The organism is Methylobacterium sp. Leaf108 (assembly GCF_001423265.1).
GTDB lineage: Bacteria > Pseudomonadota > Alphaproteobacteria > Rhizobiales > Beijerinckiaceae > Methylobacterium.
The window spans coordinates 1-55,612 of record NZ_LMND01000007.1 but is presented as its reverse complement, the minus strand read 5'-3'; the positions used below and the strand labels follow the sequence as shown (position 1 = coordinate 55,612).

Here is a 55,612-nt window from a genome sequence, read left to right as displayed (position 1 = left end):
CCGCGAAATGCTGGCGCCGGACCGGGCCGGGATCGCCTTGCGGATCGAGGCGACGGGGGCCACCGCCGAGGCGGCGAGCCGAAGCCTCGCGGCCAAGGTGAACCGGGTGCTCGGCGTCGTGACGGCGGCGGGCATCGCGGAGGCCGACACCGAGAGCGACGGCCCCACCGTCCAGGAGCTCTACGAGACGGTGCGCGACGAGCGCGGCCGCGAGCAGGTCGAGAAGCGCCGCCGCACCGGATACAGCGCCGCCTACGGATTGACCCTCACCACGTCGAACCTCGCGGGCCTGCCCGAGCTGCTGCCCCGTCTGTCCGAGGCCGAGGGCCTCGTCAGTGGGGTCGAGTTCAGCCTGAGCGACGCGCGCAGCCGCCTCCTCGCCCTTGAGGAGCGCGCCGTGAAGGACGCGCTGGAGCGGGCCGGCCGGCTGATCGCGGCCTCGGGCGCCAGGCCCGGCCGCATCCTGGCCATCGCCATCCCCGGCGACGAGGGCATGGACATGCGTCGGGCCGGCAGGCCCATGAAGGCGGCGGCCCCCGCGGCCGACCGCGAAATCCGCCTGCCGGTCCGGCCCGGCCGCATCACGATCGAGGCGCGGGTGAGCGTGACGGTGGAGATCGTGGCGCCGTGAAACGATCGTCCGGCGATCGGATCGGTTCTTGCCGGCCGCCCTTGTCCGCACGGGCGGCCCCCGACATGAGACGGTGCGAAGCGTCACAGCCCCACGTTCGTTCGAAGCCTGCACGATCGTTCCGAGAAAGAACCGATGACGGATACCTCCCTCCCGCCCGATCCCGACGCCCTCTCCCGGCGCGGCCTGCTCCAGGCGGGTCTCGCCACGGCCGCCGGGGCGCTGCTGCCCGCCGCCGCCCTCGGTCAGGAGGGCGCGCCGATGACCTTCGAGGGTGTCGTCACCCAGGCCCGCGCGCTGGCGGAGGCGCCCTACCAGCCCCAGCCCGACGACCTGCCGCCGGCCCTGGCCAAGCTCGACTACGACGCCTATCGCGCCATCATCTTCCGGCCCGAGGCCGCCCCCCGGCTCAACCGCCTGTTCTCGGTGCAGCTGTTCCACCGCGGCTTCCTGCAGAGGAAGCGCGTCGCCCTCTACCTTCAGAGCGACGTCGGGGCGCCGCGCCGGATCGCCTACGCGCCGGGCCTGTTCCAGCTCGGCGACAAACTCGCCGGCCGGAGCTTCTCGACCGAGCTCGGCTTTGCCGGCTTCCGGCTGCACTACGCCTTCGACCCGGCGAATGCCGGCCGCCAGGAGGAGTTCCTGGTCTTCCTCGGGGCCTCGTATTTCCGCTTGCGCGGCAAGGGCCAGGAGTACGGCCTGTCGGCGCGCGCGGCTGCGATCGACACCGCCAACCCCGGCCACCCGGAGGAGTTTCCCGACTTCACCGCCTTCTGGATCTGTGAACCGGAGCCCGAGGCGCGGGCGGTGACGGTGCTGGCGCTGCTCGATTCGCCGAGCCTGTCGGGGGCCTACCGGTTCGACATCGCGCCGGGCGACCCCTCGCGCATCACGGTCACGTCCTCGCTGCACCCGCGCCAGGCGATCGGGCGGCTGGGGATCGCACCCCTCACCAGCATGTTCCTGCACGGCCAGAACGGGCCGGGCGCGCGCAACGCCGTGCCCCTCGACGATTACCGGCCGCAGGTCCACGATTCCGACGGGTTGGTGGTGGCCACACCCGGCGACCGGGCATGGCGGCCGCTCGTCAACGGCCGTGCCGGGCCGCAGGCGTCCCTGTTCCGGGCCGACGACCTCGTGGGCTTCGGGCTGCTGCAGCGCGAGCGCCGCTTTGCCGCCTATCTCGACGTCCAGGCCCGGCAGGAGGCCCGTCCCGGCCTGTGGGTGGCCCCCCAGCAGCCGGGCGGCTTCGGGCCGGGCGCGGTGGAGCTGTTCGAGATCCCCTCCCGGGAGGAATACGCCGACAACATCGTGGCCGCCTTCGTGCCGAACGGACCTGTCGCGCAGGGCGCGCGCCTCTCCTTCGACTACACCCTGACTACGGTGGGCCAGGAGCCCGACCCGGCCATCCCCGGCGACCTGGCGCGGGTGGTCTCGACCCGGGTCGGGTCGCCCGACCAGCTGCGCGTGGTCAAGCCGCCGATCCCCGAGCGTCGCCTCTTCGCCATCGACTTCGAGGGCGCGAACCTGCCCGACAGCGCGGAGGCCGACATCACCGCCAGCGTCTCGGCCAGCGCCGGCAAGATGGTCGATCCGGTGATGGAGAAGGTCACGCCCACCGGCGGCTGGCGCCTCTACGTCGAATGGCGTCCCCCGACCCCGCTGCCCCCCGGCGACATCGTGCTGCGCGCCCGCCTGATGTTCGGCGGCAAGCCGGTGAGCGAGACCTGGGACGCGGTGGTGTAGCGGTAGGATCTCGCGCTCAGAGCCTGTTTGATCTGTATTTCCAAGGCTTTCCCTCATCCTGAGGTGCCGCGAAGGCGGCCTCGAAGGAGACCTCCAGGGATCGCGGCGTCCCCTGGAGGTCTCCTTCGAGGCTCCTTGCCAAGGCAAGGAGCGCCTCAGGATGAGGGAACGAGCCGGGACACGCTGTCTTGGCCCGCGGGGATGAGCTGATATCGTTGGTCGAACAGGCTCAATCCAAACGCCAGTCGATCGGCGCGACGCCGTTCCGCACCAGCCAGTCATTCGCCTTGTCGAAGGGTCGTGAGCCGGCAAAGTCGCGCAGGCGGTTGAGGGGCGAGGGGTGGCCGCTCTCGACGATGCCGTGGCGGTTCGTGTCGATCAGGGCGGCCCGCGCCCTCGCCGGGGCGCCCCACAGCAGGAACACCACCGGGCGGCCCTGGGCGGAGAGGTGGCCCACGACCTCGTCGGTGAGGGCCGACCAGCCGTAGCGCAGGTGCGCGCCGGCCTTGCCGGCCTCCACCGTGAGGGCCGTGTTGAGCAGGAGCACGCCGCGCCGCGCCCAGGGGGAGAGGTCGCCGGTGGGGGGCACCGGCGCGCCGCCGGGGCATTCGGCCAGGATCACCTTGAGGGAGGCCGGAAGCCGGCGCGGGCCGACGTAGGAGAAGGCGAGGCCATGGGCGTCGCCCGGCGTCGGATAGGGGTCCTGTCCGAGGACCACGGCCTTCACCGCCTCGGGCGGCGTCAGCGCCAGCGCCGCGAAGATGTCGTCGGGGGCGGGCAGCACCGTAGCGCCCTCGGCGATGCGCGCATCGATTCTGGTTGCCACCGCATCGGCCGCCCCGCCCGAGAAGAACGGCAGTTCCAGCCAGCCCGACCCGCAGGCGCGGAAGCGGGCGAGCGCGGTGGCGACGGGCCCCGTCACCGGATCACGATGCGGCCCTGCGCCTCCACGCCCAGGGGGGCCTTTTCGCGGATGAAGGCCATCACCTCGTTGGCGAGCAGCCTGCCGTCGCTCGGGGAGACCAGGGTGCGGCCTTCCGAGAGGGCGCTGTAGCCGTTGCCGCCGTCGAACAGGAAGCTGTTGGAGGCGACCGTGTAGCTGCGCGATTCGTCGAGGGCGCCGCCGGCGACGCTGATGGCGCTGATGCGCCGGCCCGGCGGCCTGGTGGCATCGACGGTGACGGCGAGGCCCGAGACCTGCGGGAAGCGCCCGGCCGGCCGGCCGACCTCGCCGAATCCGGTCTCGAGCAGGCTGCGGATCTGGGCGCCGGTGAGCGAGACCAGCACGGTGGTGTTGCCGAACGGCAGTTCGCTCAGGATGTCGCGGCGGGTCAGCACGGTGCCGGCCGGGTAGAGCTTGTCGCCGCGGATGCCGCCGCCGTTGGTGATCGCGATCTCGGCCTTGTGGGAGGAGCGCAGGGCGTCGGCCACGAGGTTGCCGAAGCTGGACTCGCGGGCCCGCACCGTGGCGATCCGGCTGTCGAGTTCGCCCTCGGTGACGCCGACCGGCACGTCGAGCTCGCGAGACAGCCGCGATTCGAGGCGCGCCACCACCGCGGCGGCCTCCGGGTCCGGCGGCACGGTGCTGGTGTCGTGGATGCGAAAGCTCGGCCGCCACGCGACCTGCCGGGTCTTGCCCTGGCCGGTGACGGTGGCGAAGACGTCGAGGGCGGTGACGAAGCGGGCGTCGAAGCTCGATTCGACCATGGCGCGCTGGCCGTCGTAGCGCACCACGAGGTCGTGGTCGTGGCCCGACAGCAGGATGTCGACGAGGCCGGTGGCCAGGATCGCCTCGTCGAGGGCGCGGCCGGTGTGGGCGACGCAGACGACGAGGTCGGCGCCGGCTGCGCGCAGGGCCGGGGCCTCCCGGGCGAGCGCCTGCAACTCGGGCTCGAACACGAGGTCGCCGGGGCTCGATTTCTCGGCGGTGGTGGAGAGGGTGAGGCCGAGGAGGCCGACCTTGACGCCGCCGAGGGTGACGAGGGTGCTGTCGCGCAGGCCGTGCAGGCGCTGGCCCCCGGCATCGCGCAGGTTGGCGGCGAAGACCGGGAAGTTCGCTTCGCCCATGCGCTGGACGAACACCGCCGGGCCGAAGTCGAACTCGTGGTTGCCGGGCACGAAGATGTCCGGCGGCGCGATGTTGAGGAGTTCGACGATGTGGGCGCCGCGGTCGAAGCCGGACATCAGCGAGGGCGAGAGCGAATCGCCGGCGTGGGCGTAGAGCATCGGCACCCCGCGTGCCCGCTCGGCCCGCACCACGGCGGTGAGGCGGGGAAAGCCGCCGCGCCCCTCGTGCTCGGCCATCCGGTAGACGTCGTTGACGAGAAGGAGCGTGAAAGTCGGCTCCTGAACCGGCGCCTGGATCGCCGCATGCGCCGGCCCTGCGATGCCCGTCGCGAGGCCCGCTCCGAGACCGAGACCGAACGTCTGGCGGCGGTTGGGAGGGGACATGATGGCGATCGTCTCCGGAACGTGGTTGCGACCACGATGTGGTGAATACCTTATACCAGCGACCTTCGACCGCGTCCGGTCAAGGGCACCCGCACACCGGACGGGACAGGATCGCTGGTGGTGACCGTCGGTCTTAGACCGACGATCATGAAGGTCAGACAACAGCCGGGCGGCGGCTCCCGCGAAAAAACCGGCTCAGCGCGAGGAGAAGGTGTCGCGCACCGCCTTGGCGTTGCGCCGCAGCATCGGCAGCACCCAGGCGCCCGAGGCCAGGAAGGCGCCCGGCGCCATCGGTTCGAGGTCCACCGCCAGGCGTTCGGCGAGGCCGGGGTTGGCGAGGGCCGGCATCGGCGCGTCGGTGCGCCGGTAGACCACCGTCGTGTCCTCGCGCCAGAAATCGGGGTGCGGCACCAGGCCGGCGCGGCGGGCCGTGAGGTCGAGGGTCTGGCGCACGAAGCCGTGGACGTGGGCGAAGTGGAAGCGCTCGTGCGGCGGTTTGCCGGTGGCGGCCATGTTGGGCACGGCGATGTAGAGCAGCCCATCCGGCTTGAGCCAGCGCACGAGGCGCAGGGCGACGTCGGCGGGGTCGCGCAGGTGCTCGAAGACGTGGTGGGTGGTGATGACGTCGAAGTAGCCGGGCGCGAAGCGGTCGTCCTCGGCGTCGTCGAGGACCTCGATGCCGTGGTGCGTCCGGGCGTAGGCCGCGTAGTCGCGCCCCGGCTCGACGCCCACCGCCTCGCAGCCGAGCCCGCGGGCCGCGGCCAGGAACTCCCCCGAGCCGGAGCCGAAATCGAGCACCCGCGCGCCGGGCTTGAGCTTGGGCGCCAGGAGTTCGGCCCGGAACGCGGCCTCGCGGGCGCTGCGCTTGAGATGGTGGCGCGGCGGCCCGCCGGCGAAGGCGAGCTGGTAGTCGGCCCGGTAGGCGTGGGCGTAGTAATGCGCCAATTCGTCGGGCGTCGGCATCGGGTCGGTGCGGATCAGGCCGCATTGGGCGCAGGCGACGGAGCGCAGCGTCTTCAGCCGGCGGTCGCTCTTGGCCACCACCACCGCCTCGGCCGAGCCGCAGAGATTGCAGGCCGTGGCCTCACCCCTGTACGGATAGCCGGTGAACGGCATGAAGTGGTTCAGGAAGTACCGGGGAGACGGCATGTCGCGCCTTGATCGATCGGGGCATCGCTGGCAGGGCCTGTGATCTAGTTAGATATGCACGGGTAGACAACCGTGCCCTATGTGGCCGGTCAGGCCGCCGCCGCGTCGGTGCCCCAGCGGGAAGTGTGATGAACGAACGCGTCGAACCGGCCCAGGTGAATCCGGCCCAACTGCAGCCGGCCCCGATGAAGCAGGCCCAGGTGCATCCGGCGTCGGCGCCGGTGAACCAGCCCGTCGCGGGCACCCTGCCGCCCGAACATCCGGCCGTGCGCTGGGGCCGCGTCGGCGTGCTCCTGATGAACCTGGGCACGCCCGAGGGCACCAGCTACTGGCCGATGCGCCGCTACCTCAAGGAGTTCCTCTCGGACCGGCGCGTCATCGAGGTGCCGCGCCTGATCTGGTGGCCGCTCCTCAACCTCGTGATCCTGACCAAGCGCCCGGGTCCGAAGGGCCGCGACTACGCCAGCGTCTGGAACAACGAGCGCAACGAGGGCCCCCTCAAGACCATCACGCGCGGCCAATGCGAGCGCCTGCAGGAGATGATGGGCGACCGCGTCGTGGTCGATTGGGCGATGCGCTACGGCAAGCCGGAGGTGTCGCTCCGCCTGCAGGCCCTGCTCGACCAGGGCTGCGACAAGATCCTCCTGGTGCCGCTCTACCCGCAATACGCCGCCGCGACCTCGGCCACCGCCTGCGACCAGGCCTTCAAGGCCCTCATGCAGATGCGCTGGCAGCCCACCGTCCGGGTCTCGGCGCCCTATCACGACGACCCGGTCTACATCGAGGCGATGGCCCAATCGATCCGCGAGGGGCTGGCCAAGCTCGACTTCGACCCGGAGGTGATCCTGACCTCCTTCCACGGGGTGCCCAAGAGCTACCTCCTCAAGGGCGACCCCTACCATTGCCAGTGCGTGAAGACCGGCCGCCTCATCCGCGAGGCGCTGGGCTTCTCGCCCGAGCGCATGCGCACCACCTTCCAGTCGCGCTTCGGCAACGAGGAATGGCTTAGGCCCTACACCGACGAGACCGTGCAGACCCTGGCCAAGGAAGGCGTCAAGCGCATGGCGATCGTGGCGCCGGGCTTCACCGCCGACTGCCTCGAGACGCTGGAGGAACTCGACGGCGAGAACCGCCACTACTTCGAGGACAACGGCGGCGAACGCTTCGCCTATATCCCCTGCCTCAACGACAGCGACCTCGGCATGAAGGTCATCGCCAACGTGGTGAACCGGGAGTTGCAGGGCTGGGCGTGAGGGAAGGCCGTCGGCCGCAGGACGGCGGTGGCCGAGCGACGGCACCGCTTCGCGGCACTCCCTCGGCGGCGTCCCGGATCATCCCTCCCGTCGCTACGGGCATCCGGGAGAGGGTCGGGTTTCACGCGTCGCGCTGAAGCGCTGCTTTCCGGAAAGGCGCCTGCCCATATGCCGGGCGCCGCCCTTCCACCGCCATGACGGTGCAGGGGGCGACGACGGGTAAAAGACCTCTGTCGCCAAACACGGCCCGGGTTGATAAGGGCTCACCATCGACACGATGCCCCACCTCGAAGGCGGCGAGCGGACCCATGACGAGACCGGAGGCGGGCGGCGCCAGCGACGACGGCCGGAGGCAGGCGGCCCTGGCCGCCCATTTCGCCGCGCAGGGCTACGGCGCGGTCACGCCGCCGGTGCTGCAGCCGGTGGAGCCCTTCCTGGAACTGTCCGGCGAGGACATCCGCCGGCGCATCTTCGTCACGCAGGATGCGGCGGGCGCCGAATACTGCCTGCGACCCGAGTTCACGATCCCCGTCTGCCGCCATCACCTGACACGCGGCCTCGGGGCCGGCGCCGACTACAGCTACCTCGGGCCGGTGTTCCGGCTGGCGCGCGGCGAACCCGACGAGTTCTTGCAGGCGGGCATCGAATCGATCGGACGCGTCGACGTCCCGGCGGCGGATGCCGAGGTGGTGGGATTGGCGCTGGAGGGGCTGGCCCTGTTCGGCCGCACCGAGGTGGTGGTGCGCCTGGGCGACATGGGCCTCACCCACAGCTTCCTCGACGCCCTCGCGGTGCCCCCGGCCGCCAAGCGCCGCACCCTGCGGGCGCTCGCCGGCGGGCGCTCGCTGGACGAGGTCGCCAACGCGGCCAGCGTCGAGGACCCGCACGCGGGCCTGCTGTCGGCGATCCAGGGCCAGGACCCGCGCGGGGTGCGCGCCTTCGTCGAGGACGTGCTGTCCATCGCCGGCATCTCGCGGGTGGGCGGGCGCAGCGCCGGCGAGATCGCCGAGCGCTTCCTCGCCAAGGCCGCGGCCCAGGCCAACGGCGGCGCCGGACTCAACGCCGAGAACCGCGCCTTGATCGAGCGCTACCGGGCGATCGACGCCGATCCCGACCGGGCGGCGGGCCAGATCAGGGCCTTGGCGCGGGACGCGGGCCTCGACCATCCGCCGCTCGACGAGGCCATCGGCCTCGTGGAGGAGCGCACCGGCTTCATGGCCGCGCGCGGCCTCGAGGTGGAACGGTTCCGATTCTCGGCCGGCTTCGCGCGCAACCTCGATTATTACACCGGCATGATCTTCGAGGTGACGGACACGGGCGCCGCCACGGTCCTGGTCGGCGGCGGCCGCTACGATGGCCTGCTGCAGCACCTCGGCAGCCCGGTGCCGGTGCCGGCGGTGGGCTGCGCCTTCTGGCTCGCCCGGATGGCGGCGTGAGAGGGACATGGTGATGCCGGACAGCCCCCAGATGCCCACCGCCCTCGTCCTCGCCGTGCCCTCCAAGGGCCGGCTGCAGGAGAACGCCTCCGCCTTCTTCGCCCGCGCCGGGCTCAAGCTCGCGCAGGGTACCGGCGCGCGCGACTACCGCGGTCGCCTCGTCGGCGTCCCCAACGTCGAGGTGCGCTACCTGTCGGCCTCCGAGATCGCGAGCCAGCTCGCCAGCGGCGCGGCGCATCTGGGCATCACCGGCGAGGACCTGATCCGCGAGACGCTGCCGGAGGCGAGCGGCCAGGTCGAGCTGATCACGCCGCTGGGCTTCGGCCAGGCGACGGTGGTGGTGGCGGTGCCCCAGGCCTGGATCGACGTGCGCGCCATGGCCGACCTCGACGAGGTCGCCGCCGAGATGCGGATCCGCCAGGGCCGGCGCCTGCGCATCGCCACGAAATACGTCAACCTCACCCGGCGCTTCTTTGCCGACCACGGGGTCGCCGACTACCGCATCGTCGAGAGTCTCGGCGCCACCGAGGGCGCCCCGGCGGCGGGCTCGGCCGAGATCGTGGTCGACATCACCACGACGGGCGCGACGCTGGCGGCCAACGCCCTCAAGGTGCTCGACGACGGCACCATCCTGCGCTCCGAGGCCAACCTCGTGGCCTCCCTGAAGGCCGAGTGGGGCGCGACCCAGCGGGCGGCCCTGCGCACGGTCCTCGGCCGCATCGCCGCGGAGGAGCGCGCCCGCATCGGCCGCGAGGTGCGCGCCGGAATGCCGATGAGCGGCGACATCGATCTGGCCGGTATCAGTGCCCTGCACGACGCCACGCTGCCCTACGGCGCGCCCACGGGCCGCGACGGCGAGATCGTGATGCAGTGCCCGGTCGACGCGGTGTTCGACCTGGCCGACGCCCTGGTGGCGGCCGGCGCCAGCTCGGTGAGCGTGCGCCGGACCGACTACGCCTTCACGGCCGAGAACCCGCTCCTCGACCGCTTGCTCGCGCGCCTGCCGCCGGCCTGAAGGCCGGCCGCCTACTGCGGACCCTGCTTGGCGAATTCGGCGAAGACCGCGCGCAGGGTCGTCAGACGGGCGTCGTAGGCCCCGCGCAGGCAGGCCTTGTCGCCGGCACAGCTGGCCCGTTCCTTCAGCCAGGCCTCCTGGTCCTCGCGCAGCTTGGCGTTGCCGCCCATCGGCAGCATCGCCCGCAGGATCTCGAACCGCGTCGCCATCTCGACGTCGCGGTCGTTGAGCCCGAGGTCGGCGCAGATCGCGACCTCGTCGGGCGTGCGGGCCTCGGCGCAGGGAAAGCTGGCGGCGGACGCCGGTGCCGCGCCAGACAGGGCGGCGGCCAGGACAAGGCCGGGGAGGACGGACGGGCGCATGCTCATGGAGCGAGAACGGTGCATCGACCGATCCCGTTGCATCGACGTGGCGACCATCGTGAGAATCGGGGAAAGCCGACGCAGATTGCCAGCACCGGCACCGAACGTGCCCGGCCTGCGATAGCCTCGTCACGGCGGCTGACGTGTAAGAAGTGAATGGTGGAGCCTAACGGGATCGAACCGATGACCTCTTCCATGCCATGGAAGCGCTCTCCCAGCTGAGCTAAGGCCCCACATTCAGTGGCCGGGACCCTCGTAAAAGGTCCGTCCCGGCTGTCGTTCCGGCCGGGCGTCTTGGGCGACGTCCGGCGGAGGCGGTTCTATATTCGGGCCGTTGCCCGGACTCAACCCCTTCGATGCCGATCGGAGAGGATTTTTTTAGCCGGCCTCGTCGGGGGAGGTCCGGGTCGACGAGACCGATCAGGTCTCCTCGTCGTTCTCGATGTCGCCGTCGATGAGGTCGGCCACGTCGTCGTCCCCGGCATCCTCCTCCTCGAGGAAGGTGTCGTCGGCATCGGCGGTGTCGCCGTCGGCGTCGTCCGCCACGGGATCGGCCTCGTCCTCGGCCGCCTCGACCTCGTCGAGGGAGACGATCTCGGGTCCGCCCTTCTCGGCCTCGACGTCCTCGTCGTCGTCGGCCGGCACCGCGGCGGCGCGGGCGGCGAGGGCGGGGGCGGCGATGCGGCTCGACGCGGCCGTGACCTGGTAGATCGTCCCGCATTTCGGGCAGGTCGCCGGATCGCGGTCGAGGTCATAGAACTTCGCGCCGCAGCTCATGCATTGACGCTTCAAGCCGAGTTCCGGTCTGGCCACGGGCGAAAACCTCTAAAGATGTGCGGGCTTGGGGGAGGGGGTCCGTTAGTCGGGCGCAAAGGTCCTGTCAAATCGCTCCTGCGCCGCGCCTGCCGGCCGCTCGCCGGTCCCGTGTCCGTCCCTCGTCTCTCCCTTGCCGGTCTTCGGCGGTCTGATGACGGCGCAGCCCCTGCGTGATAACCGGCGCCGAGGTGATCGGTCCGCCCCCGGCGCGGATCCGGCCGCCGACCCCGTCGCGCGCCGGCCCCGACATGACGTCGTGGTCCGGCGATCGAGCCGAAAAGCAAAGCCCCGTGTCGCACGCCTCCGCTCCCCATCCCCTCACGGCCACGGCCGGCGCCCCCTTGCGCGGCGCCCTGCGCCCGCCGGGCGACAAGTCGATCTCGCATCGGGCGATGATCCTGGGCCTGCTCAGCATCGGCGAGACCCGGGTCGAGGGCCTTCTGGAGGGCGACGACGTCCTGCGGACGGCGCAGGCGGCCAAGGCCCTGGGCGCGGGCGTCGATCGCCTCGGCGAGGGCCGCTGGGTGGTGCGCGGCGTCGGCATCGGCGGCCTGTCGGACCCCGCCGGCGTCCTCGACTTCGGCAACGCCGGCACCGGCTCGCGCCTGATGATGGGCGTCGTCGGCGGCCAGCCGGTCACCGCCACGTTCGACGGCGACGCCTCCCTGCGCAAGCGCCCGATGCGCCGCATCCTCGACCCGCTGCTGCGCATGGGCGCGCAGGTGGTCTCGGAAGGCGAGGGCGGGCGCGTTCCCCTGACCCTGCGCGGCCCCCGCGAGGCCATCCCCATCACCTACGAGACGCCGGTGGCCTCGGCGCAGATCAAGTCGGCGGTGCTGCTGGCCGGCCTCAACGCGCCGGGCACCACCACCGTGATCGAGGCGGCGGCCACCCGCGACCATACCGAGCGGATGCTGCGCCTGTTCGGGGCCGAGGTGGCGGTGACGCACACCGGCGAGGGCGGCCACGGCCGCACCATCGCGCTCACCGGCCAGCCGACCCTGCGCGGCACCGACGTGGTGGTGCCCGCCGATCCGTCCTCGGCGGCCTTCCCGCTGGTGGCCGCCCTGATCGTGCCGGGCTCGGACGTGACGATCGAAGGCGTGATGATGAATCCGCTGCGGATCGGCCTCGTCACCACGCTGATCGAGATGGGGGCCGACATCGAGCGGCTTCGCGAGCGCGAGGAGGGCGGCGAGACCGTGGCCGACCTGCGGGTGCGGGCGAGCCGCCTCACCGGCGTCGACGTGCCGCCCGAGCGCGCGCCCGCGATGATCGACGAATACCCCGTGCTGGCCGTGGCCGCGGCCTTCGCGCAGGGCACCACCCGCATGACCGGCCTACACGAACTGCGGGTGAAGGAATCCGACCGTCTCGCGGCGGTGGCGGACGGCCTGGCGGCCAACGGCGTGGCGCATCTCGTGGAGGGCGACGACCTCGTCGTCCACGGCGACGGTACCCCGCCGCGCGGCGGGGGCACGGTGGCGACCCACCTCGACCATCGCATCGCCATGGCCTTCCTGGTGATGGGTCTGGCCAGCGCCGAGCCCGTCACCGTCGACGACGGGGCGATGATCGCCACGAGTTTCCCGAGCTTCCTGCCGACGATGCAGGCCCTCGGCGCCGCGATCGCGGAGTGAGTCGGATGCCGATGGTGATCGCGATCGACGGGCCGGCGGCCTCCGGCAAGGGCACCCTGGCCAAGCGCCTGGCCGCCCATTACGGGCTGCCCCACCTCGACACCGGCCTGCTCTACCGGGCGGTGGCCCTGACGGTGCTCGACGCCGGCTACGACCTCGACGACAAGGCCGCCGCGGCCCGCGCCGCCGCGAGCCTGATCGCCGACCGCCTCGCCGACCCGCGCCTGCGCCAGCGGGCGATGGGGGAGGCGGCCTCGCGCATCTCCTCGGTGCCGGCGGTGCGCGCGGCACTGCTGGCCTGGCAGCAGCGCTTCGCCGGCGGCGAGAGCGGTGCCGTCCTCGACGGGCGCGACATCGGCACCGTGGTCTGCCCCGATGCCCGGGTGAAGCTGTTCATCACCGCGGCCCCCGAGGAGCGCGCGCGCCGCCGCCACCTCGAACTCGTGCGCCGCGGCGAGACGAGCACGCTGGCCGCGATCCTCGAGGACATCGTCGCCCGCGACGCCCGCGATTCCGCGCGCAGCACCGCCCCGCTCAAGGCCGCCGCCGACGCCGTGGTGCTCGACACCACCGATCTCGATGCCGACGAGGCCTTCGAGGCAGCCCGCGCGGTGGTGGACCGCATGCGCTCACACTGACGGCGGGCCGTCCTCGTCCGGCTGCCGCCCGTAGCGGTTGGGGCCGGGCGTGCTGGGACGCAGCCAGGTCTCGACCAGGAACCACAGCTCGAACCCCACCATCGCCAGGGCGGTGGCCAGGGTCTCCAGCGGATACGCCTCCGTGAGGTCCTCGATCGGCGCGAAGCCCGCCAGCGCCACCGCGCCGTAGGCCGCCAGCCACCACGGGCTGCGGTCCCTGTCGCGCAGGCGTCCGGCCGTGCGCGCGAGCACGGTGAGCGCCAGGGGCAGGAGGCCGGCCGCGGCGGCGATCGCCGGGCCGCGCCAGCCCTGCCCGGCCAGCCACACCGCCAGGCACAGCAGGACGGCCACGGCCAGGAGCGACCGCAGCATGTGTCGCCGGAAGGCACGGGCACCGATCCGCGGACGCGGATCGAACGCCGCCGCGAGCCGGTGATGGCTGAACCTGTCGATCATCGGTGCGGGCATCCGGGGGTGGACCTGACGGGTGGGCCGAGGGCGGCGGGCAGGGTGCGGCTCCCCTCGCCCACGGTGGGCTGGCGTCGCGAGGCCCGCCGACCGCGCCGCCGACCCTCCTCGGGAGCGAAAAATGCTGCGGGATCGCGGGGTACGGCGCAGCTTGGCGCGTGCAAGGGGACGATAACCTGTTTAGGGACGATCCGCCCGGTGCTGTCCGGGCCAACAATCGATGAACTGGGGGTTTTTGACCATGATGGGAGTTTTGAGATCGGGTTTCGTCGCCCTGGCGATGGGTTTGAGCCTGCCGGCCCTGGCCGGGGGCCCGGGCACCTATTCCGTGAAGGGCAACAACGGCACCGCCGATACCGAATACGCGGGCACGCTGGTCATCACCCAGACCAGCAAGGACACGTTCCGGCTGAACTGGAACATCGGCGGCGACAAATACGTCGGCTACGCGGTCGGTGACGCCCGCATCATGGCGGCGAACTTCACCAGCAGCGGGTCGAGCGGCACGGCGCTCCTGGTCGAGGACGACGCCGGCGGCTACAAGAGCATCTGGGCCTTCAACGGCGAGACCAAGCTCGGCGTCGAGATCATCAAGCCGAAGTAGGCGTGGTGTGCCATTTCCGGTTGAGCACGTCGTGCTGCGGACATGGGCTACGCTCAGGCGCCGCGCGGGCGCGGTGATACGGTTCCCGCTTGATGCAAGCGGCAAACCGTATCACTCCACGCGAGGCCCCGCCGCCGGATCGGCGCGCGGGGCTACGGCACGCCCGCCCGCTTCGCCGCTGCGATGCGCTCGGCCAAAGCCGCGACCTCGGTCGCCAGCGCCTCGGCGGCCACGATCTGGACCATGTGGCCGATGCCGGGCAGCACCACGAGCTTCGCCTGCGGGATGAGGCCGGCGAGCGGCTTGCCCTGTCGTTCGGTCACCACCACCGGATCGGCATCCCCCGCCACGATCACCGTGGGCACGGCGAGGGTGCCGTAGCGCGGGGCCTGGCGCGCGAGGGCGTCGGGAAGGGCGACGAGATCCTGGACGTTGGCCCGCAGGGTCGCGGGCCGCAGCACCAGGGCCGCCCGGCTGGTGTCGATGTAGTCGTCCGGCGCCGCCTGCGGCCGGAACACCGTGCCGCCGACCCGCGGCAGGGCATAGAGGCCCACCGGGCTCGCCAGGGTCCGGCTGAGGACCCACAGCACCGGGGGTTCGAGCGCGAGGGTCCAGTACCAGGGCAGCGTGATCGCCTGCGGGAACGGCAGGGCCACCGGCGAGACCAGGACGAGGCCGGACACGGCGCCGGGATGGTCGAGGGCGATGGCCGCGGCCAGCGCGCCCGCCCAGGAATGGCCGAGCACGATCGCCGGTCCGGTCCCGAGCCTGTCGAGGGCCTGCGCGATGGCCCTGGCCTGCGCCGCCGGGGTCGCCATCGCGCCCCCGTTCAGGCGGTCGCTCCAACCGAAGCCCGGCCGGTCGAAGGCGATCACCCGGAAGCCCTGCGCGGCCAGGCGCCGCCCGACGCCCTCCATCGGGTCGGAGGCATTGGCCGAGGCGCCGTGCAGCAGCACCACGGTGCCCTTGGCCGAGGGGTTCGGCCCCGCCTGGATCGTGGCGAGGCGCCCACCCTCCACCGTCACGAACGGCCCCTGCGGCGGCAGGCGCGCGCCGATGCGCAACTCGATGATCAGCGTGGCGACGGCCGCGGCCGCGAGCACGCCGGCCACCACGGCGAGCAGCCCCGCGGCGAGGCCCGCGATTCCCTGGAGGAGGCTCACCGACGCGCTACAGGTCGCGCCCGTCGACGTCCGGCACGAGCTTGTCCAAGGCGGATTTGAGGTTGGGCATGCGCGGGTAGAGAGCGGCGGCGCGGCGGAAGCAGTCCAGCGCCCGGCCCTTCTCGTCGATGGACATGTAGATCCGCCCGAGCGCCGCCCAGGCCTCGAAATGGCGCGGCTCGATCACCAGCGTCCGCTTGAGGTCGGAGATCGCGCTCGCGGAATCCTGCAGCAGCCAGAACACGGTGGCGCGCCGGTTCCACCCCTCCGACCAGCCTGGCTCGAGGGTGGTGGCACGGTCGAGCAGTTCGACGGCCAGGGGGAAGTCCCGCCCGCTCATCGCCTGCCGGGCACGTTCGGTGAGGAGGTCGGCCGTGGCGCTGCCCGACCGGTCGAGGCGGCGCTCGATCAGGCCGGCGATGCCCTTGGCCTCGGCGTCGTCCTCCGCCGCCCTTAGGCGTGCGTACAGTTCGTCGAGGGTGAGGGGCTGGGCCTTGGGCGCGGGGGCCGGTTCGGGCGCCGCCGATGCCGGCGGGATGGCCGCCGGCACGACGGCGACGGCCCATCCCAGGCAGAGAAGCGAGGCGGCCGAGCGGGCGAGGAGGGATCGCGACATGGTGCGAGCATTCCCGCACCGGCCGGTCCCGTCAACGTGCCGCGCTGACGCGTCGATCCGACCCGCGTCGGTCGACGCGAGGGCCGGCTCAGCCCTGGCGGGCCTTGAAGCGCTTCTGGGTCTTGTTGATGATGTAGACCCGGCCCTTGCGACGCACGATCTGGTTGTCGCGATGGCGGCCGCGCAGCGACTTGAGGGAGTTGCGAATCTTCATCGGTCTCACGTCGGCCCGGTCCGGCCGCCTGTCCAAAGGGTCACGGGAACGGAGCGCCCATGGCCGCCCCGGCGATGAGTGCTGACGCATCGCGGAAAGGCGGTCGCCATACCAGCATTCGAGGCGGAAAAGCAAGGCTTTCGGCGACGCTTCGTGTCGGGGAGCTGCGGCCCGCGGTTCTCTCGCCGGCGCCGGCCGCCGGGGCAGGGCGGGGCGAAGGCCGCTACGGGCCGACCGGCCCGATGCCCGGCAGGGAGCCGCTGGACTCCTCCGTGAAGGTTCCGAACACGGGGTCCCAGGCCGCGATCGACACCGCCTCGTTGACCCCGTGGACGGCGAAGGGATCGGCCTCCACCAGGGCCCTGACCTCGGCTTCGTCGGCGGCGGAAAAGATCAGGAACCCCATGCGCTTCTGCGTTCCCTTGAGGGGGCCGGCGGCCTTGAGCACCCCGCGCGCCACGAGGTCGTGGAGGTAGTCCACGTGCGGGCGCAGGTGGCGCTCCCAGCCGTCGCCGTCGGGGTGGGTCAGGGTGACGATGAAGACCGGCATGGGACGTCCCTCAGCGCTCGCGCCAGGCCTTGGCGACCTGATCGGCCAGCGGTTTCGTCAGATACGACAGCACCGAGCGGTCGCCGAGCTGCATGAAGGATTCCACCGGCATGCCCGGCACGAGGCGGACCTTGCCCAGGCGCGCCTTCTGGTCCTCGGGAATCGCGATGCGGGCGGTGTAGAAGGTCAGGCCGGTCTTCTGGTCCTGGGTGACGTCGGCCGAGACCCGGCTGACGATGCCGTTGATCTCCGGCGTGACGTGCTGGTTGAAGGCGGCAAAGCGCAGGACCGCCGCCTGGCCCAGGCGGACGTTGTCGATGTCCTGGGGCTGGATGCGGACCTCCACGGCGAGCTGGTCGGCCTCCGGCACGATCAGCATCGCCGGCTCGCTCGGGGTCACGAGGCCGCCGATGGTGTGGACGGTCATCTGATGGACCGTGCCGTCCTGGGGGGCGCGCATGTCGACGCGCTTGAGCTGGTCCTCGGCCGCGACCTTCTTCTCGACGTATTCCGACCAGCGCCCGCGGATCTCGGCCATGTCCTTGCCGACCTCGCTGCGCATGTCGGTGTCGATCTGGATGATCTGCAGCTCCGTCTCGGCGATCTTGCCCTTGGCCGAGGCGATCGAGGCCACGAGCTGGCCGCGCTCGCCCACGAGGCGGGCGCCGTCGCGCTCCAGGGCGTTGACGCGGGCCAGGGAGACCAGGTTCTTGGCGAAGAGCTCGCGCACGCCGGTGAGTTCGCCGCCGATGAGGGCGATCTCGCGTTCCTTGGCGGCGGCCTGCTCGGTGAGCCCGTTGATCTCCTGGCGCAGCTGGGCGACCCGCTCGCGCAGCTGCGACTTCTGTCCCTCGCGCCCGGCCACCCTCGCGGCGAACAGCCGGCCCTCGCCCTCGATCAGATGGGCGACGGACGGGTCCGTGTCCTTGCGGGCGACGAGCTCGGGCGGGAAGGTCACGGCGGCGGCCCCGTCGCGCTCGGCCTCGCCGCGGGCGCGGCGGGCGGAGAGCTCGTCGAGGGCCTTGCGGACGATGTCGAGGTTGGCCCGCGTCTGGGTCTCGTCGAGGCGGATCAGGATGTCGCCGGCCTTGACCCTGGCGCCGTCGCGCACCCGCAGTTCGCCGACGACGCCGCCGGTGGGGTGCTGCACCTTCTTGACGTCGGATTCGACCACGAGCTGGCCCGGCGCGATCACCGCGCCCGAGATCATCGTGAAGGTGGCCCAGCCGCCGACGCCGACCACGAGGGCGACGCTCAGGCCCACCGCCAGGGCGAGGTGACGGCGGATCGAGCCGTGGGCGGCGTCCCGCGGCAGCGCCGGCGCGACGGGGGAAAAGGCGACGGTCTGGACGGCGGCGGTCATGGGGGGCGCTCTCTCGAAAAGGGTCAGGCGCTTTCCTGCAGCGTCACGGCACCGGGGGTGGCCGCCCGCGGCACCGCCGCCTCCGCCGGCGCGGTGCGCAGGACGCGCTTCAGGACCTCGTCCTTGGGACCGAAGGCCTGGGCGCGGCCGTCGGCCATCATCAGGATCAGGTCGACGGCGGCGAGCGCGCTCGGGCGATGGGCGACGACGACGCAGATGCCGCCACGCTGGCGCACGCCGAGGATCGCCTGGGTGAGGGCGTTCTCGCCCTCGTTGTCGAGGTTGGCGTTGGGCTCGTCGAGGACGACGAGGAAGGGATCGCCGTAGAGGGCGCGGGCGAGGCCGACCCGCTGGCGCTGGCCCGCCGAGAGGCCGGCGCCGTTCTCGCCGAGCCGGGTGTCGTAGCCCTCCGACAGGCGCAGGATGAGGTCGTGGACGCCCGCCGCCTTGGCCGCGGCGATGATGTCGGCCGAGGACGCGTCGGGATCGAAGCGGGCGATGTTCTCGGCGACCGTGCCGCCGAACAGCTCGACCTCCTGCGGCAGGAAGCCGATGTGGGGCCCGAGGTCCGCGCTCGACCACTGGTCGAGGGCGGCCCCGTCGATGCGGACCTTGCCGCGCAGCGGCGGCCACACCCCGACGAGGGCGCGCACCAGCGAGGACTTGCCCGATGCGCTCGGCCCGATGATGCCCAGGCCCTGCCCGGCCTTCAGGCCGAGACTGAGGTCCTGCACCACGAGGCGCTGGGCACCGGGGGGGGCGATGCTGACGCCCTCCACGGTGACCGACTGGCTCGGGGCCGGCAGGGAATGGGGCTGGCCGGTGGCCGGGATGCGCGCGAACAAGTCCGACAGCCGCGCCCAGCTCTGGCGGGCCTGCACGAACCCCTTCCAGTTGGCGATGGCGAGTTCGGCCGGGGCGAGGGAGCGGGCCACCAGGATCGAGGAGGCGATGATGATGCCCGCCGAGGCCTGGTTGTTGATGACGAGCCAGGCGCCCAGCGCCAGCACCCCCGACTGCAGCGCCATGCGGAAGACCTTGGAGCCGGCGCCGTAGCCGCCGGCCACGTCGGCGACCTGCTGCTGCGAGTCCATGTAGTCGCGGTTGGCGACTCCCCAGCGGGTGGCGAGCCGGCCCTGCATGCCCATCGCCGCCAGCACCTCGGCGTTGCGCCGGCCGGCTTCGGCCAGGCCGTTGCGGCGCATGCCGTGGGCGGTCGAGGTCTGCGAGGGCTCCCGCGTCGAGCGGTCGGTGAGATAGGTCAGGACCGCCAGGATCGCGGCGCCGGCCACCGCGGCGACGCCGATCAGCGGATGGAACAGGAAGCAGATGCCGACGTAGATCGGCATCCACGGCAGGTCGAACAGGGCGGAGGGGCCGGTGCCCGAGAGGAAGGCGCGCAGCTGGTCGAGGTCGCGCAGCGGCAGTAGCCCGTCGCCGGGGGCGGCCCCCTTGAGCGGCGCCCTCACCACGATGTCGAACACCCGCGCGCTCAGGGCCTCGTCGAGGGCGGCCCCGACGCGGGCCAGGATGCGCGAGCGCAGCATCTCGAGGACGCCCTGGAAGGCGTAGAGGACGAGGGCCAGGACCACGAGGCCGACCAGGGTCGGCACGCTCCGGCTCGGGATCACGCGGTCGTAGACCTCGAGCATGAAGAACGAGCCGGTCAGATACAGGACGTTGATGAGCCCGCTCATCACGCCGACGCCGATGAAGGCCGCGCGGCAGCGGGCCAGGGCCGAGACGATCTCCGTCGATCCGCGCGTCTTCATGCTGCGCCCACCCGCCCTGCTGGTCCGTTCGTCCGACCGGTTCCTAACCGTCCGCCCGCATCACGAATATGACGTTGGTCACACACGTTAGCCGCCGAATCGATCGGACCGCCGATCGATAGCAGAAATTCGTCATCGCAACCTTAGGCCGGGCCGCCCCCGTGCCGCCGGCCGTGGGCCGTGAGTTTTGGGTGTCGGGTGTCGGGTGTCGGGTCTTGGGTCTCGGGCCTTGGGCCGTCACCGGTCGGCGGCATCCGCCGCACGCGCGGCGGGGCTCGGCCGGCGGCTCCGCCCGCCAACGCGAAAGGCCGCCGGACCTCGGGTCCGGCGGCCTCGTCGTCGTCGCGGGCCTTGGGCCGGGCGCGGCTACTGCGGCGGCTTCTGCTCGGGGGTCGGTGCCGCGGGCGCCGGTGCCGGGGGGGCCGGCTCGGTGGTCGCGGCCGCCGCCACCACCGGTGCGGCGAGTTCCGGGTAGGCGTCGATCACGTTGGCGCCGTTGAGGGGCTTGCTGACGCCGTTGTGGCAGGTGGTGCAGTTCACCTTGGGCACGTCGCCCAGGGCGCCGAGGCGGTTGGCCGGGAAGGTCGAGGTCAAGGGCTCCATGTAGTCGCCGTTGATGTCCCGGACCATCCGGATGCCGTGCCAGGCGGTGGTGCGCTGGGGCGTGCTCTGCGACCAGTCGGAGACCGCCCGGGTGTTGTGGCAGAAGGTGCAGTTGACCCCCAACCCCTGCGACATGTGGATCATCAGGCCGAAGGTCTTCTCGGCCTCCTGGATCGGCTTGCCCTTCGAGGTCGGCAGCGCCGTGGTGGCGTTCACGCGGATCGCGGTCTCGTCGATGTTCTTGGTCGAGAAGTACTCGGTCAGGGTGTCGTAGGGCAGCGAGGCGAGGCCCACCGAGGGCGAGGCCATGTTCTGCCCGTTGTTGCGGGGTACGAAGCCCGAGGTGGCATTGGGGCCGGGGTCGGTGAACCAGATGTTGGCCGGCACCGGCTGGCCGCGGTGGCAAGTGTAGCAGGTGACGCCGGCGCCGCCCACGTGCTTGTCCTTCCAGGTGCTGTTGATGTGCTGGGTCATCTGCAGCATCCGGCGGGCGACCTTCTTCTGGTAGAGGCTGTCGTCGGCCATGTTCTCGGTGTTGTGGCAGTAGGTGCAGCCCTGTTCGGGGGAGACCCACTCCGTCATCGAGGCCATCAGGCGGTTGAACTCGTTGGTGGTGATGTTCTGCAGGACCTGGACGTTCTCGTAGGTCTTGCCGGCGAGTTCCTCGCCCGGCTCCGCCGGATCGGCGGGGGCGGGCGCCACGTTGGCGGCCTTGACCTCGGCGGCGTCCGCCTTGGTCTCGACCTGGGCCATCGCGGTGCCGCGATAGCCGTTCTGGCTGGTGACGAGGGGCGGGCGGTCCCACCCGGCGGTCCCGAACATCGCGACCGTGAGGAAGAAGGCGATCGCGGCCCCGACGACGGTGAAGAAGACTCTCATTTGGCTGCCCCCGTGGCGCTCAAGGGATCGACGATCGGGGCGTAGACTTCCGGATAGCTCGGCGCGACGCCGTGCTTGACCGCCCAGAGGTACCAATTGTCGACGACGGTGCCGGTGAGCAGGATGCCGATGCCGCCGGTGAGGGTGGTGAGGACGGCAAACCACCAGGCCCAGCGGTGGATCGATTCCATGGTGGCGTTGAAGCCCATGGTCCAGCGCCAGAACAGGGCGGCGCGCTCGGTGGCCGTGCCGCGATCGACGATCTGGTCGATCTCACGCTCGCCGCCGAAGCGGCTCACCGCCAGGATGGTCGCCCCGTGCATGGCGAACAGCAGCGTCGACCCGTAGAGGAAGACGATCGAGAGCATGTGGAACGGGTTGTAGAAGAGGTTGCCGTAGCGCAGCGAGAAGGCGGCGGTCCAATCGAGGTGCGGGAAGATGCCGAAGGGCACCGCCTCGCTCCAGGAGCCCATCATCACCGGCCGGATGAAGCCGAGGACGAGGTAGAGCCAGATCGCCGAGGCGAAGGCCCAGGGGACGTGGTAGCCCAGCCCCAGGGCCTGAGCGCGGCGGAACAGGCGCACCCACCACAGCATCACCGAGGCGGTGAGGAAGAAGCCGGCGATCAGCCACCAGCCGCCTTCGTTGAGCGGGGGCAGCACCCGCAGGCCGTGCCTGGGCAGGGGCGGCTCGAGGGCGAGCCAGGGCAGCTGGCGGACGAACTGGATCGGGTCCCAGTTCACGCTGGCCCACATGTTGAGGCCGATGATCTCGAAGGCGATGAGACCGCAGGCCAGGGAGAGGATACCGAGGTATCCCCCGTAGATCGGCCCGACCTGGGCGTTGCCGATGAGGCCCATCAGGTAGCTGTTGAAGGGCTTGCCCCAGCGCTTGTCGGAGTCCACCGGAACCCCGAGGTCGGGGACGACCGGCCTGACCTGCACCGCTGTGAAGATGTTCTGGTAATATGCCATGGCGGGTGTTTCCCTTTCCGCTCGTCAGCGCCAGACCGGGAGATTGAGCCACCAGCCCCACCATTCCGGCCAGCCCTGGGTCCAGAAGGGTCCGCTGATGATGATGCACACGGCGCTCCAGAAGCCCGCCGAGAGCGCGAGGAACAGGCCGAGGCGGTGGATGCCCAGCGTGCCGATCGAGTAGCCGATGGTGTCGCGGAAGAAGGTGTCCTCGTGCTCGGGGGTCTTCACCACCTGGCCCTTGCCGGGGTTGGTGGCCGAGAGGATGAGCGAGCCGTGGAGCGACAGGGCGAAGGTCGTCGTGAAGAAGAACGACACCGCCAGCATGTGGGCCGGATTGTAGTGGAAGTGCAGGTACTGGTAGCCGGTGTTCGACACCCAATCGAGGTGGCTGAGGATGCCGTAGGGGAAGCCGTGGCCCCAGGCGCCCATCAGGAACGGCCGGATCACCACCAGCGCCACGTAGGCGAAGATCGCCACCGCGAAGGCGAACGGCACGTGGTAGCCGATGCCGAGCTTGCGGCAGATCTCGACCTCGCGCAGGGCCCAGGACACGAACGAGCCCACGGCACAGAAGGTGATGATCTGCCAGAGCCCGCCCTCCTTGAGCGGGGCCAGCGCCAACCCGTACTTCAGGTCGGGGGGCGCGATGTTGATCTGCCAGATGTTCCAGGTCGGTCCCAGGGCGGCGCCGTAGACGATCAGCGCGGTGCCCAGCACCGAGAAGAACAGCGTCGTGACACCGAAGAAGCCGACGTAGAACGGCCCGACCCAGAAATCGAACAGGTCGCCGCCGACGAGGGTGCCGCCGCGGACCCGGTATTTTCGTTCGAAACTCAGCATCGCCATGGCGGAGACCTCGACTTGGTTTCCGGCGCGCTATGGGACTGCGGCGCCGGCATGGGACGCCTCGGGCGGGGCCGACGGAGTGTCGGCGCCCCGCCCGAGGCAGGCCCATCGATGAGGGGATGGGAGGTCGGCACGTCCGGACGGCGAACCGGCCCGGACGCGCGAGGGTGATCCGATCAGGTCGGAGTCGGGGCGACGATGGACAGCGCGTGCGCCGCCTTCTGGGCCTTGGGGCCTTCCAGCCAGTTGAACCGGTCGGTGCTGAGCAAGATGAAGTGGATCAGCAGCGCCAGGATGAACAGGAAGGTGAACAGGGCCACCAGTGTCCGGCGGGGATCGAAAAGAAGCCAAACCTTGTGCATGGTGTGCTCCTCCTTACGAGATCAGCGAGACGAGGCCGTGCGCGGCGCTCGTGACGGTATCGAGGGCGGCGTAGCCCTTGGGGCCGGGCAGCCACGGACGCCACATCCAGACGAGGATGTGCGCGACCACGGCGACCGCCGTGAAGATGATGAAGCTCGTCAAGAAGATCGCGTGGAACTCCTTGGCTTCCGGCTCCGTCAGCCCGGACAGGCTGCTCGGTTTTTCGACTATTCCATTTGCCATTGCTGTGAGCCTCCGCTCTGACAAGCCGCGCCGATGCGGTGCGGCGGGTATCGCCGGGACCAGAGTGCGGCCCGGCGGATGGGGGATCCTTCGATGGAGGCGGCCGGGACGGCCGCGTCAGCCCATGAAGGCGAAGGGAATCGCTTGGACCGCCATGGCCTTGGCTTCGGCGAAGACCGAGCGGCGCTGGGCGGGCAGGCGGCGCGCGTCGGATGCGCCAGGCGCCAGGCGCTGGGCCACGGCCGCGATCAGGAAGAACGGGTAGGTCGCGGCCAGGATGACCCGGAACTGAATTTCGTCCTGGTGCTGGCGCGACGACATCGGGTTGAGCGTGCGTTGCATGACGTGGGGCTCCTGTTCGCGGGACGCGGTGCGCGGCGCCGGGAATGCTGTGTGCGGGAAAGCGGATGGAGGGGTGTGCGCGGGTGCGGCGGACGCGGTCATGCGGCGACTCCCTGCTTGAGCCCGTCGTGCGCGCGGGCGACGTGGGTCTCGGCGACCCGTTCGAGCCCCTCGCCGCGGGCGCCGCGTTCGGCGGCGTCGCGCAGGCGCTTGGCCATGGAGATCCGCACCAGGACCGGCTGGCGCTCGACGAAGTCGTCGAGCAGCGTGCGGGCCTCGTCGTCCCAGGGCAGCTCGCGGTGGAGCCGGGCCGGGGTCGCCTCGACCGCATCCATGTCGCGGGCGAGGGGGATGATGTGGAAGAGCATGTCGAACAGGGCGTTGCAGACCTCCTGGACGAGGTAGGTCGCCCCGGAGAAGCCCATGAACGGCGTGCCGGTGTGGCGCCGGATGATGGCGCCGGGGAAGGAGGCCGGCACGAACACCGCCCGGCAGCCGCTCTCGGCCGCGTACATGCGCTCGTTGAACGAGCCGAACAGCACCAGCGGCGGGTTGGTGGCGATGAGCTCGCGCACCGCCGCGTTGTCGGTCTTGGCGCCGGCCAGCCGCGAGACCGCGAAGGTGCAGGGCAGCCCCATCTCGTCCTCGAGGAAGCGGCGCACGCCCCTGGCGTAGGTCTCGGAGGCGACGATGCCGAAGCTCGCCGTGCCGAAGAAGTCCTGGGTCACCGACCGCCACAGGTCCCACACCGGCTTGATGGTGGTGTGCTTCTCGCGCTCGATGAACGGCTCGGGGTCCACCCCCAGGATCTCGCCGAGCTTGCGCAGGAACTTGGTGGTGGCGTGGATGCCGATGGGCGCCTGCAGGTAGGGGCGCTCCAGGGCCTCGCACAGCAGGCGGCCGAACTCGCGGTAGAGGCAGATGTTGGCGTCCGCGTTCACGAGCTTGGGCACGTCGGCCAGGTGCGATCCGAGCGGGAAGGCCAGGTTCACCTCGGCGCCGATGCCCTCGACGAGGCGGCGGATCTCGGCGAGGTCGGAGGGCATGTTGAAGGTGCCGTAGGCCGGGCCGATGATGTTGACCCGCGGCTTCTCGCCGTCCTTGCGGGCGGGCCGTGCGGGAATGCCCTTCTTGGCGAACTTCCTGGCGCCGTACTCCTGCCAGAGCCAGGACATCGCCCGGTCGGCGGTCTGCCACTGGTCCTCGTCGATGGTGCGCGGCAGGAACCGCTGGATGTTGGTGCCCTCGGGCGTCACGCCGCCGCCGATCATCTCGGCGATCGAGCCGGTGACGACCACGCTCGGCATGCCCGGGTCGAGGGTGGCATGGGCCCGCTTCATCGCGCCCTCGGTGCCGTGGCGGCCGAGTTCTTCCTCGGCCAGCCCCGTGACGACGATGGGCAGTTCGTGCGGCGGCAGCGCGTCGGTGTAGTGCAGCACCGAGGTGACGGGCAGGTTCTCGCAGCCGACGGGGCCGTCGATGACGACCTGCAATCCCTTGATGGCGGTGAAGACGTAGACGGCGCCCCAGTAGCCGCCGGCCCGGTCGTGATCGAGGACGAGCATCAGGCCATCTCCCCGATCGGATTGTGCGCGGGCTTCTCGCGCTTGGCCGAGGCGACGTTCTGGCGGAGCTGCGGAACCTCCTCCCAGATGCCGGCGGCATGGCCCTCGCCGACGCCGGCGAAGAAATCGCGCATCCGGTCGAACCGGGGCCGGTTGCCCAGCGCCGCGTTGATGACCTTGGCCAGCGACCCGGCGCCGGCGACGCCCATGAGCGGGCGGGCGGAGATGAGGTTGGTGAAGTAGAGGGCGGGCAGCGCCATCTCCTTGGCCTTCTGCACCACCGGGGTGGTGCCGATGGCGAGATCCGGCTTGAAGTGATGCATGGCGTAGAGGTCGTCCTCGAGGGAGGCGCGGTAGCGGACCTCGACCCCGCGGGCCTCGAGCCAGTCGCGGTCGGCCTCCGAATAGGGCGTCCTCGGGCAGGCGGTGCCGACGTAGCGCAGGTCGGCGCCGCTCTCGACGAGGAGCCGGCCCACCAGGAGCTCCGAGCCCTCGTAGCCCGAGAGGGTGATCCGGCCCGCGATCGGGGCGTCGGCGAGCACGCCCTTGATCATCGGCAGGAACCGGTTCTTGGCGGCCTCGACGGTGGCGCGGGGCACCGCGCAGGCCTCGCCGATCCGGTCGAGCCAGTCGGCGGTGCCGTCGTGGCCCACCGGGGCCGAGCCGACGATGGGGCGACCGGCCAGCGAGAACTCGCGCATGGACGCGGTGTAGAACGGGTGGATCGCCGCCACGGCCGCGCAATCGAGGGCGGCGTAGAGCTCGCGCCATTCGCGGGTGGGCACGACGGGACCGGCGGCCAGACCCAGCGGCTCCAGCATCGACCCGATCACGACGGGGTCGGCGGGGAACATCTCGCCGAGCAGCGCCACGGTGGGGCGCTCGGAGCGGCCGCTGCGGGGCGCCTGGACCGGGCCCTGCTCGACTTCGGTGCGGGCGACCTTGAGCATCGCGCCGGCCAGCACGTCCTTGGCTTCCGCGTGGGTGGGGACGCCGAAGCCCGGCACGTCGATGCCGATGATGCGGACCCCGTCGATCTCCTTGGGCAGGAGGCGCAGCGGCACGCCGGAGGCGGTGGGGACGCACAGGTTGATGACGACGACGGCGTCGTAGTCGGCGGGCTTGGCCACCTCGAACACCGCCTCGCGGATGTCCTCGAACAGCTTGCCCGTCACCAGGGATTCGGAATTGAAGGGCACGTAGCCCACCGTCCGCTTGGCCCCGTAGAAATGCGAGGTGAAGGTGAGGCCGTAGACGCAGCAGGCCGAGCCCGACAGGATCGTCGCGGTGCGGCGCATGCGCAGGCCGACGCGCAGGGAGCCGAAGGCGGGGCACATGCTCTGGGGCTGGTCGTGCGGCCCCTGCGGGTAGTCCGCCCGCAGTTGATCGAGGGTCTCGGACATGCCGGCGGCCTCGGCCGCCGCCGTCATCGCCGCCTTGCCGGAATGGCAGCCGAGGCCGTCGCCGGTGGTGGCGGCCAGGTTGACCGCCTCGGCCGGAACCGGGGGGGCGGCGAGCGTCGAGGCGGGGCGCTCCTTACGGGCGCGCAGGTCGGCGATGTCGAGGGTGACGGCCATGGTGCCCTCAAACCTCGTCGTAGATGACTTCGAGGGACGGCTTCACGACGTGGGCCGTGCCGCACATGTCCTCGAAGGTGGCGGGCACCAGCGTCACGCCGCGGCCCACCGCCTCGCCCTTGAACAGGCCGAGCAGGCCGTCCTGGCTGAGCGGCGTCGGGTGGTTGGCCTTGGCGTCGTGGACGTTCTGGGCGAGGTCGGCGAACAGCGAACCCCAGGGGCTCTCGGGCCGGCCGATGATCTCGTAGTTCGCGCTCTTCTTGCGGATGTCGTCGTCGGCCGGGATCGAGGCCAGGACCGGGATGCCGACCGCCTCGGCGAAGGCCTGGGCCTCGCCGGTGCCGTCGTCCTTGTTGATGACGAGGCCGCCGACGCCGACGTTGCCGCCGAGCTTGCGGAAGTATTCCACCGCCGAGCAGACGTTGTTGGCCACATACAGCGACTGCAGGTCGTTGGAGCCGACGACGATGACCTTCTGGCACATGTCCCGGGCGATCGGCAGGCCGAAGCCGCCGCAGACCACGTCGCCGAGGAAGTCGAGCAGCACGTAGTCGAAGCCCCACTCGTGGAAGCCGAGCTTCTCCAGGAGTTCGAAGCCGTGGATGATGCCGCGCCCGCCGCAGCCGCGGCCGACCTCCGGCCCGCCGAGCTCCATCGCGTAGACGCCGTCGCGCTTGAAGCAGACGTCGCCGATGGCGACCTGCTCGCCGGCGAGCTTCTTCTTCGTCGAGGTCTCGATGATCGTGGGGCAGGCGCGGCCGCCGAACAGGAGCGAGGTGGTGTCGCTCTTGGGGTCGCAGCCGATGAGCAGGACCTTCTTGCCCTGCTGGGCCATCATGTAGCTGAGGTTGGCCAGGGTGAACGACTTGCCGATGCCGCCCTTGCCGTAGATCGCGATGATCTGCGTCTCCTTGGTGGCCTTGGTCGGCACCGGATCGGGCTCGATGCCGGCTTCGATGCGCAGGTTCTGGGACTGCATGGCCTCCGCGCCCTTGAGCGCGGCTCCGTTCAGCGGGATGTTCATGAACGGGTGCTCCAATCGAGGATCATCTTCAGGCACTCCGGCTCGCCGAAGGCCGTGCGATAGGCCTGCTCCGCCGCCGCCGTCGGGCTGCGATGGGTGATCAGGCCGTCGAGACTCAGGCGCCCGCCCTCGATCAGCGCCATCACCGCGGCGAGATCGTCCGGCTGCCATTGCGCGGCGACCCGGATGCGGGCCTCGCGCATGAAGGCCTGGGGGAAGGCGAAGGAGAGGGATGCTTCGTAGAAGCCCGCCAGCACGACCTCTCCGCCGGGCGCCAGCCGCCCGATCAGGGTGTCGAGGAGGCCCGCGTCGCCGCTCACGTCGGTGATGGCGGCGTAGTCGCGGCGCTCGTCGTAGACCGGGTCGATCACCGCGTAGCCGTGGTCGCCCGCGGCCCGGACCGGGTTGGTCTCCCACACGATCGGAAGGCCGCCGGCGATGGCGGTGAGGCGGGCGAGCAGGCGTCCGAGGACGCCGTGGCCGACGATGAGGGAGCGTTGGCCCGGAACCACGTGGCGCAGGGCGTGATAGGCGGTGGCAGCCAGGGCGATGAGGATGCCGCGCTCGCCGAGCGAGGCATCGACCGGCACCAGGCGCGAGCCGGCGCTGACGAGGTGGGAGGCGGCGCCGCCGAACAGGCCGCGCACCGGGCCGAAGCAGCGGGCGCCGGGAACGAAGACGGTCTGGCCGACCCGCAGGCCGGAGCCCTCGCCGGCTTCCACCACCTCGCCGACCGACTCATAGCCGGGGACCAGGGGGTAACCCATGCCGGGGAAGGGCGGCATCCGGCCCGACCAGAGCAGGCGCTCCGTGCCGGTGCTGATGCCGCTCCAGCGCACCGCGACCACGGCGTCGTCGTGGCCGGGGGCGTCGATGGCGAGGTCTTCGAGGTTGAGCCGCTCTGGCTCGTGGAGGACGACGGCTCGGGCTTGCATCGAATGATCCTCCCCGCCTTTTGCGTCCGGCTGGTTCTGTCTGTGTCATCCTAGATAGACACTTCGGAACGTCAACTCTTATTTACGGCCGCGAGTGTCAAGTTGGCTTGTCACTCGCGCCGGGATGCGTCTCAGACCGCCGTCGCGGTGACGAGCCGGGTCAAGAGCGGGCGGCGGGTGGCGATCTCGCGGGGCCGGGCGAAGCCCGCCTCGGCCAGCAGCGGCGCCAGCTCGGCCGGGCTGCGGCAGCGGCCGGTGCCCATGGCGAGGAGATAGAAGCCGAAATAGGCGTCGGCGATCGGCGCGGCCCCGGGCGTGCCGGCCATCGGCTCGGCGATGAGCAGGGTGCCGCCGGGTGCCAGCGCGTCGCGGACCTTGCGCAGCAGGACCCGGACGGTGTCGTCGTCGTGGTCGTGGACCACGCGCACCAGGGAGATCAGGTCGGCCCCCGAGGGCAGGGGATCCTCGCGAAAACTGCCGCCGTGGGCGGTGGCGCGCCCGGCGAGGCCGGCGGCGGCGAAGTGCCGGCGGGCGCGTGCCGCCACGGGCTCGAGGTCGAACAGGACGAGGGAAAGGTCCGGCGCGCGGGCCGCGGCGGCGGCGAGGAAGGCGCCCTCGCCGCCGCCGACGTCCATCAGCCGCCGATGCGTGCCCAGGGGATAGGCGTCGAGGATGTCCTGCGCGATGAAGGCCTGGGAGGCGGCCATCAGGCCGCTGTAGGGCGCCACCGATTCGGGGCCGACCGCCTCGGGGCGGGCGCCGTCGGCATAGGGCCAGTAGGCGGACAGCCGGGTCGGGCCGGCCTCGCCCCGCAACAGGGCGACCGGATCGCGCAGGTCGTCGTAGAGCATGGCGTGATGCTCGACCATCGCGGCGATGGCGGGGTTGCCGATCAGCGCGGCGCCGAGGTCGGCCAGGGCGAAGCGGCCGTCGGGCAGGCGGGTGAGGAGATCGAGGGAGGCGGCGGCCTTCAGGAGGCGCAGGCAGCGCTCCGGCGGCAGGTCGAGGCGCACGGCGAGCCAGTCGACGGTGCGCGGCCCCGGCTCCAGCACGGCGAACAGGTCGAGGCGAACGCAGGCGAACAGGGTCTGCGAGTAGACGAAGCCGGCGCACAGGTCGAACAAGGCGCGGGTGTTGGCCCGCGCGATGCCGCGCGTCAGGGGAAAGCCCGCGGCCCAGCGCTGGAAGCCGGGCCGTGCCACCGTGCGGTTGCGGAAGGCGAGCCAGCGTTCGCGCCAGGAACGGGGCGCACCGGTCGCATGGAGGACCGGCGGCGCGCGGAGTTCCGCCATGTCCCGCTCACGCAAGCGCGAAGAGCTTTTCGGAGGCGAGGCTCGGCGGCAGGAACAGGCGGGTCTGGGCGACGATCTCGGCGCGCAGGATCTCCGCGCCGGGGCAGGGCGGGATGACCTCCACCGCCTCGGCCACGAGGTGGCGCAGCCGGGCCATGGCGCCGCCGACCCCGAGCAAGGCCGCCGCGTTGGGGCGGCCGAGGGTGGCGTCGCGGCCCACCGGCTTGCCGATCTCCTCCTGGCGGCAGGCGACGTCGCTCAGGTCGTCGGCGACCTGGTAGGCCTCGCCGAGGCATTCGCCGAGCAGGCGCCAGGGCAGGGGGGGAGCGCCGGCCGCGGCCGCGCCGGTCACGGTGGCGGCGGCGAACAAGGCCCCGGTCTTGGCCTGCTGGTATTCGGTGAGGCCGACCGTGAGTTCCGATTCCCAGGCCTGGCCCGCCACGATGCCGACGGGCGAGCCGACCGCGCGGGCGACGAGGCCGACGAGGGAGGCGAGGCGGGCGGGATGGCGTGCGGCGCCCCGCGCCAGGGTCTCGAAGGCGAGGACGATGAGCGCGTCCCCGGTGAGCACCGCCAGGGGCTCACCGAAGGCCGCATGCACGGAGGGCTTCTGCCGGCGCATCGGCGCGTCGTCGAAACACGGCAGGTCGTCGTGGACGAGGGAGGCGCAGTGCAGGAGCTCGATCGCGGCCGCGGCCGCATCGGCCCCGACCGGATCGTCGTCGCCGCAGGCGCGGGCCACCGAAAGGCAGAGCCGCGGGCGGATGCGATGGCCGCCGGGGAAGACCCCGTAGCGAATCGCCTCCGCCAGGCGCGGCGGCGCGCCGGGCGCCTCCGCATGGGCCACGGCATTGTCCAGGGCCCGCTCGATGCGCCGGTTGGCATCCATGTCCGCCACTCCCGTGTCTTTTCAAGTTGTCATTTCAAAGTGTCAGATTAAGTTGACACTCGTCAAGCCGTCTCGTGGCGGCGGCAGGGAGTGGACCGGGTGCAGGGTGACAAGGTCGTCGTCGTCGGAGCGGGGATCGCGGGGCTGGTGTCGGCGCTGCGGCTGGCCCATGCCGGGCTCGACGTCACCGTGCTCGAACGGGGGCTGAAGCCCGGCGGCAAGATGCGCAGCGTCGGAGTGGCCGGGCGCGCCATCGAGGCCGGCCCCACCGTCTTCACCATGCGCTGGGTGTTCGAGGAGATCTTTGCGGAGGCCGGCGCCGATCTTGGCGCCAGCGTCGCGCTCACGCCCGCCGCGATCCTGGCCCGCCACGCCTGGCGCGGCGACCGGCGCCTCGATCTCTTCGCCGACCACGAGGCGAGCGTGGACGCCATCGGCGCCTTCGCCGGGGCCCGCGAGGCGGAGGGCTACCGCCGGTTCTGCGCCAGGGCCGGCGAGGTCTATCGTACCCTGGAGGGGCCGTTCATCCGGGGCACGCGGCCCAATCCGGTCGAGCTCGGGCGCCGGGTCGGCCTGTCGGGGATCGGCGACCTCTGGCGCATCCAGCCCTTCTCGACCCTGTGGGGGGCGCTGGGCGACTATTTTCGCGATCCCCGCCTGCGCCAGCTGTTCGGACGCTACGCCACCTATTGCGGCGCCTCGCCGTTCGAGGCGCCCGCCACCCTGATGCTGGTGGCGCATGTGGAGGCGCAGGGCGTCTGGACCATCGAGGGCGGCCTCAGCCGGCTGGCGCAGGCCTGCGCCGATCTCGCCGCCGCCCGGGGCGCCAGCTTCCGGTATAGCGCCGATGTGGCGCGGATCGTGGTCGAGGGCGGTGCGGTGGCCGGGGTCGAACTCGCCGGCGGCGAGCGCATCGCGGCGGACGCGGTGGTGGCCAATGCCGATGTCGCGGCCTTAGGGACGGGCCTGTTCGGACCCGAGGCCGCGCGGGTCACCGACCCGGTGGCGCTCGCCGAGCGGTCGCTCTCGGCGGTGACGTTCTGCATGAACGCCCGGCCCGAGGGGTTTCCCCTGGTGCGCCACACGGTGTTCTTCTCGGACGATTACGCCAGCGAGTTTGCCGAACTGCGCAAAGGCCGGCGCCTGCCGGCCGATCCCACGGTCTACATCTGCGCCCAAGACCGTGGCGACGCGGCCGTGCCGGCGGTCGACGGCCCGGAACGTTTGCTTTGCCTCGTCAACGCGCCCGCCACCGGCGAGCGCCCCCTCGACCCCACGGAGTTGCGCCAATGCGAGACCAACCTGCGTCGTCGGCTGCAGGCCGCCGGACTGACGCTGAACGAGGAGCCGGGGACGGTCGTCACCGATCCGGCGGGCTTCGCGGGCCTGTTTCCGGCGACGGGTGGCGCCCTCTACGGCCGCGCCTCGCACGGTTGGATGGCCTCGTTCAAGCGGCCGGGGGCGCGCACGCGCCTGCCCGGCCTGTATCTGGCGGGGGGCAGCGTCCATCCGGGGCCGGGGGTGCCGATGGCGGCCCAGTCGGGCCGGCTGGCGGCCGACAGCCTCCTGGCGGATCTCCCGGCGGATCGGCCCTCGCGCCGCGCTTCGACACCCCGGTCGGGCCGGGTGGCTACGTCTGGTGGTACGTCGACGCCCTGAGCGAGGACGGCACCCAGGGGCTCACCGTCATCGCCTTCATCGGCAGCGTGTTCTCGCCCTACTACGCCTGGGACACGAGCCGGGACCCGTTCGCGCATTGCGCGGTCAACGTCGTCCTCTACGGCGAAGGCCGCAACAGCTTCTGCATGACCGAGCGCGGCGCGAAATCCCTGTCGCGGGACGCGCGCAGCATCCGCATCGGCCCGAGCGCCATGGCCTGGGACGGCACCAGCCTGACGATTCGCCTCGACGAGGTCACCGCGCCGATCCCCTCGCCGGTGCGCGGCACCATCACCGTGCGGCCGGGCGGGATCACCCAGGCGCCCCAGACCCTCGACGCCGCCGGCCGCCACCGCTGGTGGCCGATGGCGCCGGCCTCCCCCGTCACCGTGGCGCTCAGCGAGCCCGCGGTGAACTGGTCGGGCACCGCCTATTTCGACACCAACCACGGCGACGAGCCCCTGGAGGACGCCTTCTCGCGGTGGACCTGGTGCCGGGCCGACCTCAAGCCGGGGGCGGCGATCCTCTACGACGTGGTCCGCCGCGACGGCACCACCCAGAACCTCACCCTGCGCTTCGACGCCGACGGCACCGCCGGCGAGATCGCGCCGCCGGTGGCCGCCGAGCTGCCGAAGACCGGGTTCTGGCGGATGCCGCGCCCGACGCGCAGCGACGACGGCCGCGCCAGCGTGGTGCGGACCTTCGAGGACACGCCGTTCTACGCCCGCTCGCTCCTGTCCTCGACCCTGTGCGGGCGCCCCGTGAACCCGGTCCACGAGAGCCTGTCCCTCGATCGTTTCAAGAACCCGCTGGTGCGCCTGATGCTGCCGTTCCGGATGCCGCGCCCGTTCGGCGGATGAAGCGCCGGGACGTCAGTCCGCCTTGCGCTCCGCCGCGTTGCGCCTGCGGGTGGCGGCCCCCTTCCTGGCCGACGCCGAGCGTTCCTCGGCGGTGCGGGTGGAAACCTTGGCCCGGCCCGAGCCGCCCGGCTTCTTGCCGCCGCCGTCGTCCTTGTTGACGGTGGCCCAGGCGCGCGCCTCCGCCTGCGCCTCGGGCACGCCGCGGGCCTCGTAGGACTCGGCGATGTGCTCGGCCTTGCGGACCTGCTTGTCGGTGTACTTCCCCTTGTCGCCCCGTGGCATCGCGCCTTCCCTCGTGTCGTCCCTGCCGCCTCATGCCACTTCCGGACGATCACGTCGCGATGCGGAAATGGGCTTCGCTCAGGCGCCGCGCGGGCTCGCCGATACGGCCACCGCTTGAATCAAGCGGAGGCCGCATCAGTCGATCCCGGTCGGTCCGTCGAGGACGGCGCGGATGCGGCGGATCAGGTCGGTGCGGCGGTAGGGCTTGTTGAGGAGGTCGAACTCCGCCCCGTCGGCATCGGTCCGCTCGATGGCCGCTTCGGCGTAGCCGGTGGTGAGGAGCACCTTCAGCCGCGGGCGCAGGCGGCGGGCCTCGCGGGCCAGGGTCACCCCGTTCATGCCGCCGGGCATGATGAGGTCCGTGAACAGGAGGTCGACGGTCTCGGTCTGGTCGAGGATGTCGAGGGCCTCGCGGCCGTTGCGGGCGGTCAGCGTGGTGTATCCGAAGTCGCGCAGGATGGTCCGGGCCAGTTCCGCGACGTCGTCGCGGTCGTCGACGATCAGCACCGTCTCGGTGCCGGTCTGGGGGGCGACGGGCCGGGAGGCGATCGCCTGCATCGGCCGTTCGCCCTGCGCGTTGGCGGGGAAGGACAGACGGACCGTGGTGCCCTCGCCCAGCACGGATTCGATCTGCACCGCGCCGCCCGACTGCTTGGCGAAGCCGTAGACCATCGAGAGCCCGAGCCCGGTGCCCTTGCCCTCGTCCTTGGTGCTGAAGAACGGGTCCATCACCCGCGAGAGCACGTCCGGGGCGATGCCCGTGCCGGTGTCGCTCACCGAGACGCTGACGTGGCGCCCGCCCGGAAGGCCGGGCGAGCGGCCGCCGGCGTCGGCGTCGGCGGCCACGTTCTCGGTCTTCACCGTGACGCGGCCGCCCTCCGGCATCGCGTCGCGGGCGTTGATCAGGACGTTGAGGAGCGCGGCCTCGGTCTGGGTCGGGTCGATCCGGCTGGTCCAGAGGTCGGGCGCGAGGTCGAGGTCGAGGTCGATCCCGGTCCCGAGCGTCCGCGTGGCGAGGTCGCCCATGCCCTCGACGAGGCCGTTGAGGTTGACCGCGCGCCCCTCGAGATGCTGCTTGCGGGCGAAGGCCAGGAGCTGCTGCGTCAGCATCGTCGCCCGGTCCGCCGCCGCGCGGATGTTGTCGGTGGCGCGCCGCATCCGGCCGCGATCGCCGTCGGGTTTGTCCAGGGCGACGCCGAGGATGTCGACGTAGCCGACGATCACCTGCAGCAGGTTGTTGAAGTCGTGGGCGATGCCGCCGGTGAGCTGGCCGAGCGCCTCCATCTTGTGGGCCTGCCCCAGGGCGTCCTCGGCGTCGCGGCGGCGCGAGACGTCGAGCTGGGAGCCGAAGAAGTACACCAGCTCGTTGGCGGCGTTGTAGACCGGCGCCAGGTAGAGCGCGTTCCAGAACGTGGAGCCGTCCTTGCGGTAGTTCAGGATCTCGGTGGCGAATTCCTCCCGCCGCGCGATCGCCCGCCGGATCTCGGCCACCGTCCCCGCATCCGTCTCCGGTCCCTGCAGGAACCGGCAGTTGCGGCCCACCAGCTCCTCGGGCGTGTAGCCCGTCATGGCGATGAAGGCCCGGTTGGCGAACAGGATCGGGTTGTCGGGCTGGCGCGGATCGCTGACGATCATCGGCATCCGCGTCGCTTCCACGGCCGCGAAGAAGAGATCGCTGTGAGGATCGGCGACCTCCGACGAGAACCCCGTCCGAACCCGCGCATGCATCCCGATCGGAGGCTTCTCGGGTGAGTCGTTCATGCTGTGCCGGCTTCTCGATCGGTGACGGGCGCCGGGTCGGGGCCGTCGCGGCGGCGCCCGACGACCTGACCGGTTGTTTCGTGTCGGCCTCGCTGTCGGGATGACGGCGGATGGCGCGGTGTTGCCCTGCGATAAGTCCCCGGGCCGATACCCGTTCCGATTGGTGGTCGCCTTCGAAAAAAGCGGGCGCCGCCCCTCGTGGAGGCGGCGCCCGGTGGATGGGATGGAATCGGTGCCGTCGCGCCGGGCTCAGGTGGCCGGCGGTTCGAACCGGACCGTGTCGATGTTGGCCCGCTCGAAGGCCTGCATCACGTGCTGGTAGGAGCGCTCCATCTCGGTGACCTCGTCGCCCTGGGTCTCTTCGGGTTTGAGGACGAACATCAGCATCGAGCGGCCGGTGACGTCGTAGGTGGCGCCGATGTCCACATGAACGACCTCCTGGCTGTCGGGCAGGTTGGTGTCGAGAAGCCGCGTCCAGGCGGCGCCGCCGACGGAGCCCGGCAGGATGAACGACACCATGTCGTGGTACGCGTTGTAGAGGAACAGCAGCGTCGCATCGCCGCCGCGCCGGTGGATGCCCGAGGCCTGGGCCCGGCCGTCGAGCAGCACCGCGATGGCGCGGGCGTCGCCCTGGCCCCAGTTCTCGGTGCTCATCTCGGCCCCGTCGGGCCGCAGCCAGGTCACGTCCTTGACGCCGAGGTCCTCGTCGTAGGCCGCGGTCAGGAACCGGCCGCGGGTGAGGATCGGCAGCGCCGTGCGCAGGTGCATCAGGCGCTGCGTGAACTCGGCGAGGTCGCGCTCGTCCGAGCCGATCGCCTCCCAGTCGATCCACGAGACCTCGTTGTCCTGGCAGTAGGCGTTGTTGTTGCCGCGCTGGGTGCGGGCGAACTCGTCGCCGGCCAGCAGCATCGGGGTGCCGCGCGAGAGGAACAGGGTCGCCAGCATGTTGCGCATCTGGCGGTTGCGCACCGCCTTGATCGCCGGATCGTCGGTGGGGCCTTCGACGCCGTAGTTGTAGGAGAGGTTGTGGCCGTGGCCGTCCCGGTTGCCCTCGCCGTTGGCCTCGTTGTGCTTCTCGTCGTACGACACCGTGTCGTTGAGCGTGAAGCCGTCGTGGGCCGAGATGAAGTTCACCGACGCCCAGGGCTTGCGCCCGCGCTTGTTGAACTTGTCGGCCGAGCCGGTGATGCGCGAGGCCAGCGACGGCAGCAGGCCCTCGTTGCCGCGCCAGTAGCCGCGCACGTCATCGCGAAAGCGGTCGTTCCACTCGGCCCAGCCGGGCGGGAAGCCGCCGACCTGGTAGCCGCCCGGGCCGCAGTCCCACGGCTCGGCGATGAGCTTGACCTGGTTCAGCACGGGATCCTGCAGGCAGGTGTCGAGGAAGCCGCCGCCCTCGTCGAAGCCGTGCGCCTCGCGGCCCAGGATGGTGGCCAGGTCGAACCGGAAGCCGTCGACCCGCATCTCCGTCGCCCAGTACCGCAGCGAATCGGTGACGAGCTGCAGCACGCGGGGATGCGACAGGTTGAAGGTGTTACCCGTGCCGGTGTCGTTGATGTAGAACTGCTCCTGGCCCGGCAGCAGCCGGTAGTAGGAGGCGTTGTCGACGCCCTTGAACGACAGGGTCGGGCCCTTCTCGTTGCCCTCGGCGGTGTGGTTGTAGACCACGTCGAGGATGACCTCGAGGCCGGCCCCGTGCATGCGCGCCACCATCTCCTTGAACTCGGAGAAGGCGAAGTCCGGCACCGCCGCGTAGCGCCGCGCCGGCGTGAAGAACGAGATCGTGTTGTAGCCCCAGTAGTTCACCAGGTTCTTTTCCTGGAGGTAGTCGTCCTGCACGAACGCATGGACGGGCAGCAGCTCCACCGAGGTCACGCCCAGCGACTTGATGTAGTCCAGCACCGCCGGGTTGCCGAGGCCGGCATAGGTCCCGCGCAGGCGCTCGGGCACCAGCGGATGGGTCTTGGTGAAGCCCTTCACGTGGGTCTCGTAGAAGACGGTCTTCTCCCACGGCACGTTGGGCTTGCGGTCGCGGCCCCAGGTGAAGGCCGGGTCGATGACGCGGCTGCGGCGGGTGAAGGGCGCGGAATCGCGCTCGTCGAAGGTGAGGTCGTCGCCGGTCTCCATCTGGTAGCCGAACAGGGCCGGGTTCCAGGTGATGGAGCCGACCAGGCCCTTGGCGTAGGGGTCGATCAGGAGCTTGTTGTGGTTGAAGCGGTGGCCGGCCTTGGGCTCGTAGGGGCCGTGGACGCGGTAGCCGTAGATGGTGCCGGGCCGGGCGTCGGGCAGGTAGCCGTGCCAGATCTCGTCGGTGTATTCCGGCAGCTCGATCCGCTCGATCTCCTGCTCGCCGGCCTCGTCGAACAGGCACAGCTCGACCTTGGTGGCGTGCGCCGAGAACAGCGCGAAGTTGACGCCCAGCCCGTCCCACGTGGCCCCGAGGGGGTAGGGTGCGCCTTCGCGGATGCGGGAACGGGCCGAACGGGTCTGCGTGGACGCCTTGGCTGCCTGGAACGTCGAATCGTCGGCCATCATTGCTCCGAAGGTCGGCTCCGTTCCGCTCCGGGCGGCGGACGCGAGCCTGAATCCGACGTGAACGCGTCCCGCCATGCCGAAGCTCCCGCGCACGAGAAATTATTGCTGCGTCGCACCGGGGACGATTGCGGCCGTCCGGGCTTTCGTCCAGTCCTGAGAACCGACGTCCCGTAAGGACCGCGCGCGGGTCGCGACGGCCTCGGGGGAGGAGACGAGTCATGACCGATCAGAGCTTCGAGGCGGCGGGCGAACTCCAGGCGCTGGCCGATCGGCACGGCGTCGGGCTCGATGCGGTCCGCCACCTGGCCCAGGCGCTGGAGGCGGGCCACGGCGCCATGGCCCAGTTCAACCATCCCGACCTCGGCGGCTTCGGGCAATGGTCGACGGGCGGCATGATCATGATCGGGCAGATGTTCGATACCGCCCTCAAGGCCCGCGTCGCCGCCCTGTGCGACGAGCTCAGCCGGTCCCTGCCGGCGCCGGGCCGGACGGGAGGCGCGGCGGGCCAGTGGTGGCCCGCCAACCTCGGGCGGCCCTCCACCTCCGGCGCCCAGAACGGCCTGCGCTACGCGTATTTCCCCGAGAGCCGGCGCCTGGCCGTCGAGTCAGACGGCGCGCTCTCGCTCTACGACACCGGCATCCACGACATCTCCGGCGTCTCGCTGTCGCAGGGCGGCGGCACCAGGCTGCGCTTCAGCGGCCGCGGCGGCCCCGTCGAGCTCGACCAGCTGACGCGCCTCGACGGCCAGACGCCGCCGCGCCCGCCCGAGCCGCGTCCACCCGAGTCCCGCCCGCCCGAGCCGCGTCCGTTCTATCCCGACCCGGTGGTGCCGATGGCGCCCGCTCCCGAGGCGCCCCCCGAGCCCGCGCCGGCGACCGAGACGGCGGGCGGCGACGTCCTCGCCACCCTGGAGAAGCTCGCGGTGCTTCACGCCAAGGGCGTCCTCACCGAGGCCGAGTTCTCGTCCAAGAAGGCCGAACTGCTGGCCCGGCTCTGATCCGAGACGGACCTCCTGGCGACGCCATGGACCTGCCGCGCGACCTCATCGACGTCGCCACCATCTACCATGAGCCCGTGGTGGCGGATTTCGCGCATGGCCGGGCCATCCTCGACCGGTTTCCGGACGCGGCCCGGATCGAAGTGCCCTCGCACTGGAACATCCCCACCCTCCACGGCAACGCGGGCGCGGTGGAGGATTGGGTCCGCATCAAGCGCTCGACCCTGGTGCTCGGGGTCAAGAAGGGCCTGAGCCTGCGCCCCAACGGCCGCAGCGCCCACTTCATCGCGCCCTCGACCTCGAACGGCTGCGCCATGGCCTGCGCCTATTGCTACGTGCCCCGGCGCAAGGGCTTCGCCAACCCGATCTCGCTGTTCGTCAACGTCGAGGCGATCGGCGAGGCGATCCGGCGCCACGCCGGCAAGCAGGGGCCGCTCACCGCCCCCGACACGATCGACCCGGAGCGGTGGGTCTACGACATCGGCGAGAACGGCGACCTTTCCGTGGACGCCCTCCTCGGGGACGGCGTGCGCGACCTCGTCGCCCTGTTCCGCGACATCCCCAACGCCAAGGCCTCCTTCGCCACCAAGGCGGTCAACCGCGACCTCCTCGCCTACGAGCCCCGGGGCAAGACCCGCATCCGGTTCTCCCTGATGCCCGAGGGCATCGCCCGGATCGTCGACGTGCGCACCGCGCCGATCATGGAGCGGATCGCGGCCATCGACGACTTCGTGGCCGCCGGCTACGAGGTCCACGTGAATTTCTCGCCGGTGATCCTCTACGAGGGCTGGGAGGCGGATTGGGGCGCGCTGTTCGAGGCCCTCGACGCCGGCATCGGGCCGGCGGCCAAGGCCCAGCTCAAGGCCGAGGTCATCCTGCTCACCCACAACGCCGGGCTCCACGCGGTCAACCTCGGCTGGCACCCCAAGGCCGAGGCGCTGCTGTGGCGCCCCGACATCCAGGAGGCCAAGAGGTCGGAGGGCGGGGGCGACAACCTGCGCTACCGTGCCCGCTGGAAGGCCCAGTGGATCGCGCGCTTCAAGGCGTTGATGGCCGAGCGCATCCCCTATTGCCAGGTCCGCTACGCGTTCTGAGCCCGCTAAGCTGTCCGATCGAAGAAGGAGACCCGTCGATGAACACGCCGCCGATGAGCACGCATGAGAATTACCTGCGCGAGGCGGTGGAGCTCGCCGCCGCGAACGTCGCGCAGGGCGGCCGGCCCTATGGCGCCGTCCTCGTCCGGGACGGCGCGGTGATCGCCCGCGCGGCCAACGGCATCCACCTCACCAACGATCCCACCGACCATGCCGAACTGCGGGCCCTGCGCGAGGCGGGCCAGGCGCTCGGCACTCCGAAGCTCGAGGGCGCGGTGATGTACGCGAGCGGGCGTCCCTGCCCGATGTGCCATGCGGCGATGCGTCTGGCGGGTATCCGCGAGGGCTATTTCGCCAATTCCGCCGAGACCGCCGCCGGGTTCGGGCTCCTCGGTGCCGAGATCTACGCCGAACTGTGCCGCCCGCTCGACGAGCAGCCGATGCGCCTCGTGCATCTCGACGTGCCGGACGCGGCCGAGCCCTATGCCGCCTTTCGGGCGCGCCACCCGGCCAAGCCGTGAGTGCGCTTCAGTGCGTCCAGGGCGCGGTGCGGCTGAACTTGAAATTGTCGGAGTATGACAATCCCTTGCGCGGGATCGCCTTCTGCGGCTCGTCGATCCGGTAGGACAGGCCGGCGCGGGTGGCATAGGCCACCGCCTCCTCCTGCGTGTCGAAGGTGAGCCGCACCTGTTGCAGCATGTCGCCCGAGCCGGTCCAGCCCATGAGCGGATCGGTCTCGCGCGGCTCGGTCCGGTCGAATTCGAGGATCCACCGGTGCGTGCGGGCGAGCCCGGACTGGGAGGCATCCTTGGCGGGCCGGTAAATGCGCGCGCTCGACATCGGACGGTTCAAGCCTTCGAGAGACCAACGGACGGACAGGCGGCGAATGGTCGGGGCGATAGGATTCGAACCTACGACCCTCTGGTCCCAAACCAGATGCGCTACCAGACTGCGCTACACCCCGACACGCTCGCGCGCTCCTGGGGCATAGAGTTTTCGCCCCCTCTGGGCAAGCGGCGTTCGCCCAAGCGGGCCGGGAAGCCTCGGCATCGCGGGCGCGCGAGCGCGGTCAGACCAACATGTCGAGGACGCGCTTCTCGGTCTCGATGGAGGACCTCATGACCGCTGTGTTGAGTGCGACGGCGGCCTTCGATTCGATGAGTTCGATCGCGGTCGTCGAGAGGTCGACCTGCGAGGCCTGCGGCAGGCTGGTGCCGAGGGTGGCGACGGTCTCGGCCGCCGCGGAATAGCGTTGCGTCGCCGCCGCCAGCCCGCCCGCCGAAATCGAAACCGCGCTGATCATCGCCCTGTCCCCGGCCGCTCCGGGGACGACCCTGCCACGCCGGCCGTGAAGCGAGCGTCAGCAATGTCCGTCGCATTCGATCGATGCGGGCCTTCGTTCGACGAGGGGCGTTGACCTCGGCCGTCGCCGAGCCCACCTGCGCGCCCTGAGGGTGCGGACGGTGCACGTCCAAGGAGACGCGATGATCGACCTCTATTATTGGCCGACCCCGAACGGCCACAAGGTGACGCTGTTCCTCGAGGAGGCCGGCCTGCCCTATGTCATCAAGCCGGTGGACATCGGCAAGGGGGCGCAATTCGCGCCCGACTTCCTGGCGATCGCCCCCAACAACCGCATGCCGGCCATCGTCGACCACGCTCCGGCCTCGGGCACCGCGCCGGTCGCCCTGTTCGAATCCGGCGCGATCCTGCTCTACCTCGCCGAGAAGACCGGGCGGTTCATCCCCGCCGACCTGCACGGCCGCGCCGAGGTGCTGCAATGGCTGTTCTGGCAGATGGGCGGCCTCGGGCCGATGCTCGGCCAGAACCACCATTTCTCGCAATACGCGCCCGAGCCGGTTCCCTACGCCATCGACCGCTACGTCAAGGAGACCAACCGCCTCTACGGCGTCCTCGACCGGCGGCTGGCCGACCGCGCCTATGTGGCGGGCGAGGCCTATTCCATCGCCGACATGGCGTCCTACCCCTGGATCGTGCCGTGGGAGAAGCAGGGCCAGACGCTGTCCGACTTCCCGCACCTGTCGCGCTGGTTCGCCGACATCGCCGGGCGCCCGGCCACCAAGGCGGCCTACGCCAGGGCGGCGGCCGTCAACCCCGACTACGGCAAGCCGATGAGCGAGGACGCCAAGAAGGTGATGTTCGGCCAGACCGCCAAACGCGACGGCTGACCGAGGAGGGGGGCGGGCGGCCTTACCGCGCCACCGCCCCCACCATCGGCCCGAGCGGCCGGCTGAGGTCCGAGCGGCCCAGACTCGGGGCGTAGAGGCTCGACACGCTGCCGTCGAGGAACAGGGCGTTGCGGCAGCCCAGATCGTCCTTGAACAGGCGCGCGAAGGCGCCGAACGTCACCGGCCGCTCCGAGATCGCGAACACCGCGGTGCGGCCGTCCTCGCGCACGCCGACCCCGTTGCGGATCTTTTGCGAGGGGCCGTCCGTCGAGATCTTCGGATGGATCTTGCCGTCCACCACCAGCATCGGGCCCGATTGCGTGGCGAAGTCGGGTTTCGGGTTGGCCTTGAGGTAGCGGCCGGTCTCCATCACCCCGGCGCGGTCGCCCTTCACGTAGAAGATGCCGTTGGGCTTGAGGTGGAAGTTGCCCGGGCCGTTGGCGGTGGACACCCCCTTCAACTCGCGCCCCTCCTCCACGTAGAGCCCCACCGGCGCCTGGCCCTTGTCGTACATGCCGGCATTCATCGCAAAGCCGAGCTGGCTCCCCTGCTTGGTGGCCAGGGTCGAGAGCGACGAATAGGGCAGCCCGTCCGCGTCCAGCCAGAACAGGCGCAGGCGCTCGCGGCGCAGGTCCACCGTGCAGACCGTGAAGGTCTCGCCGTCGGACTGGACCGGCTTGCACGGTGTCGCCGCCTGGCCGGAGGAGATCGGCGCCAGGGTCAGGACGACCGCCGCGACCCACCCGGCACGCCGCCGCCGGACCCGCCCTGGGCGTTCGGGAGTCGCGACCCGCCGGGCCGGCGCGAGTGCCTGGGACGGGATGGGGCCTGCGATCATCGGGATGGGTCCTGCCGCATGAGTCCTGCCGCGTCGCGATCCGCTCCGCAGCCAGACGGGCGATGCGAACGGGCCTGCGATAGCAAGGCTGCGACCCCGGCTCAATCGCCGCCGCGCGGTTCGCGGCACGCCGCCGGCCGTCCCGGATCGGCCGATCCGTCACGGCCCGGTCGGCCCGGTTGACCTCATTCCGCCCACCCCCTATTGCAGGCCCGCTTCCCCATGCGCAGGACCCGCGGCCGCCGCCAGGCCCGTCCGTCATGGGGACGCGAGCGCGTAGCTCAGCTGGTAGAGCAACGGACTTTTAATCTGTAGGTCCTGGGTTCGAGCCCCAGCGCGCTCACCAATCTTTTCCGTCGCTCGGATCGTCCTCGTGAGACGCGAGGGACCAAAATCCTTCTTCGCCGCTTCGCCGCCGGAAGGGTGGGGCAAGCCCAGGTTAAGGAAGCTCGGTTACAATGATCGCCGCATGGGGGCTTCCGGCCTCCGCGTGGCGCGGGTCCGATTTGCTCGCGTGGGTTCGGTATCGCCGCGGGGCCTGGTGCGTTGCACCTCACGAAGCGACGGGCGTTGGAGGCGGGCCTTGGAGGATCGAGCGGGTGAGTGACGACGGCCACGGCCCGGCGGGACCGGAGGCGCAAGCCCCGGCGGCCTGGGAAATCATGCTGACCGAAGAGGGCGCCACCGAGGACCTCGGCCGCTTCCTCTCCGAGTTGCTCCAGCCCGGCGACATCGTCGCCCTCTCCGGCGGCCTGGGCGGGGGCAAGACCACGCTCGCGCGCGCCATCATCCGCGAGCTGACCGGCGACCCCGCCCTCGACGTGCCGAGCCCGACCTTCACCCTCGTCCAGCCCTACGAGGGCCGACACGGGCGCGCCATCGTGCACGCCGACCTCTACCGCCTGCGCAGCGCCGACGAACTCGTGGAGCTGGGCTTCGACGAGATGACGGAGGGGGCCATCACCCTGGTGGAATGGCCCGAGCGGCTGGGGTTTCGCGAAGGCCCGGTCCTGTCGGTCGACCTGTCGCTGCGGCCCCAGTTCGGCGACGGCGCCCGGTTCGCCCGCATGGATGGCACCGGCGGCATGCGCGGCCGGCTCCTGCGCGCGCGCTCCCTGCGCACCCTGCTCGAGCGCAGCGGCTGGGACGAGGCCACCCGCCTGCCGATGCAGGGCGATGCCTCCTCGCGGGCCTACGAGCGGCTCGTGAAGGCCGACGGCGCCAAGGCGGTGCTGATGATCTCGCCGGCCCGGGCCGACGGGCCGCCGGTGCGCAACGGCAAGCCCTACAGCGCCATCGTCAAGCTCGCCGAGAGCGTCCACGCCTTCGTCGCGGTGGACCGGGGCCTGCGGGCGCTGGGCTTCTCGGCGCCTAAGATCTACGGCGAGGACCTCGCCGCCGGCCTCCTGATCCTGGAGGATCTCGGGGCCGAGCCGGTGACCGACGCCAACGGCCCGCGGCCGGAGCGCTACGCCGAGGCGACGCGGCTGCTGGCGCGCCTGCACGGGACGCAGCTGCCCGGCGTGCTGCCGGTCGCGGACGGGATCGACCACGTCCTGCCCCACTACGACCTCGAAGCCCTGCTGTTCGAGACCGAGCTCCTGCCGGACTGGTATTGCCCGGCGATGCGCGGGGCCAGCCTGCCGGTGCCCGCCCGCTCCGAGTTCGTCGCCCTCTGGGCCGAGGTGCTGCGCACCGTCGTGCCCGCGCGCCCGACCTGGACGCTGCGCGACTATCACTCCCCCAACCTGATCTGGCTGCCCGGCCGCGAGGGGCTGGAGCGGATCGGGCTCATCGACTTCCAGGACGCGGTGCTCGGCCACCCGGCCTACGACGTCGCCTCGCTGCTGCAGGACGCCCGGGTCGACGCCAGCCCGGACCTCGAGCTGCGGCTGCTCGGCCTCTATGCCCGCGAGCGCCGCGCCCGCGAGCCGGAGTTCGACGTCGAGGACTTCGCCCGCGCCTATGCGGTGCTGGCCGCGCAACGGGCCACCAAGATCCTGGGCATCTTCGCCCGCCTCGACCGCCGCGACGGCAAGCCAGGCTATCTCGCCCACCTGCCGCGCATCGAGCGGTATCTCGCCCGCAACCTCGCGCATCCGGCGTTGACACGCCTGCGCCTCTGGCACGAGGAACACCTGCCCGCGCTGCTGGCCCCCCGCGACGCGACGCCGACCCCCTGATTCCACACCGATACGGCAGGACCCGCATGCCAGAGCCCGCCGCCCCCGCGATCACCCGCGCCTTCGTCCTGGCCGCCGGCCTCGGCACCCGGATGCGCCCGGTCACCGACACGCTCCCGAAGTCCCTCGTCCCGGTGGCCGGCCGCGCGCTCATCGACCACGCCCTCGACCGGGCCGCGGAAGGCGGGATCACCGACGCGGTGGTCAACGTCCATTACCTCGCCGACCTCGTCGAGGCGCATCTGGCCCGCCGTGCCGCGCCGCCCGCGGTGACGGTCTCCGACGAGCGCGAAGCGCTCCTGGAGACCGGCGGCGGCATCAAGAAGGCGCTGCCGCTGGTGGGCGCCGAGCCCTTCGTGGTGTTCAACTCCGATTCGTTCTGGCTGGAGGGTCCGCGCTCGAACCTCGCCCGCCAGATCGCCGCCTGGCGCCCGCAGGACATGGACATCCTGCTCCTGGTCGCCTCCGCCGCCACCAGCCTGGGCTACGACGGTAACGGCGACTTCGTGATGGACGCCGAGGGCCGGCTGCAGCGCCGCGGCGAACGCCAGGTCGCCCCCTTCATCTATGCCGGCGTCGCCATCCTGAAGCCCGAGCTGTTCGCCGACACGCCCGACGGCCCGTTTTCCCTCAACCTGCTGTTCGACCGCGCCGCCGAGCGCGAGCGCCTGTTCGGACTGCGCCTCGACGGCCAATGGCTCCACGTCGGCACGCCCCAGGCGATCGTCGCGGCCGAGGCACGGGTGAAGGCGAGCGCGCGGGTGCCGTGAGGATGAAGGCGGTGCCACGTCCGGAATAGTCGTCGCGCCGGCCCTCTTTGGCCGAATGACAGGTCATCATGCCCGCCTCCCGCGTCTTCACGATTCCCCCCGGAGTCCCCTTCCTCCCGACCCTCGCCGAGGCCCTCGTCGGGGGGCGGCTGGTGGGCGACCTCGGGGGCGATCCCCTGGCGCTGGCCGGCGTCACCCTCTACCTGCCGACGCGCCGCGCGGCGCGGGCGCTCTCGGGGTGCCTCGCCGAGCGCCTCGGCGGGGCCGCCCTGCTGCCGCGGATGATCCCGCTGGGCGAGGCCGACGAGGCCGAACTCGACCTCGCCGCGACGCCGCTCCTCGAGAACGGCCCTGATCCGCTCGCTCCGGCGATGCCGCCCCTGGAGCGGCGCCTGATCCTGGCGCGCCTGGTCCAGTCCTGGGCCGAGACCGTGGACCGCGCCCTCCTGCCCATCGACGACGACGTGCCCTTCCTGGTGCCGTCCTCCCCCGCGGACGCGGTGGCACTGGCCGGCGACCTCGAACGCCTGATGGACGCGCTCACCGTGGAGGGCCTGCCCTGGGCCGAGATCGCCGGGGCCGTCGAGGCGGAATACTCGCGCTATTTCGGGCTCACCCTCGATTTCGTGCGTATCGCCGCCGAGAACTGGCCGGCGATCCTGCATGACCGCGGCCTCGGCGACCCGGTGGTGCGCTCGCGCCTGATGGTGATGGCCGAGGCCGACCGCCTGGGGCGCGAGCCCCCGGCCGGTCCGGTGATCGTGGCCGGCTCCACCGGCTCGGTCCCGGCCACCGCCCGGCTCATCGCCGCGGTGGCCGCCCTGCCGCGCGGGGCGGTGGTGCTGCCGGGGCTCGACCAGGACCTCGACGCCCCCGGCTGGACCGCCATCGACACCGGCGAGGGCGCGGAGCGGGAGATCGCCCACGGCCATCCGCAGGCGATCCTGCACCGCCTGCTCGGGCCGCGCGGGCTCGCCCTCGACCGCAGCGAGGTCGTCGTCCTCGGCGCGCCCTCGCAGGAGGCCCGCGCCCGCGCGGCGCTGCTGTCCCAGGCCCTGCGCCCGGCCGAGACCACCGACGCCTGGGCCGATCTCGCCGCCTCCGTGCGTGACGATCTCGCCCGCCGGGGACTCGCCGGGCTCGCGGTGGTGGAGGCCGCCGACGAGCGCCAGGAGGCCCTGGTCGCGGCCATCGCCCTGCGCGAGACCCTGGAGACCCCCGGTGCCACGGCCGCCCTCGTCACCCCCGACCGCAACCTCGCCATCCGGGTCGCGGCGGAGCTCGGCCGCTGGGGCATCGTGGCGGAGGATTCGGCGGGCGAACCCCTCTCGCGCAGCCAGGCGGGGCGCTTCGCCCGCCTCGTGGCGGAACTCGCCACCGACCTGAAGCCGGCAAAGCTCATCGCCCTGCTGGCGCATCCCTACGTCCGCCTCGCCATGCCGCGCTCGGACGTGGTGCGCGCCGCCGCCGCCCTGGAGATCGGCGTGCTGCGCGGCCCCGCGCCGGGGCCGGGCCTTGCCGGCATCGCCAAGGCTTTGGACGACCAGCGCGCCGCCACCGGCCGCCGGCCGAGGCCCAAGCGCCGCCTCGCCGACCGGGACTGGGACCTGGCCGCCGAGCTGATCGCCCGCCTGACCGACGCCCTGGCCGACTTCGTTGTCCCCGACGTCTCCGCGCCCGAAAACCTCGTGGCGATCGCCGGCCGGCACCGTGCCGCCTGCGACCGGCTGCTGGCCTGCCCCGAGACCGAGATGCCCGCCGACGGGTCGCTGGAGGGGCTCGACACCCTGTTCGACGACCTCGCCATGGCCGAGCCCGGCCTGATGCCGGGCACCTTCGCCGAGTACCCCGCCTTCTTCACCGCGCTCTGCGCCGAGCGGGTCGTCACCTGCGGCGGGCCGGCGCCGCACCCGCGCGTGCGCATCCTCGGCCTCCTCGAATCCCGCCTGATGGACGTCGACCGCGTCGTGCTCGGCGGCCTCGACGAGGGGGTGTGGCCGTCGCGCACGGTGACCGATTCCTTCCTCAACCGGCCGATGCGCGAGCGGGTGGGCCTGAACCCGCCCGAGCGCCGGATCGGCCAGAGCGCCCACGACTTCGTCCAGGCGCTGGGCTGCCGCGACGCGGTGATCACGCGGGCGGGCAAGCGCGACGGTTCGCCGACGGTGCCCTCGCGCTTTCTCCAGCGCCTGCGCGCCTTCGTCGGCGATGCGCGCTGGGAGACGGCGCTGGGGCAGGGACGGCGCCTCGCGGGCTTCGCCGACAGGCTCGACCACGGCGGCCCGCCGCCGCCGCGGCTGGCCCAGCCGCGGCCACGACCCGATCCGGCCCTGTTCCCGCGCTCCCTCAGCGTCACCGAGATCGAGACGCTGGTGCGCGACCCCTACGTCATCTTCGCCCGCCACGTGCTCGGGCTCGAACCGCTGGAGCCGGTGGCGGCGATGCCGGGTGCGGCCGAGCGCGGCACCCTGGTCCACGACATCCTCGGCCGGTTCGCGGACGACCACCCCGAGGCGCTGCCCGCCGATGCCCCCGAGCGCCTCTACGCCCTGGCGCTCGACGCCTTCGGAAGCATCGCCGACACTTATCCCGAGCTCTACGCGGAGTGGTGGCCGCGCTACGAGCGCATGGCCGGCCGCTTCCTCGACTGGGAGGCGCAGCGCCGGCCCGGCCTGAGGCGCATCCATCCGGAGGTGTCGGGCAAGTGGGTGATCCCCCTGGGGACCGACAGCGTCACCCTGCGCGCCCGCGCCGACCGGATCGAGCTGGCGCGCGACGGGACCACCTGCATCGTCGACTTCAAGACCGGGGCGCCGCCGAGCAACAGGGAGGTCTTCGCCGGGTTCTCGCCACAGCTCACCCTGGAGGCGGCGATGCTCAAGGCCGGTGCCTTCGCGGGGATCGCCGCCTCCGCGGGAACGCCGGACCTGCTCTACGTCCACGCGTCGGGCGGGCGCGACCCGTTCGTGCCACGGCCCCTCAAACCGCCGCGCGGCGATGCCCGCGGGGTCGAGGGCATCGTCGAGGAGCACACCGCCCGCCTGCGCGGCCTGCTCGCCCGCTTCCTGTCCGGCGAGGCCGCCTACACCTCGCGGCCCTACCCGAAATACGCCAAATCCTACGGCGATTACGACCACCTCGCCCGGGTGCTGGAATGGTCGCTCGGCGGCGAGGAGGACTAGGCCCATGAACCGCGCCTTCGTCGTCGACGCCCTCACCAAGGACAAGCAGCGGCGCGCCGCCGATCCGCGCGCCTCCGCCTGGGTCTCGGCCAATGCCGGGACGGGCAAGACCAAGGTGCTCACCGACCGGGTCGTGCGCCTCCTCCTCGACGGGGCGGCGCCGGCCCGCATCCTGTGCCTCACCTTCACCAAGGCGGCCGCCGCCAACATGTCGATCCGGGTGTTCCAGCGGCTCGGGCGCTGGGTCACCCTCGACGAGGCGGCGTTGTCGGCCGAGCTGGCGGAACTCACCGGGCAGGTGCCCCGGCGCGAGACCGTCAACCTCGCCCGCCGGCTGTTCGCCCGCGCCGTCGAGACGCCGGGCGGGCTCAAGATCGAGACCCTGCACGCGCTGTGCGAGCGGCTGCTGCACCTGTTTCCCTTCGAGGCCAACGTCCCGGCCCGCTTCGTCGTCCTCGACGACGACCAATCGCGGGACGCCTTTGCCATCGAGACCGACAACGTGCTCGCCGACGCCATCGGCGCCCGCGCTTCCGATCTCGGGGCCGCCCTCGCCGTGGTCGGGCCCGAGGCCACGGGCGACGCCCTGCGCAAGGTCATCCGTGGCGCGATCCGTGCGCGCCGGGTGATCGGCGACCCGCGCGGTCTCGACGCCGCCTTCTCCGCGCTCGCCCGCAGCCTCGGTCTCGGCGCCGGCGACACGGCCCCGGAGATCGAGCGGCGCATGCTCGACGACGGGCTTTCCGACTGGCCCGGCCTCGCCGCCCGCCTGCGCACGGGCAAATCCACCGACGAGCAGCTCGCCGACCTCCTGGTACAGGCCGAGGCGGCGCGGGGAACGCCCGCGGCGCTCGGCCTGTACCGCTGCGTGTTCTTCACCAAGGACGGCGAGGGGCCGCCCAAGGCCGACCGCAGCCTCGGCACCAAGGGCGTGCCCGAGGACGTGAAGCAGGACCTCCTGGCCGAGCGCGACCGGCTGGCGCTGCTGCTCGATACCCTGCGCGCGGCGCGGACCCTGGAGCGGACGCAGGCCTTGTTCACCCTGGCGCGGGAGATCCACCGCCGTGTCGAGGCCCAGAAGGCGCGTCTCGGCGCGCTCGACTTCGACGACCTCATCCACAAGACCCTCGACCTGCTGTCGCGGACCGGTGCGGCCTGGGTGCTGTACAAGCTCGACCGCGGCGTCGACCACGTCCTCGTCGACGAAGCGCAGGATACCAACCCGCAGCAGTGGGAGATCCTGCGCCTCGTCACCGCCGAGTTCGCCGCCGGCGAGGGTGCGCGCGACCGCCTGCGGACGCGCTTCGCCGTGGGCGACCCCAAGCAGTCGATCTACAGCTTCCAGGGGGCCGAGCCGCGCGCCTTCGAGGCGGTGCGGCAGGAATGGCGAGGGGCGGCGCAGAAGGCCGGACTTGCCTTCGAGGACGTCGAGCTGCAGCTCTCGTTCCGCTCGACGCTGGGCATCCTGGGCGCCGTGGACGCCACCTTCGCGCTGCCCGACCACTACCAGGGGCTGGCCTTCGACGACGCGACGAAGCCCGGCACGATCCACACCACGGCCCGCCGGGGCGCCCCCGGTGCCGTCGAACTCTGGCCGATCGTCGAGCCGGTGGACGAGGTCGAGCCCGATGCCTGGGCGGCCCCGGTGGATGCGCCGGAGGCCAACGCGCCGGCTATCGTCACGGCTCGTCGCATCGCCAGGGCGGTGCGGGGCTGGACCCTGCACGGCGACGAAACCGGCCGCGTCTGGCGCCCGGGCGAGATCCTGATCCTGGTGCGCAAGCGCTCGGCCGCCTTCGAGGAGGTGATCCGCGCCATGAAGGCCCTGGGCGTGCCGGTGGCCGGCCAGGACCGGCTCGACATCGCCGCCCATATCGCCGTCAACGACCTCGTTGCGGCGGGTCGGGCCGGGCTGCTGCCGGCCGACGACCTGACCCTGGCCGGGGCCCTCAAGACGCCGCTGGTCGGCCTCGACGACGACGATCTCGTGCGGCTCGCCGCCCGGCGCGAGGAATCCGAGACCCTGGAGGACGCCCTCCACCGCCACGCCGCGGCGGGCGATCCCGCCGCGCTGCGGGCGGTGGCCGCGCTGCGCCTCTGGATCGATCTCTCCGCCACCAGCGGCCCGTTCGGGTTCTACGCGGCGATCCTCGGGCCCCACGGCGGGCGCCGTGCCCTGGTGGCACGTCTCGGCGAGGAGGCGGGCGACGCCATCGACGTGTTCCTGGCCGCCGCCGCGCAGGTGGAGCAGGGCAGCGACGCGCCCTCGCTCGGCGGGTTCCTGACGCGCTACCTCGCGGCCTCCGGGCGCGGCGAGGCCGGCCACACCGTCAAGCGCGACCTCGAATCCGGCCGCGACGAAGTCCGCGTCATGACCGTCCACGGCGCCAAGGGGCTGGAGGCGCCCCTCGTGGTGATCATCGACGGTTCCGAGAAGCCGGGCGGCAACGATCCGCCGCTGCTGCCGATGTCGGCCGCCCGGGACGAGGCGCTGCCCCCGGTGTGGTCGAGCAAGAGCCAGGACTGCGAGGCCGCGGCCACCGCCAGGGCCGACCTGCAGGCCCGGGCCCGCGAGGAGCACAACCGCCTCCTCTACGTGGCGATGACCCGGGCCGCCGACCGCCTCGTGGTCGCGCCCTATCGCGGGCGTACCGCCGCCGAACCGGCGGCCTGGTGCGAGATGATCCGCACCGGCCTCGAATCCGCTCGCGGCGCCGGGCAGGCCATCGAGACCCCCCACGGGCCGGCGACCCTCTGGCGCGAGGGCGAGGGCGAGGGCGCCGCGTCGACGGAAACGGACATTCTCTTGCCGGCGGCAGAGGTGGACGCGCCGGCCTGGCTCTCGGCGCCGGCACCCGACGAGATCGCGGTCGCGCCGCCCTTGAGCCCCTCGGGCGCGCTCGCCGCCGCCGACGGGCAGCGCATGCCGGCCCGGCGCCAGGCGGACCCGGAACCGCGCCGGCGCGGCGTTCTCATCCACGCTCTGCTCGAACATCTCCCCCGCCTCGACCCCGCCCTCCGCCGCGACGCCGCCACCGCCTTCGTGCGGGCACGCGCCCCCGCCCTCGACGACCATACCCGCAGGGCCATCGTCGCAGCGGTGCTGCGGCTCATCGAGGAGCCCGACCTTGCGCCGCTGTTTGCCCGCGAGGCCCGGGCGGAGGTGACGCTCACCGGTCGTGTGACGGTGGGGGGGCGCCTGCGCCCGGTCGTCGGCCGGGTCGATCGCCTGGCTGTGACGGAGGGCGAGGTCTGGCTCGCCGACTTCAAGACCGGCCGGCCGCCGCCGGACGACGCCGGCCCGCCCCCGGCGGAGGCGGGCCAGATCGCGCTTTATGCGGCCCTGCTCGGGGAGATCTATCCGGGCCGCATCGTCAAGCCGATGCTGGTCTGGACCTCGGGCCCCACCATCCGCCGCCTCGATGCGGCGGCGGTGGCGGCTGCCCTGCAGGCTCTCGCGGAACGCGAAAGCTGAGGAGCGGGGCGGGGGCTTGTTGCTGCCGACGAGGGAGCCCTCGCCCCGAGGGGATCAGTTCCCCGAGGCCGGCGTCAGCTTGAGGATCTTGCCGTCCGGGCCATCGGTGAGGGCATAGACGGCGCCCTCCGGGCCGACCTTCACGTCGCGGATGCGTTCGTTCAGGGGCACCCGCTCCTCGGTGGCCACCGTGTCGCCGTCGAGCTTCACCACCACGAGGCCGCCGCTGACGAGGCCGCCGAGCAGGAAGGCGTCCGACCACGCCGGAAACAGTGCGCCCTGGTAGAGCGTCAGGCTCGAGGGACCGATCACCGGGTCCCAGTAGTAGACCGGCTGCACGGTGCCGGGCGCCTGGGTCTTGCCCGCACCGATCTTGCCGCCGTCGTACTCGATGCCGTAGCTCGCGTCGGGCCAGCCGTAGTTCAGCCCGGCACGGGGCCGGTTGAGCTCGTCGCCGCCGCGCGGGCCGTGCTCGGCCGTCCAGACCCGGCCCTCGGCGTCGAGGGCGATACCCTGGACGTTGCGGTGGCCGTAGGACCAGACCTCGGGCTTGCCCTTGTCGCTGCCGGCGAAGGGGTTGTCCTTGGGCACGCTTCCGTCGGGATCGACCCGGAACACCTTGCCCAGGCCGCTGGCGAGGTCCTGCGCCTGCACGCGGGGGCCCTTGTCGGAGCGCTCGCCCACCGTGATGAACAGCTTGCCGTCCGGCGCGAACACGAGGCGCGAGCCATAGTGCTTGTCGCCCTCGTAGGCCGGGGTCTGGCGGAAGATCACCTTGAGGTCGTCGAGCTTGGCGCCGCCGCCGTCCTCCACCAGCTTGGCCCTGGCCACGGTGGTGCCGTTGCCCTTCTCGCGCGGCTCGGCGTAGCTCAGGTAGACCATCTTGTCCGAGGCGAAGCCGGGGCTGAGGGCCACGTCGAGGAGGCCGCCCTGGCCGCGGGCATCGACCTTGGGCACGCCGGCGATCGGCTTGCCGAGGGTGCCGTCCTTGGCGACCAGGCGCAGGGTGCCGGCCTTCTCGGTGAGGATCATGCGGCCGTCGGGCAGGAACTCGAAGGCCCAGCCGCTGGCGATGCCCTGCGCGGCGGTGGCGGTGGCGACCTTGGTCTCGGTCGCGGGCTTGGGCGCACGGGTCTGGCCGGGGGTCATCGGCGTGTAGGAGGTGTTCGGGCTTTCGGTCTCCGCCGGCGTGCCCTGGGCCTGGGCCATCGCCGCGGAGCCGAGGATGGTGCAGGTGGCGAGCAGGATCTGTGTGAGATGCTTCACGTGGGATGGTCCTCCATGCGGCCGTGGCGGCCGCCCGCGGCGGGGCTCGCGCCTCGTCCCCACCGGGGCCGTCGAGGGCGCGACGTCACGCAGAGATGGGGCGGTCGGGGCTCCGCTTCGACCCCCGTCGCGCCGATACCGCGTCCGGCGGGTCGCCGGTTGGGGGAAACCGCCGCCGGGTGCGCCATCACTCACGCCCCGGCCGGCAAGCGCCTTGACCCGGTCCGGTCGCATCGCCACGTTCGTCGTCAGTCGCGGCGGCCGATGGATGAGAGGCTGTCCGTGAAATCGGAAAGGGATTGCGTGATGGCGACGGTAAAGGTGACCGACGCGAGCTTCGAACAGGACGTCCTGAAGTCCGTCGAGCCCGTGGTCGTGGATTTCTGGGCCGAGTGGTGCGGCCCGTGCCGTCAGATCGGTCCGGCGCTGGAGGAAATCGCCACCGATCTTCAGGGTCGCGTGAAGATCGCCAAGGTCAACGTCGACGAGAATCCCGGCATCGCCGCCCAGTACGGCATCCGGTCGATCCCGACGCTCCTGATCTTCAAGGACGGGCAGCTGGCGAGCCAGAAGGTCGGCGCCGCCCCCAAGGGCGACCTGTCCCGCTGGATCCAGGCGAGCGCGTAACCGCTTCCCTCCGGCAGCACGAGAATGCGAACCCGGCCTTCGAGCCGGGTTTTTTCATGCCCGAGTTTTTTCATGCCCGATCGCGATCGTCCGCGGCGCAGGGATGGATGCCGGGCGAGGGAGGGCGGTCTCGCGGGGTCGGCACCGGATGGCGGAGGCGCGCCGGGCCCTTCACCGCGCAGAGCGTGCGCCGCTGCCCCGGCGTCGGCGGCGGCGGCGCGACCGGCCCGATCGACGAAAGTCTTCCCGGTACCTTGGAGCCAATCCAAGATATCGGTGTTTCCCCCGGGCATCCGACGTCGACGGCTGGGCCCGCGCCCTGTCCGTTGCCCCCCGTCATGGGGCCGGACAGCGAGATGCGAAGGCCTGGAGACAGCGACGTGAATCGGAGAGACCTGATGGTTGGAGCGTCGGCTGCCGCGACCTTTGGCGCCGTCCCGACGGTTGCGGGGGCCGCACCCGCGTCGGCCGGCG

General features: G+C 71.8%; 50 protein-coding genes and 3 tRNA genes (1 of these 53 cut by a window edge). 20 read left to right on the top strand and 33 right to left on the bottom strand.

All coding sequences use genetic code 11. From position 1 onward, the window contains the following. Together ASF39_RS06775 and ASF39_RS06770 are read left to right on the top strand one after the other, a co-directional pair. Window positions 1–631, top strand: the 3' portion of a protein-coding gene (locus ASF39_RS06775) for an SIMPL domain-containing protein (protein WP_162240578.1). Its footprint begins 131 nt before the window's first position; only the last 631 of its 762 coding nucleotides appear in the window; its start codon lies off the left edge, out of view; it ends in the stop codon at window positions 629–631. 261 nt (window positions 632–892) lie between these two features. Continuing rightward, window positions 893–2,377: a glucan biosynthesis protein gene (locus tag ASF39_RS06770; RefSeq protein WP_056282205.1), complete on the top strand. Its 1,485-nt coding sequence runs from the start codon at window positions 893–895 to the stop codon at window positions 2,375–2,377. Between the two features lie 229 nt (window positions 2,378–2,606). On the opposite strand, the gene ASF39_RS06765 is transcribed toward ASF39_RS06770, so the two are convergent. From ASF39_RS06765 to ASF39_RS06755, 3 genes are all read right to left on the bottom strand, one after another. Beyond that, complete coding sequence (locus ASF39_RS06765) at window positions 2,607–3,299, bottom strand: uracil-DNA glycosylase (protein WP_056282099.1); 693 nt, start codon at window positions 3,297–3,299, stop codon at window positions 2,607–2,609. Next, complete coding sequence (locus ASF39_RS06760; RefSeq protein ID WP_055886224.1) at window positions 3,296–4,828, bottom strand: bifunctional UDP-sugar hydrolase/5'-nucleotidase; 1,533 nt, start codon at window positions 4,826–4,828, stop codon at window positions 3,296–3,298. The genes ASF39_RS06765 and ASF39_RS06760 overlap by 4 nt, the downstream gene beginning before the upstream one ends. A 195-nt stretch (window positions 4,829–5,023) precedes the next feature. Continuing rightward, complete coding sequence (locus tag ASF39_RS06755) at window positions 5,024–5,977, bottom strand: class I SAM-dependent methyltransferase (RefSeq protein ID WP_055886222.1); 954 nt, start codon at window positions 5,975–5,977, stop codon at window positions 5,024–5,026. 185 nt (window positions 5,978–6,162) lie between these two features. On the opposite strand from ASF39_RS06755, the gene hemH reads away from it, so the two are divergent. From hemH to hisG, 3 genes are all read left to right on the top strand, one after another. Beyond that, entirely contained in the window at window positions 6,163–7,230 is a 1,068-nt protein-coding gene (gene hemH / locus ASF39_RS06750; RefSeq protein WP_056282202.1) for a ferrochelatase, read from the top strand. Between the two features lie 308 nt (window positions 7,231–7,538). After that, window positions 7,539–8,666, top strand: a complete 1,128-nt coding sequence (locus tag ASF39_RS06745; RefSeq protein WP_055886218.1) for an ATP phosphoribosyltransferase regulatory subunit — start codon at window positions 7,539–7,541, stop codon at window positions 8,664–8,666. A 13-nt stretch (window positions 8,667–8,679) separates the two neighbouring features. After that, window positions 8,680–9,681, top strand: a complete 1,002-nt coding sequence (gene hisG / locus ASF39_RS06740; protein ID WP_055886480.1) for an ATP phosphoribosyltransferase — start codon at window positions 8,680–8,682, stop codon at window positions 9,679–9,681. Between the two features lie 11 nt (window positions 9,682–9,692). Here hisG and ASF39_RS06735 read toward each other — a convergent pair whose 3' ends face one another. The 3 genes from ASF39_RS06735 to ASF39_RS06725 form a co-directional block, all read right to left on the bottom strand. Beyond that, window positions 9,693–10,067 (bottom strand): lysozyme inhibitor LprI family protein, encoded by a 375-nt coding sequence (locus tag ASF39_RS06735; RefSeq protein WP_200938177.1) that lies wholly within the window; start codon window positions 10,065–10,067, stop codon window positions 9,693–9,695. Between the two features lie 133 nt (window positions 10,068–10,200). Continuing rightward, window positions 10,201–10,276, bottom strand: a tRNA-Ala gene (locus ASF39_RS06730). Window positions 10,277–10,463: 187 nt separating this feature from the next. Beyond that, window positions 10,464–10,856: a TIGR02300 family protein gene (locus tag ASF39_RS06725; RefSeq protein ID WP_082494409.1), complete on the bottom strand. Its 393-nt coding sequence runs from the start codon at window positions 10,854–10,856 to the stop codon at window positions 10,464–10,466. A 293-nt stretch (window positions 10,857–11,149) separates the two neighbouring features. Here ASF39_RS06725 and aroA point away from each other — a divergent pair, with 293 nt between their 5' ends. Together aroA and cmk are read left to right on the top strand one after the other, a co-directional pair. Next, the gene (gene aroA, locus ASF39_RS06720; protein WP_056282096.1) at window positions 11,150–12,499 is read left to right on the top strand and encodes a 3-phosphoshikimate 1-carboxyvinyltransferase; all 1,350 of its coding nucleotides are present in this window, start codon (window positions 11,150–11,152) and stop codon (window positions 12,497–12,499) included. A 5-nt stretch (window positions 12,500–12,504) separates the two neighbouring features. Next, a complete protein-coding gene (gene cmk, locus ASF39_RS06715; protein ID WP_055886208.1) occupies window positions 12,505–13,137 on the top strand; it encodes a (d)CMP kinase in 633 nt (210 codons plus the stop codon). Here the strand turns inward: cmk and ASF39_RS06710 are convergent. Further along, complete coding sequence (locus ASF39_RS06710) at window positions 13,129–13,593, bottom strand: DUF805 domain-containing protein (RefSeq protein WP_056282093.1); 465 nt, start codon at window positions 13,591–13,593, stop codon at window positions 13,129–13,131. The genes cmk and ASF39_RS06710 overlap by 9 nt on opposite strands. A 256-nt stretch (window positions 13,594–13,849) precedes the next feature. Between ASF39_RS06710 and ASF39_RS06705 the strand changes: the two genes are divergently transcribed. After that, window positions 13,850–14,209 carry a hypothetical protein gene (locus ASF39_RS06705; protein WP_210168657.1) on the top strand — a complete coding sequence of 120 codons (360 nt, stop codon included), beginning with the start codon at window positions 13,850–13,852 and terminating at the stop codon, window positions 14,207–14,209. 152 nt (window positions 14,210–14,361) lie between these two features. Here the strand turns inward: ASF39_RS06705 and ASF39_RS06700 are convergent, their stop codons facing one another. The 18 genes from ASF39_RS06700 to ASF39_RS06615 form a co-directional block, all read right to left on the bottom strand. Beyond that, complete coding sequence (locus ASF39_RS06700) at window positions 14,362–15,372, bottom strand: alpha/beta hydrolase (protein WP_056282090.1); 1,011 nt, start codon at window positions 15,370–15,372, stop codon at window positions 14,362–14,364. 7 nt (window positions 15,373–15,379) lie between these two features. After that, entirely contained in the window at window positions 15,380–15,988 is a 609-nt protein-coding gene (locus tag ASF39_RS06695) for a tetratricopeptide repeat protein (protein WP_056282088.1), read from the bottom strand. A gap of 88 nt (window positions 15,989–16,076) precedes the next feature. After that, entirely contained in the window at window positions 16,077–16,202 is a 126-nt protein-coding gene (gene ykgO / locus ASF39_RS06690) for a type B 50S ribosomal protein L36 (protein WP_055886195.1), read from the bottom strand. A gap of 223 nt (window positions 16,203–16,425) precedes the next feature. Next, the gene (locus ASF39_RS06685; RefSeq protein ID WP_055886185.1) at window positions 16,426–16,752 is read right to left on the bottom strand and encodes a YciI family protein; all 327 of its coding nucleotides are present in this window, start codon (window positions 16,750–16,752) and stop codon (window positions 16,426–16,428) included. Window positions 16,753–16,762: 10 nt separating this feature from the next. Next, a complete protein-coding gene (locus tag ASF39_RS06680; protein WP_056282085.1) occupies window positions 16,763–18,115 on the bottom strand; it encodes an HlyD family type I secretion periplasmic adaptor subunit in 1,353 nt (450 codons plus the stop codon). Between the two features lie 23 nt (window positions 18,116–18,138). Further along, a complete protein-coding gene (locus tag ASF39_RS06675) occupies window positions 18,139–19,887 on the bottom strand; it encodes a type I secretion system permease/ATPase (protein ID WP_055886179.1) in 1,749 nt (582 codons plus the stop codon). 366 nt (window positions 19,888–20,253) lie between these two features. After that, window positions 20,254–21,369 (bottom strand): photosynthetic reaction center cytochrome PufC, encoded by a 1,116-nt coding sequence (pufC, locus tag ASF39_RS06670; protein ID WP_055886176.1) that lies wholly within the window; start codon window positions 21,367–21,369, stop codon window positions 20,254–20,256. After that, window positions 21,366–22,343: a photosynthetic reaction center subunit M gene (gene pufM, locus ASF39_RS06665; protein ID WP_055886173.1), complete on the bottom strand. Its 978-nt coding sequence runs from the start codon at window positions 22,341–22,343 to the stop codon at window positions 21,366–21,368. The genes pufC and pufM overlap by 4 nt, the downstream gene beginning before the upstream one ends. 24 nt (window positions 22,344–22,367) lie before the next feature. Next, a complete protein-coding gene (gene pufL, locus ASF39_RS06660; protein WP_055886171.1) occupies window positions 22,368–23,192 on the bottom strand; it encodes a photosynthetic reaction center subunit L in 825 nt (274 codons plus the stop codon). Between the two features lie 176 nt (window positions 23,193–23,368). Beyond that, window positions 23,369–23,554, bottom strand: coding sequence for a light-harvesting antenna LH1, alpha subunit (gene pufA / locus ASF39_RS06655; RefSeq protein ID WP_055886168.1), 186 nt, complete (start codon window positions 23,552–23,554; stop codon window positions 23,369–23,371). Between the two features lie 13 nt (window positions 23,555–23,567). Continuing rightward, window positions 23,568–23,798, bottom strand: a complete 231-nt coding sequence (pufB, locus tag ASF39_RS06650; RefSeq protein WP_055886165.1) for a light-harvesting antenna LH1, beta subunit — start codon at window positions 23,796–23,798, stop codon at window positions 23,568–23,570. A 117-nt stretch (window positions 23,799–23,915) separates the two neighbouring features. Beyond that, window positions 23,916–24,140 carry a hypothetical protein gene (locus tag ASF39_RS06645; RefSeq protein ID WP_055886163.1) on the bottom strand — a complete coding sequence of 75 codons (225 nt, stop codon included), beginning with the start codon at window positions 24,138–24,140 and terminating at the stop codon, window positions 23,916–23,918. A 98-nt stretch (window positions 24,141–24,238) separates the two neighbouring features. Continuing rightward, window positions 24,239–25,705: a chlorophyllide a reductase subunit Z gene (gene bchZ / locus ASF39_RS06640; protein ID WP_055886160.1), complete on the bottom strand. Its 1,467-nt coding sequence runs from the start codon at window positions 25,703–25,705 to the stop codon at window positions 24,239–24,241. Next, the gene (gene bchY, locus ASF39_RS06635) at window positions 25,705–27,282 is read right to left on the bottom strand and encodes a chlorophyllide a reductase subunit Y (protein WP_055886157.1); all 1,578 of its coding nucleotides are present in this window, start codon (window positions 27,280–27,282) and stop codon (window positions 25,705–25,707) included. The genes bchZ and bchY overlap by 1 nt, the downstream gene beginning before the upstream one ends. A 7-nt stretch (window positions 27,283–27,289) precedes the next feature. Beyond that, window positions 27,290–28,306 carry a chlorophyllide a reductase iron protein subunit X gene (locus ASF39_RS06630; protein ID WP_055886154.1) on the bottom strand — a complete coding sequence of 339 codons (1,017 nt, stop codon included), beginning with the start codon at window positions 28,304–28,306 and terminating at the stop codon, window positions 27,290–27,292. After that, on the bottom strand, window positions 28,303–29,241 hold the full coding sequence (gene bchC / locus ASF39_RS06625) for a chlorophyll synthesis pathway protein BchC (RefSeq protein WP_056282082.1): 939 nt from the start codon (window positions 29,239–29,241) through the stop codon (window positions 28,303–28,305). The genes ASF39_RS06630 and bchC overlap by 4 nt, the downstream gene beginning before the upstream one ends. A 131-nt stretch (window positions 29,242–29,372) precedes the next feature. After that, complete coding sequence (locus tag ASF39_RS06620) at window positions 29,373–30,533, bottom strand: methyltransferase (RefSeq protein ID WP_056282080.1); 1,161 nt, start codon at window positions 30,531–30,533, stop codon at window positions 29,373–29,375. Window positions 30,534–30,540: 7 nt separating this feature from the next. Continuing rightward, window positions 30,541–31,422 carry a polyprenyl synthetase family protein gene (locus ASF39_RS06615; protein ID WP_056282076.1) on the bottom strand — a complete coding sequence of 294 codons (882 nt, stop codon included), beginning with the start codon at window positions 31,420–31,422 and terminating at the stop codon, window positions 30,541–30,543. Window positions 31,423–31,521: 99 nt separating this feature from the next. On the opposite strand from ASF39_RS06615, the gene crtD reads away from it, so the two are divergent. After that, window positions 31,522–33,081, top strand: a complete 1,560-nt coding sequence (gene crtD, locus ASF39_RS06610) for a 1-hydroxycarotenoid 3,4-desaturase CrtD (protein WP_056282196.1) — start codon at window positions 31,522–31,524, stop codon at window positions 33,079–33,081. After that, entirely contained in the window at window positions 33,078–33,941 is an 864-nt protein-coding gene (locus tag ASF39_RS06605; protein WP_056282195.1) for a carotenoid 1,2-hydratase, read from the top strand. Before crtD ends, ASF39_RS06605 begins: the two co-directional genes overlap by 4 nt. Before the next feature lie 12 nt (window positions 33,942–33,953). Here the strand turns inward: ASF39_RS06605 and ASF39_RS06600 are convergent, their stop codons facing one another. From ASF39_RS06600 to glgX, 3 genes are all read right to left on the bottom strand, one after another. Beyond that, window positions 33,954–34,223 (bottom strand): hypothetical protein, encoded by a 270-nt coding sequence (locus ASF39_RS06600; protein WP_055886142.1) that lies wholly within the window; start codon window positions 34,221–34,223, stop codon window positions 33,954–33,956. Window positions 34,224–34,358: 135 nt separating this feature from the next. Then, window positions 34,359–35,984, bottom strand: a complete 1,626-nt coding sequence (locus ASF39_RS06595; protein ID WP_055886139.1) for a hybrid sensor histidine kinase/response regulator — start codon at window positions 35,982–35,984, stop codon at window positions 34,359–34,361. Window positions 35,985–36,233: 249 nt separating this feature from the next. Then, window positions 36,234–38,513, bottom strand: a complete 2,280-nt coding sequence (glgX, locus tag ASF39_RS06590; protein ID WP_055886469.1) for a glycogen debranching protein GlgX — start codon at window positions 38,511–38,513, stop codon at window positions 36,234–36,236. Between the two features lie 221 nt (window positions 38,514–38,734). On the opposite strand from glgX, the gene ASF39_RS06585 reads away from it, so the two are divergent. From ASF39_RS06585 to ASF39_RS06575, 3 genes are read left to right on the top strand one after another with little or no spacing between them, the layout of a single operon-like run. After that, on the top strand, window positions 38,735–39,514 hold the full coding sequence (locus tag ASF39_RS06585; RefSeq protein ID WP_056282074.1) for an SHOCT domain-containing protein: 780 nt from the start codon (window positions 38,735–38,737) through the stop codon (window positions 39,512–39,514). Between the two features lie 26 nt (window positions 39,515–39,540). Continuing rightward, window positions 39,541–40,608 (top strand): spore photoproduct lyase family protein, encoded by a 1,068-nt coding sequence (locus tag ASF39_RS06580; protein WP_055886136.1) that lies wholly within the window; start codon window positions 39,541–39,543, stop codon window positions 40,606–40,608. A 53-nt stretch (window positions 40,609–40,661) separates the two neighbouring features. Then, complete coding sequence (locus tag ASF39_RS06575; protein WP_056282192.1) at window positions 40,662–41,129, top strand: nucleoside deaminase; 468 nt, start codon at window positions 40,662–40,664, stop codon at window positions 41,127–41,129. A gap of 7 nt (window positions 41,130–41,136) precedes the next feature. On the opposite strand, the gene ASF39_RS06570 is transcribed toward ASF39_RS06575, so the two are convergent. The 3 genes from ASF39_RS06570 to ASF39_RS06560 all read right to left on the bottom strand — a co-directional run bounded on the left by ASF39_RS06570 (window position 41,137) and on the right by ASF39_RS06560 (window position 41,911). Then, the gene (locus ASF39_RS06570; protein ID WP_055886133.1) at window positions 41,137–41,448 is read right to left on the bottom strand and encodes an ETC complex I subunit; all 312 of its coding nucleotides are present in this window, start codon (window positions 41,446–41,448) and stop codon (window positions 41,137–41,139) included. Window positions 41,449–41,495: 47 nt separating this feature from the next. Beyond that, window positions 41,496–41,572: transfer RNA gene (locus ASF39_RS06565), tRNA-Pro, on the bottom strand. A gap of 105 nt (window positions 41,573–41,677) precedes the next feature. Beyond that, complete coding sequence (locus tag ASF39_RS06560; RefSeq protein ID WP_055886130.1) at window positions 41,678–41,911, bottom strand: hypothetical protein; 234 nt, start codon at window positions 41,909–41,911, stop codon at window positions 41,678–41,680. Between the two features lie 181 nt (window positions 41,912–42,092). Here ASF39_RS06560 and ASF39_RS06555 point away from each other — a divergent pair, with 181 nt between their 5' ends. Beyond that, a complete protein-coding gene (locus tag ASF39_RS06555) occupies window positions 42,093–42,797 on the top strand; it encodes a glutathione binding-like protein (RefSeq protein ID WP_056282071.1) in 705 nt (234 codons plus the stop codon). 22 nt (window positions 42,798–42,819) lie between these two features. Here ASF39_RS06555 and ASF39_RS06550 read toward each other — a convergent pair whose 3' ends face one another. Further along, on the bottom strand, window positions 42,820–43,635 hold the full coding sequence (locus ASF39_RS06550; RefSeq protein WP_082494407.1) for a phosphodiester glycosidase family protein: 816 nt from the start codon (window positions 43,633–43,635) through the stop codon (window positions 42,820–42,822). 270 nt (window positions 43,636–43,905) lie between these two features. Here ASF39_RS06550 and ASF39_RS06545 point away from each other — a divergent pair. The 5 genes from ASF39_RS06545 (at window position 43,906) to addA (ending at window position 53,245) form a co-directional block, all read left to right on the top strand. Then, window positions 43,906–43,981, top strand: a tRNA-Lys gene (locus tag ASF39_RS06545). 316 nt (window positions 43,982–44,297) lie between these two features. Then, window positions 44,298–45,818 (top strand): tRNA (adenosine(37)-N6)-threonylcarbamoyltransferase complex ATPase subunit type 1 TsaE, encoded by a 1,521-nt coding sequence (gene tsaE / locus ASF39_RS06540; RefSeq protein WP_055886460.1) that lies wholly within the window; start codon window positions 44,298–44,300, stop codon window positions 45,816–45,818. A gap of 26 nt (window positions 45,819–45,844) precedes the next feature. Beyond that, entirely contained in the window at window positions 45,845–46,588 is a 744-nt protein-coding gene (locus tag ASF39_RS06535) for a nucleotidyltransferase family protein (protein ID WP_056282068.1), read from the top strand. Between the two features lie 68 nt (window positions 46,589–46,656). Next, window positions 46,657–49,770 carry a double-strand break repair protein AddB gene (gene addB, locus ASF39_RS06530; protein ID WP_056282065.1) on the top strand — a complete coding sequence of 1,038 codons (3,114 nt, stop codon included), beginning with the start codon at window positions 46,657–46,659 and terminating at the stop codon, window positions 49,768–49,770. Between the two features lie 4 nt (window positions 49,771–49,774). Then, the gene (gene addA / locus ASF39_RS06525; protein ID WP_056282062.1) at window positions 49,775–53,245 is read left to right on the top strand and encodes a double-strand break repair helicase AddA; all 3,471 of its coding nucleotides are present in this window, start codon (window positions 49,775–49,777) and stop codon (window positions 53,243–53,245) included. A gap of 54 nt (window positions 53,246–53,299) precedes the next feature. Here the strand turns inward: addA and ASF39_RS06520 are convergent, their stop codons facing one another. After that, entirely contained in the window at window positions 53,300–54,454 is a 1,155-nt protein-coding gene (locus tag ASF39_RS06520) for a PQQ-dependent sugar dehydrogenase (RefSeq protein ID WP_055886457.1), read from the bottom strand. Window positions 54,455–54,817: 363 nt separating this feature from the next. On the opposite strand from ASF39_RS06520, the gene trxA reads away from it, so the two are divergent. Continuing rightward, complete coding sequence (gene trxA / locus ASF39_RS06515) at window positions 54,818–55,138, top strand: thioredoxin (RefSeq protein ID WP_055886110.1); 321 nt, start codon at window positions 54,818–54,820, stop codon at window positions 55,136–55,138. Window positions 55,139–55,612 lie beyond the last annotated feature (474 nt).

Excerpts from the sequence above, each read along its gene's own strand:
- ASF39_RS06620 (WP_056282080.1), bottom strand. The coding sequence starts at position 30,533 with ATGGCGGAACTCCGCGCGCCGCCGGTCCTCCATGCGACCGGTGCGCCC.
- ASF39_RS06710 (WP_056282093.1), bottom strand. The coding sequence starts at position 13,593 with ATGATCGACAGGTTCAGCCATCACCGGCTCGCGGCGGCGTTCGATCCG.
- hemH (WP_056282202.1), top strand. The coding sequence starts at position 6,163 with ATGAAGCAGGCCCAGGTGCATCCGGCGTCGGCGCCGGTGAACCAGCCC.
- ASF39_RS06600 (WP_055886142.1), bottom strand. The coding sequence starts at position 34,223 with ATGCCACGGGGCGACAAGGGGAAGTACACCGACAAGCAGGTCCGCAAG.
- ASF39_RS06615 (WP_056282076.1), bottom strand. The coding sequence starts at position 31,422 with ATGGATGCCAACCGGCGCATCGAGCGGGCCCTGGACAATGCCGTGGCC.
- ykgO (WP_055886195.1), bottom strand. The coding sequence starts at position 16,202 with ATGAAGATTCGCAACTCCCTCAAGTCGCTGCGCGGCCGCCATCGCGAC.
- ASF39_RS06675 (WP_055886179.1), bottom strand. The coding sequence starts at position 19,887 with ATGAAGACGCGCGGATCGACGGAGATCGTCTCGGCCCTGGCCCGCTGC.
- ASF39_RS06645 (WP_055886163.1), bottom strand. The coding sequence starts at position 24,140 with ATGCAACGCACGCTCAACCCGATGTCGTCGCGCCAGCACCAGGACGAA.
- bchY (WP_055886157.1), bottom strand. The coding sequence starts at position 27,282 with ATGGCCGTCACCCTCGACATCGCCGACCTGCGCGCCCGTAAGGAGCGC.
- ASF39_RS06575 (WP_056282192.1), top strand. The coding sequence starts at position 40,662 with ATGAGCACGCATGAGAATTACCTGCGCGAGGCGGTGGAGCTCGCCGCC.
- trxA (WP_055886110.1), top strand. The coding sequence starts at position 54,818 with ATGGCGACGGTAAAGGTGACCGACGCGAGCTTCGAACAGGACGTCCTG.
- pufC (WP_055886176.1), bottom strand. The coding sequence starts at position 21,369 with ATGAGAGTCTTCTTCACCGTCGTCGGGGCCGCGATCGCCTTCTTCCTC.
- ASF39_RS06585 (WP_056282074.1), top strand. The coding sequence starts at position 38,735 with ATGACCGATCAGAGCTTCGAGGCGGCGGGCGAACTCCAGGCGCTGGCC.
- ASF39_RS06770 (WP_056282205.1), top strand. The coding sequence starts at position 893 with ATGACCTTCGAGGGTGTCGTCACCCAGGCCCGCGCGCTGGCGGAGGCG.
- bchC (WP_056282082.1), bottom strand. The coding sequence starts at position 29,241 with ATGCAAGCCCGAGCCGTCGTCCTCCACGAGCCAGAGCGGCTCAACCTC.
- ASF39_RS06555 (WP_056282071.1), top strand. The coding sequence starts at position 42,093 with ATGATCGACCTCTATTATTGGCCGACCCCGAACGGCCACAAGGTGACG.
- ASF39_RS06580 (WP_055886136.1), top strand. The coding sequence starts at position 39,541 with ATGGACCTGCCGCGCGACCTCATCGACGTCGCCACCATCTACCATGAG.
- glgX (WP_055886469.1), bottom strand. The coding sequence starts at position 38,513 with ATGGCCGACGATTCGACGTTCCAGGCAGCCAAGGCGTCCACGCAGACC.
- ASF39_RS06550 (WP_082494407.1), bottom strand. The coding sequence starts at position 43,635 with ATGATCGCAGGCCCCATCCCGTCCCAGGCACTCGCGCCGGCCCGGCGG.
- ASF39_RS06520 (WP_055886457.1), bottom strand. The coding sequence starts at position 54,454 with ATGGCCCAGGCCCAGGGCACGCCGGCGGAGACCGAAAGCCCGAACACC.
- ASF39_RS06560 (WP_055886130.1), bottom strand. The coding sequence starts at position 41,911 with ATGATCAGCGCGGTTTCGATTTCGGCGGGCGGGCTGGCGGCGGCGACG.
- ASF39_RS06760 (WP_055886224.1), bottom strand. The coding sequence starts at position 4,828 with ATGTCCCCTCCCAACCGCCGCCAGACGTTCGGTCTCGGTCTCGGAGCG.
- ASF39_RS06745 (WP_055886218.1), top strand. The coding sequence starts at position 7,539 with ATGACGAGACCGGAGGCGGGCGGCGCCAGCGACGACGGCCGGAGGCAG.
- pufA (WP_055886168.1), bottom strand. The coding sequence starts at position 23,554 with ATGCACAAGGTTTGGCTTCTTTTCGATCCCCGCCGGACACTGGTGGCC.
- ASF39_RS06705 (WP_210168657.1), top strand. The coding sequence starts at position 13,850 with ATGGGAGTTTTGAGATCGGGTTTCGTCGCCCTGGCGATGGGTTTGAGC.
- tsaE (WP_055886460.1), top strand. The coding sequence starts at position 44,298 with ATGCTGACCGAAGAGGGCGCCACCGAGGACCTCGGCCGCTTCCTCTCC.
- addB (WP_056282065.1), top strand. The coding sequence starts at position 46,657 with ATGCCCGCCTCCCGCGTCTTCACGATTCCCCCCGGAGTCCCCTTCCTC.
- ASF39_RS06680 (WP_056282085.1), bottom strand. The coding sequence starts at position 18,115 with ATGACCGCCGCCGTCCAGACCGTCGCCTTTTCCCCCGTCGCGCCGGCG.
- pufM (WP_055886173.1), bottom strand. The coding sequence starts at position 22,343 with ATGGCATATTACCAGAACATCTTCACAGCGGTGCAGGTCAGGCCGGTC.
- ASF39_RS06570 (WP_055886133.1), bottom strand. The coding sequence starts at position 41,448 with ATGTCGAGCGCGCGCATTTACCGGCCCGCCAAGGATGCCTCCCAGTCC.
- cmk (WP_055886208.1), top strand. The coding sequence starts at position 12,505 with ATGCCGATGGTGATCGCGATCGACGGGCCGGCGGCCTCCGGCAAGGGC.
- ASF39_RS06535 (WP_056282068.1), top strand. The coding sequence starts at position 45,845 with ATGCCAGAGCCCGCCGCCCCCGCGATCACCCGCGCCTTCGTCCTGGCC.
- bchZ (WP_055886160.1), bottom strand. The coding sequence starts at position 25,705 with ATGCTCGTCCTCGATCACGACCGGGCCGGCGGCTACTGGGGCGCCGTC.
- pufL (WP_055886171.1), bottom strand. The coding sequence starts at position 23,192 with ATGGCGATGCTGAGTTTCGAACGAAAATACCGGGTCCGCGGCGGCACC.
- ASF39_RS06595 (WP_055886139.1), bottom strand. The coding sequence starts at position 35,984 with ATGAACGACTCACCCGAGAAGCCTCCGATCGGGATGCATGCGCGGGTT.
- ASF39_RS06695 (WP_056282088.1), bottom strand. The coding sequence starts at position 15,988 with ATGTCGCGATCCCTCCTCGCCCGCTCGGCCGCCTCGCTTCTCTGCCTG.
- hisG (WP_055886480.1), top strand. The coding sequence starts at position 8,680 with ATGCCGGACAGCCCCCAGATGCCCACCGCCCTCGTCCTCGCCGTGCCC.
- ASF39_RS06755 (WP_055886222.1), bottom strand. The coding sequence starts at position 5,977 with ATGCCGTCTCCCCGGTACTTCCTGAACCACTTCATGCCGTTCACCGGC.
- ASF39_RS06685 (WP_055886185.1), bottom strand. The coding sequence starts at position 16,752 with ATGCCGGTCTTCATCGTCACCCTGACCCACCCCGACGGCGACGGCTGG.
- ASF39_RS06735 (WP_200938177.1), bottom strand. The coding sequence starts at position 10,067 with ATGCACCGTTCTCGCTCCATGAGCATGCGCCCGTCCGTCCTCCCCGGC.
- ASF39_RS06630 (WP_055886154.1), bottom strand. The coding sequence starts at position 28,306 with ATGAACATCCCGCTGAACGGAGCCGCGCTCAAGGGCGCGGAGGCCATG.
- addA (WP_056282062.1), top strand. The coding sequence starts at position 49,775 with ATGAACCGCGCCTTCGTCGTCGACGCCCTCACCAAGGACAAGCAGCGG.
- pufB (WP_055886165.1), bottom strand. The coding sequence starts at position 23,798 with ATGGCAAATGGAATAGTCGAAAAACCGAGCAGCCTGTCCGGGCTGACG.